The sequence below is a fragment of the Mycobacterium sp. NGS34 genome (assembly GCF_059812845.1).
This window is the reverse complement of record NZ_JCALDM010000012.1, coordinates 1-56,637: the sequence shown is the minus strand read 5'-3', so window position 1 is coordinate 56,637 and position 56,637 is coordinate 1. Positions and strand designations below refer to the sequence as shown.

The 56,637-nt window shown below is 70.5% G+C and carries 52 protein-coding genes (1 of these 52 only partly in view); 26 read left to right on the top strand and 26 right to left on the bottom strand.

Going from position 1 to position 56,637, the window contains the following annotated elements:
• The 4 genes in view from AC5Y7V_RS24275 to AC5Y7V_RS24260 are tightly spaced (at most 18 nt apart) and all read left to right on the top strand, a layout consistent with a single transcriptional unit that may run on beyond the window.
• Positions 1 to 345: the end of an ABC transporter ATP-binding protein gene (locus AC5Y7V_RS24275; RefSeq protein WP_499882583.1), read on the top strand. Its footprint begins 576 nt before the window's first position; only the last 345 of its 921 coding nucleotides appear in the window; the start codon falls outside the window, past its left edge; it ends in the stop codon at positions 343 to 345.
• A complete protein-coding gene (locus tag AC5Y7V_RS24270) occupies positions 342 to 1,985 on the top strand; it encodes an ABC transporter permease (RefSeq protein WP_499882582.1) in 1,644 nt (547 codons plus the stop codon). Before AC5Y7V_RS24275 ends, AC5Y7V_RS24270 begins: the two co-directional genes overlap by 4 nt.
• A 13-nt stretch (positions 1,986 to 1,998) precedes the next feature.
• Positions 1,999 to 2,673, top strand: coding sequence for a methyltransferase family protein (locus AC5Y7V_RS24265; RefSeq protein ID WP_499882581.1), 675 nt, complete (start codon positions 1,999 to 2,001; stop codon positions 2,671 to 2,673).
• 18 nt (positions 2,674 to 2,691) lie between these two features.
• A complete protein-coding gene (locus tag AC5Y7V_RS24260) occupies positions 2,692 to 4,374 on the top strand; it encodes a CocE/NonD family hydrolase (RefSeq protein WP_499882580.1) in 1,683 nt (560 codons plus the stop codon).
• 37 nt (positions 4,375 to 4,411) lie between these two features.
• Here AC5Y7V_RS24260 and glgC read toward each other — a convergent pair whose 3' ends face one another.
• Positions 4,412 to 5,626, bottom strand: a complete 1,215-nt coding sequence (gene glgC / locus AC5Y7V_RS24255) for a glucose-1-phosphate adenylyltransferase (RefSeq protein ID WP_499882579.1) — start codon at positions 5,624 to 5,626, stop codon at positions 4,412 to 4,414.
• Between the two features lie 155 nt (positions 5,627 to 5,781).
• On the opposite strand from glgC, the gene glgA reads away from it, so the two are divergent.
• Positions 5,782 to 6,945, top strand: coding sequence for a glycogen synthase (gene glgA, locus AC5Y7V_RS24250; RefSeq protein ID WP_499882578.1), 1,164 nt, complete (start codon positions 5,782 to 5,784; stop codon positions 6,943 to 6,945).
• A gap of 7 nt (positions 6,946 to 6,952) precedes the next feature.
• On the opposite strand, the gene AC5Y7V_RS24245 is transcribed toward glgA, so the two are convergent.
• From AC5Y7V_RS24245 to folP, 5 genes are all read right to left on the bottom strand, one after another.
• Positions 6,953 to 7,120, bottom strand: coding sequence for a DUF3117 domain-containing protein (locus AC5Y7V_RS24245; protein WP_003406247.1), 168 nt, complete (start codon positions 7,118 to 7,120; stop codon positions 6,953 to 6,955).
• 178 nt (positions 7,121 to 7,298) lie between these two features.
• Entirely contained in the window at positions 7,299 to 7,865 is a 567-nt protein-coding gene (locus AC5Y7V_RS24240) for a DNA-3-methyladenine glycosylase I (RefSeq protein WP_499882577.1), read from the bottom strand.
• 2 nt (positions 7,866 to 7,867) lie between these two features.
• Entirely contained in the window at positions 7,868 to 8,221 is a 354-nt protein-coding gene (locus AC5Y7V_RS24235) for a DivIVA domain-containing protein (RefSeq protein WP_499882576.1), read from the bottom strand.
• Positions 8,222 to 8,253: 32 nt separating this feature from the next.
• Positions 8,254 to 9,222, bottom strand: coding sequence for a glucosyl-3-phosphoglycerate synthase (locus AC5Y7V_RS24230; protein ID WP_499882575.1), 969 nt, complete (start codon positions 9,220 to 9,222; stop codon positions 8,254 to 8,256).
• Positions 9,219 to 10,043, bottom strand: a complete 825-nt coding sequence (gene folP / locus AC5Y7V_RS24225) for a dihydropteroate synthase (RefSeq protein WP_499882641.1) — start codon at positions 10,041 to 10,043, stop codon at positions 9,219 to 9,221. Before folP ends, AC5Y7V_RS24230 begins: the two co-directional genes overlap by 4 nt.
• A gap of 225 nt (positions 10,044 to 10,268) precedes the next feature.
• Between folP and AC5Y7V_RS24220 the strand changes: the two genes are divergently transcribed.
• The gene (locus AC5Y7V_RS24220; RefSeq protein WP_499882574.1) at positions 10,269 to 12,008 is read left to right on the top strand and encodes a PE family protein; all 1,740 of its coding nucleotides are present in this window, start codon (positions 10,269 to 10,271) and stop codon (positions 12,006 to 12,008) included.
• Between the two features lie 33 nt (positions 12,009 to 12,041).
• Here AC5Y7V_RS24220 and fadD6 read toward each other — a convergent pair whose 3' ends face one another.
• Both fadD6 and log read right to left on the bottom strand, forming a co-directional pair.
• Positions 12,042 to 13,826 carry a long-chain-acyl-CoA synthetase FadD6 gene (fadD6, locus tag AC5Y7V_RS24215; RefSeq protein ID WP_499882573.1) on the bottom strand — a complete coding sequence of 595 codons (1,785 nt, stop codon included), beginning with the start codon at positions 13,824 to 13,826 and terminating at the stop codon, positions 12,042 to 12,044.
• 36 nt (positions 13,827 to 13,862) lie between these two features.
• Positions 13,863 to 14,408: a cytokinin riboside 5'-monophosphate phosphoribohydrolase gene (log, locus tag AC5Y7V_RS24210; protein WP_499882572.1), complete on the bottom strand. Its 546-nt coding sequence runs from the start codon at positions 14,406 to 14,408 to the stop codon at positions 13,863 to 13,865.
• A 61-nt stretch (positions 14,409 to 14,469) separates the two neighbouring features.
• Here log and AC5Y7V_RS24205 point away from each other — a divergent pair, with 61 nt between their 5' ends.
• Together AC5Y7V_RS24205 and AC5Y7V_RS24200 are read left to right on the top strand one after the other, a co-directional pair.
• Entirely contained in the window at positions 14,470 to 16,587 is a 2,118-nt protein-coding gene (locus AC5Y7V_RS24205; protein WP_499882571.1) for an AAA family ATPase, read from the top strand.
• A gap of 55 nt (positions 16,588 to 16,642) precedes the next feature.
• On the top strand, positions 16,643 to 18,136 hold the full coding sequence (locus AC5Y7V_RS24200; RefSeq protein WP_499882570.1) for a cellulase family glycosylhydrolase: 1,494 nt from the start codon (positions 16,643 to 16,645) through the stop codon (positions 18,134 to 18,136).
• Between the two features lie 79 nt (positions 18,137 to 18,215).
• Here the strand turns inward: AC5Y7V_RS24200 and dapE are convergent, their stop codons facing one another.
• Positions 18,216 to 19,280, bottom strand: a complete 1,065-nt coding sequence (dapE, locus tag AC5Y7V_RS24195; protein ID WP_499882569.1) for a succinyl-diaminopimelate desuccinylase — start codon at positions 19,278 to 19,280, stop codon at positions 18,216 to 18,218.
• A gap of 104 nt (positions 19,281 to 19,384) precedes the next feature.
• Here dapE and dapD point away from each other — a divergent pair, with 104 nt between their 5' ends.
• Positions 19,385 to 20,338: a 2,3,4,5-tetrahydropyridine-2,6-dicarboxylate N-succinyltransferase gene (dapD, locus tag AC5Y7V_RS24190; protein WP_499882640.1), complete on the top strand. Its 954-nt coding sequence runs from the start codon at positions 19,385 to 19,387 to the stop codon at positions 20,336 to 20,338.
• On the opposite strand, the gene AC5Y7V_RS24185 is transcribed toward dapD, so the two are convergent.
• The 5 genes from AC5Y7V_RS24185 to AC5Y7V_RS24165 all read right to left on the bottom strand — a co-directional run bounded on the left by AC5Y7V_RS24185 (position 20,335) and on the right by AC5Y7V_RS24165 (position 27,824).
• Entirely contained in the window at positions 20,335 to 21,594 is a 1,260-nt protein-coding gene (locus AC5Y7V_RS24185; protein ID WP_499882639.1) for an MFS transporter, read from the bottom strand. The two genes, dapD and AC5Y7V_RS24185, sit on opposite strands and share 4 nt — an antisense overlap.
• Before the next feature lie 187 nt (positions 21,595 to 21,781).
• A complete protein-coding gene (locus AC5Y7V_RS24180; RefSeq protein ID WP_499882568.1) occupies positions 21,782 to 23,203 on the bottom strand; it encodes an acyl-CoA synthetase in 1,422 nt (473 codons plus the stop codon).
• Positions 23,204 to 23,225: 22 nt separating this feature from the next.
• A complete protein-coding gene (locus AC5Y7V_RS24175; RefSeq protein WP_499882567.1) occupies positions 23,226 to 24,134 on the bottom strand; it encodes an alpha/beta fold hydrolase in 909 nt (302 codons plus the stop codon).
• A gap of 46 nt (positions 24,135 to 24,180) precedes the next feature.
• Positions 24,181 to 26,358 (bottom strand): CaiB/BaiF CoA transferase family protein, encoded by a 2,178-nt coding sequence (locus AC5Y7V_RS24170; protein ID WP_499882566.1) that lies wholly within the window; start codon positions 26,356 to 26,358, stop codon positions 24,181 to 24,183.
• The gene (locus AC5Y7V_RS24165; protein ID WP_499882565.1) at positions 26,355 to 27,824 is read right to left on the bottom strand and encodes an aldehyde dehydrogenase family protein; all 1,470 of its coding nucleotides are present in this window, start codon (positions 27,822 to 27,824) and stop codon (positions 26,355 to 26,357) included. Before AC5Y7V_RS24165 ends, AC5Y7V_RS24170 begins: the two co-directional genes overlap by 4 nt.
• Before the next feature lie 170 nt (positions 27,825 to 27,994).
• Between AC5Y7V_RS24165 and AC5Y7V_RS24160 the strand changes: the two genes are divergently transcribed.
• The 8 genes from AC5Y7V_RS24160 (at position 27,995) to AC5Y7V_RS24125 (ending at position 34,805) form a co-directional block, all read left to right on the top strand.
• Entirely contained in the window at positions 27,995 to 29,209 is a 1,215-nt protein-coding gene (locus tag AC5Y7V_RS24160) for a cytochrome P450 (RefSeq protein ID WP_499882564.1), read from the top strand.
• Positions 29,209 to 30,405, top strand: coding sequence for an acyl-CoA dehydrogenase family protein (locus AC5Y7V_RS24155; protein ID WP_499882563.1), 1,197 nt, complete (start codon positions 29,209 to 29,211; stop codon positions 30,403 to 30,405). The genes AC5Y7V_RS24160 and AC5Y7V_RS24155 overlap by 1 nt, the downstream gene beginning before the upstream one ends.
• Positions 30,402 to 30,950, top strand: coding sequence for an FAS1-like dehydratase domain-containing protein (locus tag AC5Y7V_RS24150; protein WP_499882562.1), 549 nt, complete (start codon positions 30,402 to 30,404; stop codon positions 30,948 to 30,950). Before AC5Y7V_RS24155 ends, AC5Y7V_RS24150 begins: the two co-directional genes overlap by 4 nt.
• Positions 30,950 to 31,348, top strand: a complete 399-nt coding sequence (locus AC5Y7V_RS24145) for a Zn-ribbon domain-containing OB-fold protein (RefSeq protein ID WP_499882561.1) — start codon at positions 30,950 to 30,952, stop codon at positions 31,346 to 31,348. Before AC5Y7V_RS24150 ends, AC5Y7V_RS24145 begins: the two co-directional genes overlap by 1 nt.
• 8 nt (positions 31,349 to 31,356) lie before the next feature.
• Entirely contained in the window at positions 31,357 to 32,472 is a 1,116-nt protein-coding gene (locus AC5Y7V_RS24140) for an acyl-CoA dehydrogenase family protein (protein ID WP_499882560.1), read from the top strand.
• A complete protein-coding gene (locus tag AC5Y7V_RS24135; protein ID WP_499882559.1) occupies positions 32,469 to 32,912 on the top strand; it encodes a MaoC family dehydratase in 444 nt (147 codons plus the stop codon). Before AC5Y7V_RS24140 ends, AC5Y7V_RS24135 begins: the two co-directional genes overlap by 4 nt.
• Entirely contained in the window at positions 32,909 to 34,078 is a 1,170-nt protein-coding gene (locus AC5Y7V_RS24130) for a lipid-transfer protein (protein WP_499882558.1), read from the top strand. Before AC5Y7V_RS24135 ends, AC5Y7V_RS24130 begins: the two co-directional genes overlap by 4 nt.
• Positions 34,079 to 34,196: 118 nt before the next feature.
• Positions 34,197 to 34,805, top strand: coding sequence for a TetR/AcrR family transcriptional regulator (locus AC5Y7V_RS24125; protein WP_499882557.1), 609 nt, complete (start codon positions 34,197 to 34,199; stop codon positions 34,803 to 34,805).
• A gap of 3 nt (positions 34,806 to 34,808) precedes the next feature.
• Here the strand turns inward: AC5Y7V_RS24125 and AC5Y7V_RS24120 are convergent, their stop codons facing one another.
• Genes AC5Y7V_RS24120 through pruA form a run of 3 tightly spaced genes read right to left on the bottom strand, consistent with a single transcriptional unit; the run spans position 34,809 to position 38,160 of the window.
• The gene (locus AC5Y7V_RS24120) at positions 34,809 to 35,552 is read right to left on the bottom strand and encodes an MBL fold metallo-hydrolase (protein ID WP_499882556.1); all 744 of its coding nucleotides are present in this window, start codon (positions 35,550 to 35,552) and stop codon (positions 34,809 to 34,811) included.
• Positions 35,553 to 35,569: 17 nt separating this feature from the next.
• The gene (locus tag AC5Y7V_RS24115) at positions 35,570 to 36,529 is read right to left on the bottom strand and encodes a proline dehydrogenase family protein (protein ID WP_499882555.1); all 960 of its coding nucleotides are present in this window, start codon (positions 36,527 to 36,529) and stop codon (positions 35,570 to 35,572) included.
• Positions 36,529 to 38,160, bottom strand: a complete 1,632-nt coding sequence (pruA, locus tag AC5Y7V_RS24110; protein ID WP_499882554.1) for an L-glutamate gamma-semialdehyde dehydrogenase — start codon at positions 38,158 to 38,160, stop codon at positions 36,529 to 36,531. The genes AC5Y7V_RS24115 and pruA overlap by 1 nt, the downstream gene beginning before the upstream one ends.
• Positions 38,161 to 38,244: 84 nt before the next feature.
• Between pruA and AC5Y7V_RS24105 the strand changes: the two genes are divergently transcribed.
• From AC5Y7V_RS24105 to AC5Y7V_RS24095, 3 genes are all read left to right on the top strand, one after another.
• The gene (locus AC5Y7V_RS24105; protein ID WP_499882553.1) at positions 38,245 to 39,837 is read left to right on the top strand and encodes a PucR family transcriptional regulator; all 1,593 of its coding nucleotides are present in this window, start codon (positions 38,245 to 38,247) and stop codon (positions 39,835 to 39,837) included.
• Positions 39,838 to 39,923: 86 nt separating this feature from the next.
• Complete coding sequence (locus AC5Y7V_RS24100; protein WP_499882552.1) at positions 39,924 to 40,262, top strand: DUF222 domain-containing protein; 339 nt, start codon at positions 39,924 to 39,926, stop codon at positions 40,260 to 40,262.
• A complete protein-coding gene (locus AC5Y7V_RS24095) occupies positions 40,247 to 41,437 on the top strand; it encodes an HNH endonuclease signature motif containing protein (protein ID WP_499882551.1) in 1,191 nt (396 codons plus the stop codon). The genes AC5Y7V_RS24100 and AC5Y7V_RS24095 overlap by 16 nt, the downstream gene beginning before the upstream one ends.
• 21 nt (positions 41,438 to 41,458) lie before the next feature.
• On the opposite strand, the gene AC5Y7V_RS24090 is transcribed toward AC5Y7V_RS24095, so the two are convergent.
• Both AC5Y7V_RS24090 and AC5Y7V_RS24085 read right to left on the bottom strand, forming a co-directional pair.
• A complete protein-coding gene (locus tag AC5Y7V_RS24090) occupies positions 41,459 to 41,716 on the bottom strand; it encodes a hypothetical protein (protein ID WP_499882550.1) in 258 nt (85 codons plus the stop codon).
• A gap of 164 nt (positions 41,717 to 41,880) precedes the next feature.
• Complete coding sequence (locus AC5Y7V_RS24085; RefSeq protein WP_499882549.1) at positions 41,881 to 42,357, bottom strand: hypothetical protein; 477 nt, start codon at positions 42,355 to 42,357, stop codon at positions 41,881 to 41,883.
• A gap of 237 nt (positions 42,358 to 42,594) precedes the next feature.
• On the opposite strand from AC5Y7V_RS24085, the gene stf0 reads away from it, so the two are divergent.
• The 3 genes from stf0 (at position 42,595) to AC5Y7V_RS24070 (ending at position 45,353) form a co-directional block, all read left to right on the top strand.
• Positions 42,595 to 43,398 (top strand): trehalose 2-sulfotransferase, encoded by an 804-nt coding sequence (gene stf0 / locus AC5Y7V_RS24080; protein ID WP_499882548.1) that lies wholly within the window; start codon positions 42,595 to 42,597, stop codon positions 43,396 to 43,398.
• Between the two features lie 155 nt (positions 43,399 to 43,553).
• Entirely contained in the window at positions 43,554 to 44,681 is a 1,128-nt protein-coding gene (locus AC5Y7V_RS24075) for a YeiH family protein (RefSeq protein WP_499882547.1), read from the top strand.
• Positions 44,682 to 44,708: 27 nt separating this feature from the next.
• Positions 44,709 to 45,353 carry a GAP family protein gene (locus tag AC5Y7V_RS24070; protein WP_499882546.1) on the top strand — a complete coding sequence of 215 codons (645 nt, stop codon included), beginning with the start codon at positions 44,709 to 44,711 and terminating at the stop codon, positions 45,351 to 45,353.
• 30 nt (positions 45,354 to 45,383) lie between these two features.
• On the opposite strand, the gene AC5Y7V_RS24065 is transcribed toward AC5Y7V_RS24070, so the two are convergent.
• The 3 genes from AC5Y7V_RS24065 to fdxA are packed head-to-tail and all read right to left on the bottom strand — an operon-like array spanning position 45,384 to position 49,187.
• Complete coding sequence (locus AC5Y7V_RS24065) at positions 45,384 to 47,720, bottom strand: APC family permease (RefSeq protein ID WP_499882545.1); 2,337 nt, start codon at positions 47,718 to 47,720, stop codon at positions 45,384 to 45,386.
• A gap of 46 nt (positions 47,721 to 47,766) precedes the next feature.
• Positions 47,767 to 48,852, bottom strand: coding sequence for a succinyldiaminopimelate transaminase (gene dapC / locus AC5Y7V_RS24060; protein ID WP_499882544.1), 1,086 nt, complete (start codon positions 48,850 to 48,852; stop codon positions 47,767 to 47,769).
• Between the two features lie 8 nt (positions 48,853 to 48,860).
• Positions 48,861 to 49,187, bottom strand: coding sequence for a ferredoxin (fdxA, locus tag AC5Y7V_RS24055; protein ID WP_067151133.1), 327 nt, complete (start codon positions 49,185 to 49,187; stop codon positions 48,861 to 48,863).
• A 342-nt stretch (positions 49,188 to 49,529) separates the two neighbouring features.
• On the opposite strand from fdxA, the gene AC5Y7V_RS24050 reads away from it, so the two are divergent.
• Positions 49,530 to 49,862 (top strand): hemophore-related protein, encoded by a 333-nt coding sequence (locus tag AC5Y7V_RS24050; RefSeq protein ID WP_499882638.1) that lies wholly within the window; start codon positions 49,530 to 49,532, stop codon positions 49,860 to 49,862.
• A 4-nt stretch (positions 49,863 to 49,866) separates the two neighbouring features.
• Here AC5Y7V_RS24050 and AC5Y7V_RS24045 read toward each other — a convergent pair whose 3' ends face one another.
• Both AC5Y7V_RS24045 and AC5Y7V_RS24040 read right to left on the bottom strand, forming a co-directional pair.
• Entirely contained in the window at positions 49,867 to 50,631 is a 765-nt protein-coding gene (locus tag AC5Y7V_RS24045; protein ID WP_499882543.1) for a maleylpyruvate isomerase N-terminal domain-containing protein, read from the bottom strand.
• A 39-nt stretch (positions 50,632 to 50,670) separates the two neighbouring features.
• Positions 50,671 to 53,238 (bottom strand): bifunctional FO biosynthesis protein CofGH, encoded by a 2,568-nt coding sequence (locus AC5Y7V_RS24040; protein WP_499882637.1) that lies wholly within the window; start codon positions 53,236 to 53,238, stop codon positions 50,671 to 50,673.
• 229 nt (positions 53,239 to 53,467) lie between these two features.
• On the opposite strand from AC5Y7V_RS24040, the gene AC5Y7V_RS24035 reads away from it, so the two are divergent.
• Positions 53,468 to 54,550: a PE domain-containing protein gene (locus AC5Y7V_RS24035; protein ID WP_499882542.1), complete on the top strand. Its 1,083-nt coding sequence runs from the start codon at positions 53,468 to 53,470 to the stop codon at positions 54,548 to 54,550.
• Positions 54,551 to 54,559: 9 nt separating this feature from the next.
• On the opposite strand, the gene AC5Y7V_RS24030 is transcribed toward AC5Y7V_RS24035, so the two are convergent.
• Positions 54,560 to 55,021 (bottom strand): hypothetical protein, encoded by a 462-nt coding sequence (locus AC5Y7V_RS24030; protein ID WP_499882541.1) that lies wholly within the window; start codon positions 55,019 to 55,021, stop codon positions 54,560 to 54,562.
• Between the two features lie 92 nt (positions 55,022 to 55,113).
• Positions 55,114 to 56,016, bottom strand: a complete 903-nt coding sequence (mshB, locus tag AC5Y7V_RS24025) for an N-acetyl-1-D-myo-inositol-2-amino-2-deoxy-alpha-D-glucopyranoside deacetylase (protein WP_499882540.1) — start codon at positions 56,014 to 56,016, stop codon at positions 55,114 to 55,116.
• A 66-nt stretch (positions 56,017 to 56,082) separates the two neighbouring features.
• Here mshB and AC5Y7V_RS24020 point away from each other — a divergent pair.
• Positions 56,083 to 56,637 (top strand): TetR/AcrR family transcriptional regulator (locus AC5Y7V_RS24020; RefSeq protein WP_499882539.1); only part of this gene is annotated, 555 nt, incomplete at its 3' end.

Here is a 56,637-nt window from a genome sequence, read left to right as displayed (position 1 = left end):
TCCAGCCACATCCTGGCCGAAACGGAAGCGCTCTGCGAGAGGGTTACCATCATCCGCGCCGGCCAGACCGTCGAGAGCGGCACCCTGGAGTCCATGCGGCATCTCAGCCGCACCTCGATCCGCGCCGAAATGATCGGGGACCCAGGCGATCTCAGGCGGATCAAGGGCGTCGAGGACGTCAGCATCGACGGCAACACGGTGCGCGCCCAGGTCGACAGCGAGAGCCTGGGTGAACTCATCCGGGCCCTCGGCGACGCCGGCGTGCGCAGCCTCGTCAGCCAGCCCCCGACCCTCGAGGAACTCTTCCTGCGCCACTACGACACCACGGACAAGGTCTCGGCATGAGCACCGCGACCCTCGATCGGCCACGCCACCCGGCGCACCCGGCGCCCCGGGCCGGTTCGAATTTCTCCGGGACGCTTGGGATGCTGCGGCTCTATCTGCGCCGCGACCGGGTCTCGTTGCCGCTGTGGGTGCTGCTGCTGTCGGTGCCGCTGGCCAGTGTGTACGTCGGCAGCGTCCTGAAGGTCTACCCTTCCGAGACCGCCCGCGCCGGGTTCGCGGCATCCATCATGGCCAGCCCGGCCCAGCGCGCGCTCTACGGCCAGGTCTACAACCACAGCGTTGGCGCCGTTGGCATTTGGAAGGCCGGGATGTTCCACCTGCTGATCGCGGTGGCGGTCATCCTCACGGTGATCCGGCACACCCGCGCCGACGAGGAGACCGGCCGCACCGAACTGGTGGACTCGACCGCGGTCGGCCGGTACGCCAGCCTGAGCGCGGCCCTGCTGCTGTCGTTCGGGGCGTCGATCGCCACCGGGGCGATCGGCGCGGCGGGGTTGCTCACCACCGACATCCCGCGCGGCGGGTCGCTCGCCTTCGGCGCGGCGCTGGCATGCTCCGGGCTGGTCTTCACCGCGGTCGCCGCGGTGGCCGCGCAGCTCTCGCCGAGCGCCCGCGTCGCCCGCGGCACCGCGTTCGCGGTGCTGGGCACGGCGTTCACGCTGCGCGCCATCGGCGACGCCGGCGACGGAACGCTGTCGTGGCTCTCGCCGCTGGGGTGGTCGCTGCAGGTCCGTCCCTACGCGGGCGACCGCTGGTGGGTGCTGCTGCTGCACGTCGCGACGACGGCCGTGCTCACCCTGGTGGCCTACCGGCTGCTCGCCGGCCGCGACGTGGGCGCCGGGCTGATTGCCGAACGTCCCGGCCCCGGCCGGGCCGGGCCGCGGCTGGGCGGCGTGGACGGCCTGACGTGGCGGCTCGACCGCGGCGCGCTGGTGCTGTGGACCGTCGGCCTGTGCCTGTACGGCCTGCTGATGGGCAGCGTGGTGCACGGCATCGGAGACGAGCTCGGCGACAGCACCATGGTGCGCGACATCGTCGCGCGGATGGGCGGCACCAGCGCGCTGGAGGAGGCGTTCGTCGCGGTGGCGTACGCCATGATGGGCATGGTCGCGGCCGCGTTCGCCATCTCGCTCGCCCTGCGCCCGCACCAGGAGGAGACCGGCCAGCGCGCCGAGACCACGCTGGCCGGCGCGGTCTCCCGAACCCACTGGCTGGCAAGCCATTTGGTGGCCGCCCTCGCCGGGTCCGCGGTCGCGCTGCTGGTCAGCGGCGTGGCCGGCGGGCTGGTCTACGGGATCGCGGCCGGCGACGTCGGCGGCAAGCTGGCCGTCGTCGTCGGCACCGCGGCCGTCCAGCTGCCCGCCGTGTGGCTGCTGGCGGCCGTCACCGTCGCGGTGTTCGGCCTGGCCCCGCGGTTCACGCCCGTGGCATGGGGCGTGCTGATCGCGTTCATCACCGTGTACCTGATCGGTTCGCTGGCCCGGTTCCCGCAGTGGGTGCAAGACCTGGAACCGTTCGCGCACACGCCGCGGGTCGGCGCCGACTTCACCGCCGCGCCGCTGTTGTGGCTGCTGGCCATCGACGCCGCGCTGATCACCTTGGGAGTCATGGCTTTTCGACGCCGTGATCTACGTTGCTAGGGAGGGCACGATCATGAAAACCGCTATTCGGCTGACGGCATCGTCGGTCTTCGGAACCGCCGCGACCATCTTGATCCTGTTCGGACCGGCCGGCACGTTCAACTATTGGCAGGCATGGGCTTTCCTCGCCGTGTTCACCGCGGCGTCCCTCGGCCCCACGATCTACCTGGCCAAGGCCAACCCGGCCGCCCTGCAGCGCCGCATGCACGCGGGCCCGCGGGCGGAACCCCGTGCGGCCCAAAAGGTCATCATCACCGGCTCGTTCCTGGTGCTCTTCGCGATGATGGCCTTCAGCGCCCTCGACCATCGGATGGGCTGGTCGACGGTCCCGGCGTGGGTATCCGTGCTCGGCGACGCCCTGGTGGCGTCCGGGCTCGGTCTCGCCATGCTGGTGGTCATCCAAAACAGTTACGCCGCGGCCACCGTCACCGTGGAGACCGGCCAGAAGGTCGCCTCCAGCGGCGTCTACAAGCTCGTGCGGCACCCGATGTATGTCGGGAACGTCATCATGATGGTGGGCATGCCCCTGGCGCTGGGCTCGTACTGGGGGCTGCTCTTCGTCGTCCCGGGAATCGCGGTGCTGGTCTTCCGCATCCTCGACGAGGAGAAGCTGCTGATCCAGGATCTGCCCGGGTACCGCGAATACGCGCAGCACGTGCGGTACCGCCTGGTGCCGAACGTGTGGTAGCGGCCCTAAGGTATTGGGGTGGCGCGAAATCCGGCACCCGCGCTCGACCGGCCATGGCGACGTCCGGGCGCCCTACGTTACGCACTGACCCGGCTCCGCGGCATCGCCAAGCCGCCGATCACCGTCACTGCGGCGCCACCCGGCATCCTCGTCGAGCGGGACGTCGGCGTCCCCACCCGCGACGGGACGGTGTTGCGGATCAACGTCTGCCGCACGCCCGACGACGCCCCTCGGCCGGTGATCCTCAGCGTGCATCCGTATGGCAAGGACAACCTCCCGCGAAGGCGGGCCGGGCGGTGGACGTTCTCGGTGCAATTCCGTGCCCTGCGCCAGACCCAGCCGATCACCTTCTCCGCCCTGACCGGTTGGGAGGCGCCGGATCCGGCGTGGTGGGCCGGGCACGGCTTCGCGGTGGTGAACGCCGACATGCGCGGCTGCGGCCACTCCGACGGCACCGGAAACCTGTTGTCGCGCCAAGAGGCCGAGGACACCTACGACCTCGTGCAGTGGATCGCCGGGCGGCCGTGGTGCGACGGCCGCGTCGTGATGCTGGGGGTGTCCTACCTGGCCATCACCCAATACGCCGTCGCCGCAATGCAGCCGCCGGCGCTGCGGGCGATCTGCCCGTGGGAGGGCTTCACCGACGCGTACCGTGACCTGACCTTTCCCGGTGGCGTTCGCGAGCTCGGCTTCACCCGGTTGTGGTCGCGCAACGTACGTCGCGACACCCGGCAGCGCTACGACCTCGAGCGGATGCAGGACGCCCACCCGCTGCGCGACGACTTCTGGCTTTCGGTGGTGCCCGACCTGTCGGCCATCAACGTGCCCATGCTGGTCTGCGGCAGCTTCTCGGACAACAACCTGCACAGCCGCGGTTCGATCCGGGCGTTCACGCGCGCCGGTTCCCCCCACGCCCGCCTCTACACCCATCGAAGCGGCAAATGGGCGACGTTCTACTCCGAGGCCGCGCGTGCCGAACAGCTCAACTTCTTCCGCCGCGCGCTGGACGGCGCCGCCGGATCCCGCAGCGTGCGCGTCGAGGTGCGCGAGGACCGTGACACCGTCACCGCGGTGCGCGAGGAAGCCGACTGGCCGCTCCCGCGGACCCGTTGGCGGCCTTTGTATCTCGCAGGCGCCGGCGCGCTGGAGCCCGATCCGCCGACGCGGGTCGGCGGCATCGCGTTCGAAACCGCCTCCAACGCAGCGGCCTTCAGCTGGACGGTCCCCGACGACCTCGAGCTGATTGGCCCGATGGCTGCCCGGCTCTGGGTCGAACTGGGCGGCTGCGAGGACGCCAACCTCTTCGTCGGAGTGGAGAAGTGGCGTGGGGGCCGGTTCGTCGGATTCGAGGGGTCGTACGGCTATGGCCGCGACAGGGTTACCACCGGGTGGCAGCGGGTCTCCCTGCGGGCTCTGGACCCCGAGCTCTCGCGCCCGTGGGAACCCGTCGCGCGATGCGCCGAGCCGCAGCCCGTCTCCGCCGGCGAGGTGGTCGCCGTCGACGTCGCACTGGGCCCGTCGGCCACGCTGTTCCGCGCGGGCGAGCAGCTGCGGCTGGTGGTCGCCGGGCGCTGGTTGTGCCCGACCAACCCGCTGACCGGTCAGATGCCCGCGGCATATCAGAGCTCACCGCGCGGTCGCGTAACGCTGCACTGGGACCCGGACCACGACGCGCACCTGCTGATCCCGGAGATCCCCTGAGCGGCGCCCCGCGCCGTCGGGCTACCGACAAGCCGCGCTAGATCCAGACGCCCTTGCCGACCGCGACCACGCCGCCGGCGCTGATCGCGAAGCGCTCGCGATCCTTCTCGAGATCCACCCCGACCATCTCGCCGGGGCCCACGACGACGTTCTTGTCCAGGATCGCGTGCCGCACCACCGCGCCCCGGCCGACCCGGGCGCCCGGCATGATCACGCTGCCCTCCACGATCGCGCCGTCGTCGACGACGACATTCGACGACAGCACCGAATTGCGCACGGACGCGGCCGAGATGATGCTGCCGGCGCCCACCACCGACTCCTGGGCCGAGCCGCCGTTGACGAACTTGGCCGGCGCCAGGTTCTCCGACTCGCCACGGATCGGCCAGCGCTTGTTGTACAGGTTGAACACCGGGTGCACCGAGACCAGGTCCATGTGCGCGTCGTAGAACGCGTCCAACGTGCCGACGTCGCGCCAGTAGCCGCGGTCGCGGTCGGTGGCGCCGGGCACCTCGTTGTCGGAGAAGTCGTAGACCGCGGCGATCCCGTCGTCCACCAACCGCGGGATGATGTCGCCGCCCATATCGTGATCCGAGTGGTCGTCGTCGGCGTCGGCGCGGATCGCGTCGATGAGGACCTTGGTGGTGAAGATGTAGTTGCCCATCGAGGCGAACGTCATCTCCGGGTCGTCGGGGGTGCCCGGCGGCTCCAGCGGCTTCTCCACGAAGTTGCGGATGCGACCGGACTCGTCGGCGTCGATGCAGCCGAACGCGCTGGCATCGCTGCGCGGCACCCGGATGCCGGCCACCGTCGCGCCGGCCCCGCTGTCGATGTGGAACTGGACCATCTGCTCGGGATCCATCCGGTACACGTGGTCGGCGCCGAAAACGACTATGTAGTCGGGGTCTTCGTCGTAGATCAGGTTGAGGGACTGATAGATCGCGTCGGCGGAGCCGGTGTACCAGCGCGGGCCGAGGCGCTGCTGGGCGGGCACCGGGGTGATGTACTCGCCGGCCAGGCCGGACAGTCGCCAGTTCTGCGAAATGTGACGGTCGAGTGAATGCGACTTGTATTGCGTGAGAACACAAATTCTCAAGTAGCGGGCATTGACCAGGTTGGAGAGCACGAAATCGATCAGCCGGTAGGCGCCCCCGAAGGGAACGGCGGGTTTCGCCCGGTCGGCGGTCAGAGGGTACAGCCGCTTGCCCTCACCGCCGGCCAGGACGATCCCCAGCACGTGTGGCGCTTCCCTCATGGCTACAAACTATCGGCCCCCGCCAACCGCTGCCAGGGGGAGCGGCCTATTGGCCACCGCCTGACGGGCTGTCCGTCAATGGTTTTGGCTCCGCACCGCAGCTCGATCGTCGGCCCGAGATGCGGGCGGCCCCGTCGCCGAACTACGGTTCGGGTATGCGGGTTGCGATGATGACTCGGGAGTACCCACCAGACGTCTACGGCGGAGCCGGGGTACACGTCACCGAACTCGTCGCCCAGCTGCGCCGGCTGTGCCCGGTCGACGTGCACTGCATGGGCGCACCCCGTCCGGATGCCTTCGCGCAGGAGCCCGACCCGCGCATCCACGGCGCCAACCCGGCGCTGTCCACGTTGTCCGCCGACCTGCTGATGGCCAACGCCGCGTCGGCGGCGACCGTCGTGCACTCGCACACCTGGTACACCGGACTGGCCGGGCATCTGACCGCGCTGCTGTACGACATCCCCCACGTCCTGACGGCGCATTCGCTCGAACCGCTGCGCCCGTGGAAGGCCGAACAGCTCGGCGGCGGCTACCGGGTGTCGACGTGGGTGGAGCGGACCGCGGTGCTGGGCGCCGACGCCGTCATCGCGGTCAGCTCGGCGATGCGCGAAGACGTTCTGCGCGTGTACTCCACGCTGGATCCGAGCCAGGTGCACGTCGTGCGCAACGGGGTCGACACCAACGTCTGGTATCCGGCCGGCCCGGCGGAAAGCGGGTCCGTGCTGGCCGAACTCGGGGTCGACCCGGCCCGGCCGATGGTGGCGTTCGTGGGGCGGATCACCCGGCAGAAGGGCGTCGCGCACCTGGTGGCGGCCGCGCACCGGTTCAGCCCGGAGGTGCAGGTGGTGCTGTGCGCCGGCGCCCCCGATACGCCCGAGCTGGCCGAGGAGATCCGGGCCGCCGTGGCCGAGCTGGCCCGGGCGCGCGACGGGGTGTTCTGGATCCAGGAAATGCTACCCATCGGGGAGTTGCGCGAAATACTTTCGGCGGCAACGGTTTTCGTGTGCCCGTCGGTGTACGAGCCGTTGGGCATTGTGAACCTCGAGGCGATGGCCTGCGCGACGGCGGTGGTGGCGTCCAGAGTGGGCGGGATACCCGAGGTGGTTTCGGACGGCGTCACTGGGTCACTGGTGCGCTTTGACGCGGAGAACCCGGCGGCTTTCCGGGCCGGCCTGGCCGAAGCGGTCAATGAGCTCGTCGCCGACCCCGACAGGGCGAAGCGCTATGGCGAGGCGGGACGTCAGCGGTGCGTCGAGGACTTCTCGTGGGCGCACGTCGCCGAGCAGACGCTGGAGATCTACCGGAAGGTGTGCGCGTAAAACCGCCTTAGCTGGTTACGCCCTTGAGCTCGTCACCCAGGGCGGCGGCTTCGTCGGGCGTCAGCTCCACGACCAGCCGTCCGCCTCCCTCGAGCGGTACCCGCATAACGATGCCGCGCCCCTCCTTGGTCGCTTCCAAAGGACCGTCTCCGGTACGGGGCTTCATCGCCGCCATCGAGTGCTCCCTCCAGATTCGAGCTGGTCCGGCTTCGCGGACCTGGTCGGCGCCGAGCATGCCCCGCCAGTGGATTTCCAGCCATACCCGACTTTGAAATGCCAAATCACGCCCTCCATTGTTCCCTATTCGGGTCGGCAGTTACACAAAGACCCGCATCTGATGCGGCATCGAGCCCTCAAACTGGCGTGGCAGGCACCCAGCAACCGCGAATATGGTCATCGACCATGCCGGTCGCCTGCATCAGCGCATAGGCGGTGGTCGGCCCGACGAAGCGGAATCCGCGCCGTTTCAGCTCCTTGGCCATCGCCTTCGATTCGTCGGTGGCCGACGGGATTTCGGAGCCGTCGGCCGGGCGGGGGCGCGGCGACGGCGCGAACGACCACAGCAGTTTGGACAGGTCCTCGGCGGAGCCCAGCTCGGCGGCGGCGCGCGCGTTGGCGATGGTCGCGTCGATCTTGGCGCGGTTGCGCACGATCCCCGTGTCGGCCATCAAACGCTGCACGTCGGCGTCGGTGTAGCCGGCGACCGTCTCGATGTCGAAGCGAGCGAAGGCGCGCCGGAAATTCTCCCGTTTGCGCAGGATGATCAGCCACGACAGGCCGCTCTGGAACGCCTCGAGGCTCATCCGCTCGAACAGGGCCACCCCGTCGTGCAGGGCGCGGCCCCACTCCTGGTCGTGGTAGTCGCGGTAAATGTCGGTGCCGTCCGCCCACGGACAGCGGATTCGGCCGTCGTCACTCACATCTAGTCCTGACGATTCCCGCTGTCCGCCGGTTCCACGACGGCGGGCGGGTCTTCATTCGCGGCGGCCGACGGGGCGTGCACGGCCGCCAGCTGGCCGCGCAGCGCCTCGAGCTCGCGGGCAAGCCGGTCCAGCACCCAGTCCACCTCGCTGGTCTTGTATCCCCGCAACACCTGGGTGAACTTGACGGCGTCGACGTCGGCGCCGGTCACGCCGTAGGCCGGCAGCACCGTCGCCGTCGTCCCGCGCGGCAGCGGCGGCAACTGCTCGCCGCGGCCGAACAAGAGGCTGGCCGCGCCGAACAACACGGTCGCCACCAGCACCAACACCACGAGGTACAGCAACACCAAGGCCACGTCGTCGATATTGCCCTATCCGGCCGACAAACCTAGCGCGGCCTGAGCCCGTTCATCGGCGGCCGGTCGTCCAGCGAGACCGGCGAGGTGTGCGCGGTGTAGCCGTAACCGTCGGGGCCGTCGGCGAAGAACTGGGTCAGCCCGGCCCCGGAGTCGGGGATCCCGCAGCGCGACAGCAGGGTGGCGATGACCTGGCGGCTCATCGCGCCGAGCTCGGCGAGCGGCCGGTTGCGGTGCGCCCGCACGCCGAGGTTGACCTGGGCGATCGCGTCCAGGCCCAGCCGGTCGAAGGTGTCCACCAAGAGGCCGATCTCCACGCCGTAGCCCGGCGCGAACGGCAGCGAGGTCAGCAGTTCGCGGCTGGCCGCGTACTCGCCGCCCAGCGGCTGCAGGATGCAGCTCAGCTCCGGGCGCAGCGCCGCCAGCAGCGGCCGCGCCACCAGCTCGGTCACCCGCCCGCCGCCGGTGGCCGCGCCCGCCTCGCCCACCTTGAGCGGGCGTCGATAGAAGCTCTTGACCAGGTGAATCCCGTCTCCCGTGAGCAGCGGGGCCACCAGCCAGGGCACGAACATCGGGTGCGGGTTGATCAGGTCGGAGTCGACGAACACCACGATGTCGCCGCTGGTCGCCGCGAGGGAGCGCCACAGCGCCTCGCCCTTGCCGGGCCGCACTGGCACCTCGGGCAGGGCCTGTTCGCGGCTGACGACGCGGGCGCCGGCGGCGATGGCGCGGATCTCGGTGTCGTCGGTCGAGCCGGAATCCAGCACGATCAGCTCATCGACCAGGCCGTCGACCAGCGGTGAGATGCTGTCGATCACCGACTCGACGGTGGCTTCCTCGTTGAGGGCCGGGAGCACCACCGAGACCGTCCGGCCGGCCTTCGCCTCTTCCAGCTCGCGGACCGTCCGGCCGCGACGGCCGCCGCGTCGGTCGGCCAGCCAGACGTCCCCGGGCCGCGCGGCGAGCATGCCCACGCCGGCGAGGTCCGCGAGCTCCGTCATGCCAGGCCCCTTACCGTGCGCGCCGGCCGGCGTATCCCCTGGATCGAGGACACCATCTCCAGCACCCGCCGGGTGGCCTCCACCTGGTGCACCCGGAACATTCGGACGCCGGCCGCCGCCGCCAGCGCAGTGGCCGCCAGCGTCCCCTCCAGCCGTTCGGTCAGTTCCACACCCAAAGTCTCCCCGACGAAGTCCTTGTTACTCAAAGCCATCAGGACGGGCCATCCGGTGTTAACAAGTTCGCCCGCGTGTCGCAACAAAAGCAGGCCGTGGAAGGTGTTCTTGCCGAAGTCGTGGGCCGGGTCGATCAGCACCCGGTCCCGTGCGACCCCGGCGGCGACCGCACGTTCGGCGGCGCCGGTCACCTGGCGAATCACGTCGTCGACCACCCCGCGCGTGGCGGTTCCGTAGCTCACCCGGAACGGGCGGGTGCGCGGCAGCGCGCCGCCGGTGTGCGAGCACACCAGGCCCGCGCCGAACTCGGCGGCAACCTCGGGCAGGGCCGGATCGACGCCGCCCCAGGTGTCGTTGATCAGGTCGGCGCCGGCCGCGCAGGCCACCCTGGCCACGCCGGAGCGCCAGGTGTCGGCGCTGATCAGCTGGTCGGGATAGGCGTCGCGCAGCCACTCGATGATGGGCACCAGCCGGGCGACCTCGGTGTCCGCGTCGACCGGCTGGCCCGGCCCGGCCTTGACCCCGCCGACGTCGATGACGTCGGCGCCCTCGGCGATGGCGCGGTGGACGGCGTCGCGGGCCGCCGCGTCGCTGAAGGTCGCACCCCGGTCGTAGAACGAGTCCGGGGTGCGGTTGACGATCGCCATGATCAGCGGGCGATCCCCCGCGACCGGCCGGCCGCAGAACGTCGAATGCACCCGTCCATGGTGCCTGGCCCGGTCCGCGAGTGTGCGGCCAGCCGCACGTTGGACGCCGAACGTGCGGCCAGCCGCACACTCGGCGCAGACGCCGGGCGCACAAATAAATGGGGAAAATTCCCCATCAACCGCGGCCTCCTCCACGCGCACACTTCACAGCGACGGGAGGCCGAGATGTCTTTTGTGATTGCGGCGCCGGAATTCATCGCGGCGGCGACGACGGATCTGTCCACCATCGGTTCGGCGGTCAGCGCCGCGAACGCGGCGGCCGCCACCCGAACGACCGCGCTGCTGGCCGCCGGCGCCGACGAGGTGTCCGCGGCGGTGGCGTCGCTGTTTTCCGGGCACGCAATGGAGTTTCAGGCACTCGGCGCGCAGGCGGCGATGTTTCATGCCCAGTTCGTGGCGGCGTTAGGAGGCGCGGGCGCTGCCTATGCGGCCACCGAGGCGGCGAACGCCTCGCCGCTGGACGCCCTCTGGCAACCCGTTCGCGCGGTGATCAACACCCCCACTGAGCTGTTGTTGGGCACCCCGCTGATCGGCAAGGGAATCAACGGCGCGCCGGGCACCGGGCAGAACGGCGGCCCCGGCGGACTGCTATTCGGGCCCGGCGGCGACGGCGGATCCGGCGCGCCCGGGCAGCCCGGCGGCCGCGGCGGGAACGCCTGGTTCTTCGGCACCGGTGGCCACGGCGGGACCGGCGGGACGGGCACCACCGGCACCGCGGGCACCTCCAGCGCCGCCGGCGGCCACGGTGGTAACGGCGCGGTCGGCGGGGCCGGCGGAAACGGCGGGCTGATCTTCGGCGACGGCGGGACCGGGGGTACCGGCGGGGCCGGCGGTCCCGGCGGCGCCGGCGGAACCGGCAGCTCCGGCCTGATCGTCGGCAACGGCACCGACGGCGGCCACGGCGGCAACGGCGGGACGGGCGGACCCGGCGGCCAACGACCGGGCTTGTTCGGCCACGACGGCTTCGGCGGCGACGGCGGTACCGGTGGCTCCGGTGGTAAGGGCGGCCAGGGCGGCACCTCATTCTTCGCCGGCAACGGCGGCAACGGGGGCCATGGCGGGACGGCAGGCATAGGTGGCAGCGACGGCGGCGTCGGCGGCACCGCGGGCGCCGCCGGTGACGGCGGCAACGGCGGCGACGGCGGTGGCGGCGCCGGTCTCAACGTCAGCGGCAACGTTGTCGAAAGCGCCGGCAAAGGTGGCAACGGTGGCGGCGGCGGCAACGGCCTCAACGGCGGCGATGGCGGCAACGGCGGCGCCGGCGGTTCGGCCTTCGTCACCAACACCACCGACGGCGCCATGGGCGGCGGCGGCGGTGGCGGCGGCGGCGACGGCGGCAGCAGCTTCAGCAACGGCACCGGCGGCAAGGGCGGCAACGGCGGAGGCGGGGGCACGGCCGAGGCCAACGGCGGCGTCGCGATCGGCGGAGGCGGTGCAGGCGGCGGCGGTGGCCTCGGCGGAGGCGGCGTCGGTGGCACCGGGGGTGCCGGCGGCGGAGGCGGTGCCGTCAGCATCGGTGCCACCGGGACGGGGATCACCGGTGGCCAGGGTGGCTTCGGCGCTGGCTCACAAGGCGGTTTGGGCGGCTTCGCCGCAGGCGGAGCCGACGCCGGCGCCATCGACTCGGCCGGCGGGGGCGGCGGCGGCGGAGGCGGTATCAACGGCGCCCCCGGCGGCACCGGCGGCGTCGGGGGCGGTGCCTCCGCGACCGGCGGCGGCTTCAGCGGCTTCAACGGCGGCGGTAGCGGCGGTTCGGCCGGTAATGCCGGCGGCAGCGGCGTCAACGGTGCCGCCGGCGGCGCCGTGGGCATCAGTGGGGGTGGCGGCGGCGGTGGCGGCGCCACCATCACGGCGGGCGACTTCGGCGGCACCGTCACCGGCGGTGACGGCGGCCACGGCTCCTAACGACCCCCGGCGCCCTCACTCGGCGCAAGCCAGTCAGCCCTTCGGCCGCTTACCGGCCGCGACCTCTTCGGGGTACTCGTCATAGAACGGCACGTAGCCCTCGTCGCGGCCGGCCAGCACGTACAGCGGATCCTCGACGTCGGACCCGTAGGCCTGCTCGCGCAGCTCCACCTTGCGGCTCTTGAACGTCGAGGTGTGCTCCAGCGTCTTGACCAACCGCACGAACAACGGCAGCGCATACGGCGGCAGCTGCCCGTACACCGCACGCGCCAGCGACTGGCCGTCGAACTCGGCGCCCTCGCGCAGCTGGACCGCGGCCATCCCGGCGCGCCCGCCGGTGTTCGGGATCTCGACGCCGAACACCGTGCACTCCTCGACGGACTCGTCGGAGGCCAGCGCCGCCTCCACCTGGGTGGTGGCGACGTTCTCGCCCTTCCACCGGAACGTGTCGCCGAGCCGGTCGACGAACGCCGCGTGCCCCATGCCCTGCGGGCTCATCACGTCGCCCGAGTTGAACCAGCAGTCGCCCTCACGAAAAGCGTTGCGCACCAACTTCTTTTCGGTCGACTCCTGGTCCGTGTAGCCGTCGAACGGCTGCAGCTTGTTGACCGGGCTGAGCAGCAGGCCGGGCTGGCCGGCGGGCACCCGGCGCACCCGCCCGTTCTCGTCGCGCAGCGGCTCGCCGGTGTCGGGGTCGTATTCCACGTAGGCCAGCGGCATCGGAAACAAGCCGGTGGACCGCGGCACGTTGAAGACGTTGATGAACGCGGCGTTGCCCTCGCTGGACGCGTAGAACTCGCACACGCGCGCGATGCCGAACCGGTCGGTGAACTCGTCCCAGATCTCCGGGCGCAGCCCGTTGCCCGCGATCACCCGGACCTTGTGCGCGCGGTCGGTCGGCTTGGCCGGCTGGTTGAGCAGGTAGCGGCAGACCTCGCCGATGTAGATGAACGCGGTGGCCTCGGTGGCGATCACCTCGTCCCAGAACTTCGATGCCGAGAACGACTTGCCCAGCGCCAGCGTCGCCCCGGAGTTGATCACCGACGACAACGCCACCGTCAGCGCGTTGTTGTGATACAGCGGCAGGCAGCTGTACAGCGTGTCGGTGCTCTTCAGCCGCAACCCGATGCCGCCGAACGCGGCCAGCGCCTTGAGCCAGCGCAGGTGCGTCATCACGCTGGCCTTCGGGAAACCCGTTGTGCCCGAGGTGAAGATGTAGAACGCGGTGTCGCGGGCCTGCACCGCCGTCGCCGACGCCGGGTTGGTCGCGGGCGCGCTGACGGCGAAACGGTCCAGGTCCTCGACCGTCAGCGTCTCGGTGGCGCCGGTGCCGCCGCTCTCGGCCACCGCGCTGACCAGGTCGGTCTCCGCGATCAGGACCTTGGCGTCCAGCAGGCCCAGGCTGTGCGCCAGCACCTCGCCGCGCTGGTGGTAGTTGATCATCCCGGCGACCGCGCCGCACTTGACCGCGGCCAGCATTGCCAGCACCGCGTGGGGCGAGTTGCGCAGCATGATCGCGACGACGTCGCCGCTGCCGACGCCGTGCGCGGCCAGCACCGCGGCGTAGCGGTTGGCGGTCGCGTTGGCGTCGCGATAGGTGACCCGCTGATCGCCGAACCGCAGGAAGACCCGGTCGCCGTAGCGGGCGGCCCGGTCGGCGAACACCGTGCCGATCGATTTCTTCGAGCCCGGCTGGGCCAGCAGTCCGGTCCGTGCCCCGCGCACGATCGCCGGCAGATCGGCCAGCAGCCCCGGCACCCGGGACGCGATGTCGGTCAGCCTGACGGCCGCGCGCGCTCCCCCGTCGTGATCGGACACGTCATCCTCGATTCCCCTAGGTGCAGATCCGCAAACTCAGGCGGGTGCGCACGCCTCCACTGCGGCCCCCACCTTATCCACCAGCACCAACCGGTCCATCGCCGCTTGCGTGATGTACCCCCTGTCGAGCAGACCGCACAGCCACAGCCACAGCCCCTCGTAGTGCCCGAAGGGGTCCAGCAGCACGATGGGCTTCTCGTGCACCCCGAGATAACCCGTGGTCCACGCGTCGAACAGCTCGTCCAGGGTGCCCACCCCGCCGGGCAGCACGATGAACGCGTCGGCGCGGGCCTCCATGATCTGCTTGCGCTCGTGCATGGTGTCGCTGACGATCAGCTCGTCGGCGCGGCGGTCGGCGACCTCGAGGCGCATCAGGTTCTGCGGAATGACGCCGACGGTCCGCCCGCCGCGGGCGCGCGCCGCGCTCGCCACCGCGCCCATCGCCGAAACCCGGCCCCCGCCCCACACCAAGGTCCAGCCGCGCTCAGCGATCGCCTCGCCGAGTTCCGAAGCCAGCTCAAGCAATTCGGGATGCTCGGGACCGGAGGCGCAGTAAACGCACACCGCCCAGTCGGAGCTCATACAACGAAAGGTAGACCACGCCCGGTGCGCCGCGCACACCGCGCGCAATAAACTCCGGCGGGTGCCGATTCGTTGGAACGTCCCCCAACACGAGGCGGCGTTGGAGCGGCTGAACAACGCGCTCGGGAACGAGCGCGGGGCCGTCGTGCTCGGGCCCGACGGCTGCGGCAAATCCACCCTGGCCCGGCTCGCCGCCGAGGGCTACGGCCGCGCGCACCCCGGCACGCTCGCCCGCTGGGTCACCGGCACCCCGACCGAGCGCGCCGTCCCGTTCGGGGCGTTCAGCCACCTGGTGGCGATATCCGACCTCGGCAAGCCGGCCGCGCTCTTGCGGGCGGCCCGGGCCTCCCTGGGCGGGGACGACCTGCTGCTCGTCGTCGACGACGCCCATGAGCTCGACGTGCTGTCGGCCACGCTGGTGTACCAGTTGGCCCTGGCCGGCACGGCCCGGATGGTCGTCACCGCCCGCGCCGAGGCGGCGCCCGAGGCGATCGCGGCGCTGTGGACCGACGGCCTGTTGGAGCGGATCGATGTCGAGGCGCCCGGCGGCGCGACCACGCCCGCCCAGGTCGACGCGTTCATCGCCGAGCTGCCCGCCGCGGCGCGCGCGGTGCTGGACTATCTCGCCGTCGCCGAGCCGCTGACGCTCGCCGACCTGACCGCTCTCGCGGGTGAAGGCGCGGTCGGTGCGGCCGAGGACGTCGGCGCGGCGGAGACCCGGGCGCGCGGCGACGGCGTCCAGCCGGTGGTCTACACCGCGCACCCGTTGTTCGCCGAGCGGGCGCTCGCCGCGCTCGATCCCGACGACGCGCGCCGACGGCGTGGCGAGGTCGTCGCGCTGCTGTCCCGGCGCGCCTCGGACCACCTCAGCGACCGGCTGCGGCTGGCGTCCCTGGCGCTGGACAGCGACACCCCCCAGCGCGTCGCCGACGTCGCCGCCGCCGCGCAGCAGGCGCTGCGCCTGGGCGACCTCGCGCTCGGCGAGCGGCTGGCCCGCTCGGCGCTGGAACGGTCCGGCGGCCTGACGGCGCGGCTGTCGCTGGCCCACGCCCTGGCGTGGCAGGGCCGCGGCCGCGAGGCCGACGCGCTGCTGGCCGAGGTCGACTCCGCCGCCCTGGCCGAGCCGGCGCTGATGGACTGGGCGCTGCTGCGGGCCGCCAACCAGTTCTGGATGCTCAGCGAGCCCGAGCGGGCCACCGCGTTCCTGCGGACCATCCGCAACCGCATCGCCGATCCGGGCCCGCGCACCACGCTCGACGCGTTGAGCGCCACATTCGCGATGAACGCCGGCAACGTCGGATACGCCGTCAAGGTCGCCGGCGAGGTGCTGGACGCGCCGTCGGCCGACGACCAGGCCGTGGCCTGGGCCGCCAGCGCCGCCGCGCTGTGCGCGGCGCGGCAGGGCCGGTTCGGCGACGTCGAACCGCTGGCGCAGCGCGCCCTGTCCGCCGAACACCCCGGGCTGCTGCGGTTCACCATCGGGCTGGGCCAGACCACCGCGTTGTTGATGGCCGGCGAGCACGCCCGGGCGCGCGAATTGGCCCAGCAATTCACCGATTTCGCGGAGCTGCAGCAGCCCGGCCGCGCGATCGGCGAGGTGCTGCTGGCGCACGTGCTGATCGCCGACGGCGAGTTCGCCCAAGCCGCGGCGCTGCTCGCCCCGGCCGCCACCACCCTGGAACGCACCGGCTACTCGTGGGGGCCGCTGTCGCTGACGCTGCTGGCCACCGCGCTGGCGCAGCGGGGCGACGTCGCCGCCACGGCAAAGGCATTGAGCCGGGCCGAGTCTCGGCATGGAACCAAGTCGGCGCTGTTCGGCCCGGAGCTCGGCATTGCGCGGGCCTGGCGGCTGGCGGCCACCCGCGACGCGCCCGGCGCCGTCGCGGCCGCCCGCGAGGCCGCCCGGATGGCCGAGCGCGGCGGGCAGTCGACGGTGGCGGTGCGCGCCTGGCACGAGGCCGTCCGCCTCGGCGACACCCGCGCGGTCGACCCGCTGGCCCGGCTGTGCGGCGAGGTCGACTGCGCGGCGGGGCGCCTGGCGCTCGCCCACGCGCGCGCCCTGGCGGCCGGCGACGAGGCCGCGCTGCGGGCCGTGGCGGACGACCTGGCGGCGGTCGGGCTGCGCGCCGCGGCCGCGGATGCCGGCGCGCAGGCGCGCCGCATTGTGCGCGAACCGTGACTCCCCCGTGCTACACGAGTGACTATCGCGCCTCACCGTTTTGAGGACCATGCATATGCGCCCTCGGCGGTTGGCCGCCCTGCTCGCGGCCGGCCTGCTCATCGCCGCGCTGACGACTGACGCGTCGTCGGTCGTCGCCCCGCCGCGCGCCCTGGCGGCGCCCACCGGGCCGACGCTGCCGCTGGGCCACGCCGGCCGGTGGATGACCGACGCCGACGGGCGCGTCGTCATCCTGCACGGGCTCAACCAGGTGCACAAGGTGCCGCCCTATACGCCGTCGGCCGACGGGTTCGGCGACGACGACGCGGCCTTCCTGCAGGCCAACGGCTTCAACGCGATGCGGGTCGGCGTCATCTGGGCCGCAGTGGAGCCCCAGCCGCTCGCCTACGACGACAACTACCTCAACTCGATCGCGCAGACCGTGGCGACGCTGGCGTCGCACGGCATCGTCAGCCTGCTCGACTTCCACCAGGACCTCTACAACGAGGCGTTCCAGGGCGAGGGCGCCCCGGCGTGGGCGGTGGCGCAAGCGGGCCTGCCCAACCCACAGCTCGGCTTTCCGGGCAACTACTTCCTCAACCCCGCGGAGGAGTTCGCCTGGAACGCCTTCTGGCGCGACGCCCCGGCGCCCGACGGGATCGGGCTGCAGGACCACTACGCGCGGGCGTGGGCGCACGTCGCGGGCTTCTTCCACGGCAACCCGGGCGTGTTCGGCTACGAAATCCTGAACGAGCCGTGGCCCGGCTTCATCTGGGAGGGCTGTTTCAACTTCCTGCTGGGCTGCCCGATCCAGGACCACAAGCTGACCGTGTTCTATCGGAAGGTGGTGCCGGTCATCCGCACGGCCGACCCCACCACGCTGGTGTTCTTCGAGCCGAACACGCTATCCGACGAGGGCGTCCACACCGACATCGGCGGGGTGGCCGACCCGAACACCGGGTTCTCGTTCCACGACTACTGCGCGATCGAATCGGTGCTGCACAAGAACATCACCTGCCGCTTCGAGGACGGCCTCACGATCACCAACGCCAACCTCTACTCGGGCTTCCACCACGTCCCGCCGCTGCTGACGGAGTTCGGCGCTACCAACGACCTCAACAACCTCGCCGAGGTGATGCGCCACACCGACCACCAGCGGATGGGCTGGCTGGAGTGGGCGTACACCGGCAACGACAAGACGAGCTCGTCGCCGACGGACCAGGCGCTGGTCTTCGACCCGAGCCAGCCGCCGACGGGCGCCAACGTGAACGCGGCCAAGCTCGCGGTGCTGGCCGCGCCGTACCCGCAGGTGGTGGCGGGCACGCCGCGGGAGTGGTCGTTCCGGTCGGGCGTGTTCCGGCTCTGCTACACGATCGAGCGGGCCGACCACGCGGGCAACTTCGCGCCGGGCGCCCAGACGTTCATCTCGGTGCCGCCCGTCGAGTACCCGAACGGCTATCAGGTGAGTGTCACTGGCGGACAAGTGGTTTCGGCGCCGAACGCGCCCGTGCTGGCCGTCGTGGCAAGCCCGGGCGCGGCCAGGGTCGATGTGGCGGTGGCGCCGGCGTGACGCGCTGATGTTCCGCCGAGCGTCGCGCTAGCGCGGCCGTCGGCGCCGAGCGCCGCGCTGGCGCGACGCTCGAGACGCGTCAGCCGCCCAGATAGCGCCGCAGCATCTCCACCGCGGCGGTGATGTTGGCGACCGGCACCCGTTCGTCGCGGGTGTGCGCCAGGTTGGGATCGCCCGGCCCGAAGTTGACCGCCGGGATGCCCAGCGCGGCGAACCGCGCCACGTCGGTCCAGCCGTACTTCGCGCGCACGCGTCCGCCGGCGGCCTCGACCAGCGCCTTGGCCGCGGGCTGGGACAGGCCGGGCAGCGCGCCGGCCGCGGAGTCGGTCATCTCGATCCGGACGTCCAGGCCGTCGAACACCTCGTGCACGTGCCGCAGCGCCGCCTGCACCGAACGGTCCGGGGCGAACCGGAAGTTGACCGTCACCGCGGCCGCGTCCGGGATCACGTTGCCGGCCACGCCGCCGTCGATGCGCACCGCCGACAGGCCCTCGCGGTACTGACAGCCGTCGATGTCGACGCTGCGCGCCCGGTAGGAGGCCAGCCGGTCCAGCACCGCGCCCAGCTTGTGAATTGCGTTGTCGCCCAACCAGGATCGCGCCGAATGCGCGCGCGTCCCGGTTGCGCTGACGACGACGCGCAGGGTGCCCTGGCAGCCGGCCTCGATGTAGCCGCCGGTGGGCTCGCCCAGGATCGCGACGTCGGCGGACAACCACTCCGGCAGTTCGCGCTCGATGCGGCCCAAACCGTTTGCCGCCGCGTCGATTTCCTCGCAGTCGTAGAACACCAGCGTCAGGTCGTGCACCGACTCGGCGACGGTGGCGGCCAGGTGCAGGAAGACGGCGTCACCGGATTTCATGTCCGCGGTGCCGCAACCCCACAGGTCGCCGCCCTCCAAGCGACTCGGCAGGTTGTCCGCCACGGGCACGGTGTCGAGGTGCCCGGCCAGCAGCACCCGCGACGGCCGACCCCGCGAGGTGCGCGCCAGCACGGCGTCGCCGTTGCGGACGATCTCGAAGCCCGACGTCTGGGCACGCAGCGCGGCCTCCACCTCGTCGGCCAGGCGCGCCTCGTCGCGCGACTCGCTGGGGATGTCGACCAGCGCCGCGGTCAGGTCGACGGGGTCCCCGCGAAGGTCCAGCACGCCCCCAAGGGTAATGGGTCGCCTTCATTCGGCGAGCAGTCGCAGAATCGCACTATCGGCCGCCTTGGGATGCGATTCTGCGTCTGCTCGGCGGCACAAGTAACCTGGCCGCCGTGACTGGAGCTGCAGGTATTGGCCTGGCGACGCTGGCCAACGACGGGTCGGTGCTCGACACGTGGTTTCCCGCACCGGAACTGACGGAACCGGGCGCGGGCGGCACGTCGCGGCTGGCGTTGTCCGACGTTCCGCCAGAACTGGTCGCCCTGGTGGGCCGCGACGACGAGCGCGGCACCGAGACCATCGCCGTGCGCACGGTCATCGGTTCGCTGGACGACGTGGCCGCCGACGCCTACGACGCCTACCTGCGGTTGCACCTGCTGTCGCACCGGTTGGTGGCGCCGCACGGGCTGAACGCCGGCGGCCTGTTCGGGGTATTGACCAACGTCGTGTGGACTAACCGCGGCCCGTGCGCGATCGAGGGTTTCGAGGCCGTGCGCGCGCGGCTGCGCCGCCACGGGCCGGTGACGGTCTACGGCATCGACAAGTTCCCGCGGATGGTCGACTACGTCCTGCCCACCGGTGTGCGCATCGCCGACGCCGACCGGGTGCGCCTGGGCGCGCACCTGGCGCCCGGCACGACGGTGATGCACGAGGGCTTCGTCAACTACAACGCCGGCACCCTGGGCGCGTCGATGGTCGAGGGGCGCATCTCCGCCGGGGTCGTGGTGGGCGACGGGTCGGACGTCGGCGGCGGGGCGTCGATCATGGGCACGCTGTCCGGCGGTGGCACCGAAGTGATTTCGATCGGCAAGCGCTGTCTGCTCGGCGCCAACGCGGGCCTGGGCATCTCGCTGGGCGACGACTGCGTCGTCGAGGCCGGCCTGTACGTCACCGCGGGCACCAAGGTCACCATGCCCGACGGCAAAGCGGTCAAGGCCCGCGAGTTCTCCGGCGCCAACAACCTGTTGTTCCGGCGCAATTCGGTCACCGGGGCGGTCGAGGTGGTGGCCCGCGACGGTCAGGGCATCGCGCTCAACGAGGACCTGCACGCCAACTAACCGAGCGACGTGCCGTTGGTTTCCGGCAGCAGGTAGGTGCAGACCAGGCCGACCGACGTCAGCGCGGCCAGCATGGCGCCGATCGCCCAGCTGCCGTACGTCGCGAGCAGCGTCCCGGCCAGCAGCGGCGGCAGGGCACCGCCGATGACGCCGGCGAGGTTGAGGGCCAGCGCCGACCCGCTGTAGCGGTACCGCGTGGCGAACAGCTCCGGGATGAAGGCCGCGGTAGGCCCGGCGCCGATCGCCCCGCCGACGGCCATGCCGACGACGGCGACCACGTACAGCGCCGGGTTGCGGGTGTTCAGCAGCGGCATCACCACGAACGCCCACGGCAGCAGCAGCGACCAGCCCAGCAGCATCAGGCGGCGGCGCCCGACCAGGTCGGACAGGGTGGCCGACGCCGCGACCGTGGCGATGCTGACGAGCCCGGTCAGCGCGCCCACCGACCAGATGAAGCCGCGCGTATACCCGAGGTGCGAATTGGCGTAGATGAGCAGATAGGTGTGACCCAGGTAGCCGAAACCGAATCCGCCCAGCAGGCTGCCGCCGGCCAGCAGGATCTCGCGGCGCTGCAGGCGCCATACCTCCCCGAGCGGCGCCTTGGGCACCAGGTCGCGCGCCTTCTCCTCGGCGAACACCGGGGTCTCGTCGATGTTGAGGCGCACGTAGAGCGCGATCCCGATCAGCGCGGCGCTGAACAGGAACGGCAGCCGCCATCCCCACTGCATGAACGCGGCGCTGCGTTCCCCGATGCTGAAGTTGACGCCCAAGAAGGTCAGGCTGGCGAGCACGGCGGCGGTGCCGGCGCCGAGCAGGGTGAACATGCCGTAGCGGCCCCGCTTCCCGGCGGGCGCGTACTCGGCGCTCAGCAGCGCCGACCCCGCCCATTCGCCGCCGACGGCGAACCCCTGCATGAGTCGCAACACGATCAGGATCAAGGGGGCGGCCACACCGATGGCGGCCGTGCTGGGCACTAGCCCGACGCTGACGGTCGAGACGGCCATGATCAGCAGCGTGGCGATCAGCGTCTTCTTGCGGCCGAGCCGGTCGCCGAAGTACCCGAACACCGCGGCGCCCAGCGGCCTCGACAGGAAGGCCGTCGCGAACGTCGCCAGCGAGGCGACGACGCCCAGCGTCGAACCGAGCCGCGGGAAGAACACCGTCGGGAACACCAGCGCCGCCGCGGTGCCGTAGATCAGGAAGTCGTAGTACTCGATCGCCGAGCCGACGAGGCAGGCGGCCGCCACCCGTCGCATGGGGGTGCGGGCGGGTGCGGGCGCGACCGTCGGCAGTTCCGTCACGCCTACGACGGTAGGTGAAGGTTCACCGTCCCGCTCGATGGAAAACCTGGCAAAACGCTGCGTGTCGCCTCGGCGCTCAGCGCTCCCCACCTCACGACGTGTACATCTGCGCACGCTCGCGACCCGTGAATCGGCCGCCAGCTCAGCCCTCGGCAAGCAGCTGTTTCTTGAGGACCTTGCCCATGGCGTTGCGGGGCAGCGCCTCCACCAGGCGCACCTCCCGCGGCCGCTTGTGTATCGACAGCTCCTTGGCGACGTGCTCGATCAGCTCGTCGGCCCGCAGCTCGGCCGAGCCGACGACGTAGGCGACGATGCGCTGGCCCAGGTCCTCGTCGGGCAGCCCGACGACGGCGGCCTCGGCCACGCCGGGGTGCCCCAGCAACGACGTCTCGATCTCGCCCGCGCCGACGCGGTATCCGCCGGACTTGATCAGGTCGACCGACTCGCGCCCGACGATGCGGTGCATGCCGTCGCCGTCGATCACCGCGACGTCGCCGGTGCGGTAGAAGCCGTCCGGCGTGAACGCCTCCGCGGTGGCCTCGGGCCGGTTCAGGTAGCCGTCGAACATCATCGGCCCGCGAACCTGTAGGCGCCCAACGGTTTCCCCGTCCTGCGGCACCGGGTTGTCGTCGTCGTCGAGCAGCCGGGTTTGCACGCCGGCGACGGGCAGGCCCACCCAGCCCGCGCGGCGCTCGCCGTCGGCGCGCGTCGAGATGGTGATCAGCGATTCCGAGGCACCGTAGCGTTCGATGGGCTGATGCCCGGTGAGCCCGGAGAGCCGGTCGAACACCGGCACCGGCAGCGGCGCGCTGCCGGACACCAGCAGCCGCGCCGGGCGCAGCGCCTCGGCCGCCGAGCCGTCGGCCACCACCCGCGACCACACGGTGGGGACCGCGAAAAACAGCGATCCGCCCCATTCCGCGGCCGCCTGCGCGTAGCCGGCCGGTGTCGGTCTTCCGGTGTGCACGAAGCGATTTCCGATCCGCAGCGACCCGAGCAGGCCCAGCACCAGCCCGTGCACGTGGAACAGCGGCAGGCCGTGCACCAGCACGTCGTCGGCCGTCCACTGCCAGGCCTCGGCCAGCGCGTCGAGGTCGGCGGCGACCGCGCGGCGGCTCAGCTGCACGCCCTTGGGCAGCCCGGTGGTGCCCGACGTATAGATGATCATCGCGGTCGCGTCCGGCGGGGGCTCGGGGTAGCGGTGCCAGGAGCGGGCGTGCAGGCGCACCGGGATGTGCGGCAGGCCGTCGCGGTCGTCCGGCTCGGGGCCCAGCCACGCTTCCGCCCCCGAGTCGGTGAGCATGTGGCGGCGCTCGGCCACGCCCACGTCCGACGGCACGGGAACGAAGGGCACGCCGGCGATCAGGCAGCCGGTGACCGCCAGCACGGTGGCCGCGCTCGGCGTGGCCAGCACCGCGACCCGGTTTGCGCCGGCGACCCGCTCGGCCACCGACGTTGCGGCACCGACCAAGTCGCTGCGGCTGAGCGTGGCGCCGTCGATCCGCACCGCGTCGGCGATGTCGGTGGTGGTAACGGCCGAGGGGTCCAGCGACGCGAGCAGCACGTCTGCAGGTTACCCGGCAGCGTCAGGCCTGCTCGTCCCAGATCTTCGTCAGGGTGGCCAAGATCTCCTCGCCGCGGCCCAGGCCACCGAGATGGCTTTCACCCGGCAGCACGATCAGCTCGGCGTCCGGCAGCAGGGACACCACGTGCTCGCCGTGCGCGAACGGAACGATGTGGTCGCTGTCGCCGTGCCACCAACGGACCGGGACCTTCACCTCGTCCAGGCGGAAGCCCCAGTCCCGGGTGAACAGGATGACGTCGTTGAAGGGGGCCGCCAGTTGCTTGCGGCTGCCGTTGAGCAGGTCGTCGAGGAACATGGCGGCGAACTCGGGGCGGGTGAGCAGGCGCCGGTCGCCTTCGGGCGACACCGCGGCGTACAGGTACAGCGCGGGATTCGCGACGGGACGGATCATCCGGATCACCACGCTCGCGCCGATTCGCAGCGGGTCGCCCCCCAGCTTCAGCAGCGGCGCCGCCCGCTTGCCCAGGTTCATCAGGCCACTGGTGATCCCCTCGTCGCCGAGGAACGGCGCGACGCCGCCGAGCACGCCGGCCGCCACCACGCGGTCGGGCAGCACCGCGGCCGACGCGAGCGCGTACGGGCCGCCGCCGGACAGGCCGATGACCGCCATCTTGTCGATGCCCAGGGTGTCGGCGATGGTCCGCAGGTCGTCGCCGAACGCCCGGATGTTGGTGTACCGATGCGGCGTCGACGACCCGATGCCCGGCCGGTCGATGCCGATCAGGCGGATGTTGTTCTGCTCGGCGTAGACGCGGGCCTCGATCGGGATCTGGCGGCGGGCGCCGGGGGTTCCGTGGAACCAGAAGAACGCGCGACCCCAGGGGGCGCCGAACTCGGCGAAGCCGATTTGGCGATCCTCCCCGACCGCGATGTTGCCTTCGAGCTTGGGGCGGGCGATCTGGATGACCATGCCAGCAGCTTTTCATGTGACGGGCCGTTTACCAAAAGCTCACGGCCTACCCGTTGAGCGGCCGCTCCCCGATGACCCGTTCGGCCCGCAGGGCGGCCAGCTCGTCGGCGGAAAGGCCGAGCCCGCGCAGGATCTCGTCGTTGTGCTGGCCCAGGGTCGGCGTGGCGGCGCGGTGGTGGCGCGCCGGCCCGGGGGTGATGCGAAACGGCCAGCCGGGATAGCGGTGCGATCCGGTGACGGGATGCACCAGCTCCTCGTAGTATTCCCGCGCGTCGAGTTGAGGTATGTCGTACATCTTCTCGCCGGTGATCACTTGCTCGGCCGGGATGCCCTGGGCCCGAAGGGTTTCGACGATCGCCTCCGGCGGCTGGGTGCGGGTCCACGCCGCGACCAGTTCGTCGAACGCGTCGTGGTCGATTTCCGGGTCCCCGGGTAGCGACAGCGCCACCCACGCGTCGTCGGCCTTCGTCGGGTAGACGCCCTGCAGGTAGCCGCGCCGGCGGTTGCCTTCCCGCGCCTGCACGACGCCGTTCAGCGAGTATTCGATCACGGGTTCGGCGGTCACGGCGGCGGCGACCTCGATCTGGGCGATCTCGATCAGCTGGCCCTCCCCCGTGCGGCGCCGGTGCTCGAGCGCCGCCAGCAGCGCGACCCCGGCGTGCACGCCGACGACGGGATCGGCGGGGCCCTGCGGGTTGCACGGCGGCCCGTCCGGATATCCGGTGACGGCCGACATCCCCGCGGTCTGCTCGAAGTTCAACGCCCACCCGACGTAGTCGCGCCAGGGGCCCTGCAAGCCGAAACCCGGCATCCGGACCATGATCACGTCGGGCTTCAGCTCCACCAGCGACTCGTAGCCCAAGCCGAATTGCTCCACCACCCGCGGCGAGAAGTTCTCCACGACGACGTCGGCCTGCGCGGCCAGCCGCCGGACGATTTCCCGCCCGCGCCGCGAGGTCAGGTCCAGCGTGAGGTCCTTCTTGTTGAGGTTGGTGGCCTGCCACAGGCCGCTGCGCTCGTACCAGTCGTCACCCTCGAAGGGAAACGCGCCCGAGTAGCGAAAGCCGTCGGGCCGCTGGATCGACTCGACCTTGGTGATGTCGGCGCCGAACGCGCCCAGGTAGCAGGTCAGGTAGGCGCCCGCCCAGAAGGTGCTCAGGTCGAGCACCTTCAGCCCGGCGAAAGGCCCTTCGGTTCGCGAATCGAACGGCACTGCGATTTCGGGGCCCCGATTTCGCAGCCCGGTTCGGTTCGCGGAACTGCTGAGCCGGAACGGCTTCCCCGGGCGTCGGAAGCCGCCCTGCTCGACGAAGAACTCGCGCTTGGCGTATTGCGGACAGTCCAGGACGGTGGCGCCGTCGTTGACCGGCGTGGCCGGAATCCGCATGGCCTGGCTGAGGTCGACGATCTCGGCGACGGTCTGCTCGGCGAGCAATGGCTCAGCGCGAGCATAGAATTCGGCGCGTTCGGGGCCGCCCAGCATGATCGCGATCTGCTGCTCGCCGAACTCGGGCAGGCCCAGCATCGCGCACACGTCCAGCCAATGCTGGCCCGTCAGGCAGTTGATGCCCACCCAGCCGTCGGCGGCGCGGACCACCCCCAGCATGGGAGCGCTGCGGGCGTTGGCGGGCAGGCCCAGGCCGAGCATCTTCTGCGCCATCAGCATCGGATACGGCAGCGTCGAAAGCAGCGACTCGAACTCCGAAACATCCACCCGCACAACCTCATCGGACGCGCACCGCAGCGCGGTCAACGCGCCCAGCGCGCCGTAGGCGCCCGCGACGTACTCGTCGATCCGCGCGCCGACCTGCACCGGCGGGCGGTCGGGATCGCGGGCGCTGACCCAGCCCGACGCCGCCTGCAGCGTCAGCGACGTGGCCGGCCGGTCGCGCCACGGACCGGACTGCCCGAAGGGCGATAGGCGCAGCAACACCACGCTGTCGAGATCGACGCCCAACGCTTCCAGCTCTCCCGGGCCCAGGTTCTCCACCAGCACGTCCGCCCGCGCGATCAGGTCCGGGGCGTCCTGTAGCGCCACAATTCGCTTGCCGGCGTTGAGGTACTCGAACAACCCGCCACTGCCCCAGTGGCGCAGCGGGTCCCCGCCAGGCGGCTCGATCTTGGTGACATCGGCACCGAGGTCGGCCAAAAGCTTTGCCGCATAAGGGCCGGAGATTTCCTTGGTGATTTCGACGACGGACAGCCCCGCGAGGGGTCCGCTCACGCGGGAACCCCGATCGCCATCGCCTCCATGTACTGGTGCAGGCCGCCGAGGCCGCCGCCCTCGCGCCCCAACCCGCTCAGCTTGAACCCGCCGAACGGCGCGCCGCCGGGACCGACCCCGTTGACCGCGACCTGCCCGGTGCGGATGCGCCGCGCGACGCCGACGGCGCGGTCCACGTCGCCGCCCCACACCGCCCCGGAAAGTCCGTACTGGGAGTTGTTCGCGATGGCGACCGCGTCGTCGTCGTCGCGGTAGCGCAGCACCGCCAGCACCGGCCCGAACACCTCCTCCTGGGCGATGGTCGAATCCGGATCGACGCCGGTGAGAATCGTTGGCTCGAAATAGAATCCGACGTCCAGGCCGGCCGGGCGGCCACCGCCCGTCGCCAGCCGGGCTCCGTCGTGGACCGCACCGTCGACGAGCGCCTGGACCCGGTCCCGCTGCGCCGCGCTGATCAGCGGCCCCATCTGCACGTCGGGGTCGGCGGGATCGCCGACCTTGACCTCGCGGGCCAGCGCCACCAGCCGGTCGACCACGTCGTCGTGCAGCGAATCGGGCAGCAGCATCCGGCTGTGCAGGATGCAGGCCTGCCCGGCGTGCAGCGAGCACGACTCGAACAGCATCTGCCGCAACATCTCGTCGGTGACCGTGGTGTCGTCCAGGACGATGCTGGCCGACTTGCCGCCCAGTTCCAGCAGGATCCGCTTCATGGTGTCGCCCGCGGCGGACATGACCTGGCGCCCGACGACCGAACTGCCGGTGAAGCTCACCATGTCGATGCGCGGGTCGGTGGTGAGCAGCCGGGCGGCCTCGACGCCGGACGGCGTGACGACGTTGACCACGCCGGGCGGGATGTCGGTCTCCTCGTCGATGATCCGCGCGAGCGCCAGCCCCGCGAGCGGGGTCAGCGGCGAGGGCTTGAGCACGACGGTGTTGCCCGCGGCCAGCGCGTGGTTGAGCTTCATGACGTTGAGGCAATGCGGGAAGTTCCACGGCGTCAGGACCGATACGACGCCCAGCGGCTGGTGACGCAGCAGCGTGGTGCCGGCGCTCATTCCGGTCACCGCTTCCTCGCCCAGCTGCGCGGCGAGCTGGGCCGCGACCATCGACATGTAGCCGGCCCCGTCGATCTGCATCATCCGCTCGTTCGACACGCAGCCCCACTCCGCCTGCGACAGCGCGAAGAATTCGTCGGCGTGCTTCAGCAGCGCCGCGCCGAGCTGGTTGAGGCAGGCGGCCCGCTCGTCGGGACCCGTGCGGCCCCACGGCCCGCTGTCGAAGGCCCGGCGCGCGGCGTCGATCGCCGCGCCGACCTGGGCGATGCTGGCGTCGGGCGCGGTGCCGATCGATTGTTCGGTGGCCGGATTGATGTCGTCGTAGCGACCGTCCTCGGCGTCGACCCAGCCGCCGTCGATGTAGAGCTGGTAGGTGTCGACAAGAGATCCCGGAGTCTGTAGCTCGGTCATGCGCGCTTCCTCACCAGAACGTCGGTCATCTAGTCAGCCAGTGTTCACCCACGGCCCCCCGGCGTCAATCACCAATTGGACGAATTCCGCGCTATTGCATGGCGTTGGCGGCGCATTGACAGACACGGCCGGACCGGAGTAGACACAACGTCGCAAGACACATTGATGTGATGTGTCGGATCGCTTGCCGAGGGAGGCCCGCCGTGCGGACTACCTTTCCGTTGCACTCCCCGGACTTCTACGCGGGCGACCCCTACCCGGCCTACCGGGAGCTGCGCGCGTCGTCGCCGGTGTGCTGGAACGACGTGACGAACTTCTGGGCGTTGCTGAAGTACGAGGACATCCGCTTCGTGTCGAGCAACCCGGCGCTGTTCAGCTCCACCGAGGGCATCACCATCCCCGACCCCGCCCAGCCGAGCCCGGTCCAGCCGGGCAGCCTGATCTTCACCGACCCGCCGCGGCACCGGCAGATGCGCAAGCTGATCAACTCCGGGTTCACCCGGCGCCGGGTGGCCGTCCTCGAGCCGAAGATCCGCGAGATCGTGCGGGGCATCCTCGACGACGTGCGACCCGATTCCGTCCACGAGTTCGCCGAGGAGATCGCCGCGCCGCTGCCCACCCGGATGATCGCCGAGCTCATCGGCGCCCCACCCGACGACTGGGAGCAGTTCCGGGCGTGGTCGGACGCCGCCACCGGCACCGCCGACCCGGAGATCGAACTCGATCCCTTCGTGGCCATCGGGCAGCTCTTCGAGTACTTCCAGAAGCTGATCGCCCAGCGGCGCGTCGAGGCGCGCGACGACCTGCTGTCGGTACTGGCCGGCGCGGAGATCGACGGGGTCCGCCTCACCGACGAAGACCTGCTCAACTTCGCGTTCCTGTTGTTGGTCGCCGGCAACGAAACCACCCGCAACCTAATCGCTTTGGGAACCTTGGCGCTGATCGCCCACCCCGACCAGTGCCGGCTGCTGGTCGAGGACCGATCGCTGATCCCGGGCGCCGTGGAGGAGATGCTGCGCTGGAACAGCCCGGTGGTGCACATGGCGCGCACCGCGACGGCCGACGTCGAGATCCGCGGGCAGCGAATCGCCGAGGGCGACACGGTGGTGATGCTGTACGGTTCGGCCAACCGCGACGAGGACATCTTCGGCGCCGACTCCGAGGAGTTCAAGGTGACCCGCCACCCGAACCCGCACATCGCGTTCGGCTGCGGTGAACACTCTTGCGTCGGTGCTCAATTGGCGCGCCTGGAGGCCTCGGTGATGTTCGACGAGCTGCTGCGGCGCTTCCCCCGCCTGGAGCTGGCCGGCGACGTGGACCGGATGCGGGCCACGATGGTGCCCGGCGTGAAGCGGATGCCGGTGCGGCTCGGGACGGCCGACTGATGGAGCTCGACTACACGCCCGAGCAGCAGCAGCTGCGCGCCGAGATCCGCGCCGCACTCGAAGAGGTGATGACGCCCGAACGCACCATGGCCCTCAGCGATCGCATGGAGGGCGGTCCCGAGGTGCGCGAATGCGTGCGCGCCCTGGCGGCGGCCAAGCTGCTGGGCGTCGGCTGGCCCAAAGAGTATGGCGGACGCGGCTTCTCGGAGATCGAGCAATTCATCTTCGCCCAGGAGGCGCAGCGGGTCAGCGCACCGATCCCGCTGGTGACGCTCAACACCGTCGGCCCCACCCTGATGCAATGCGGCACCGAGGAGCAGAAGCGGAAATTCCTGCCGGCCATCCTCGACGGCAGCGTGGAGTTCGCGATCGGCTACTCCGAGCCGGGGGCGGGCAGCGACCTAGCATCGCTGCGCACCACCGCGGTGCGCGACGGCGCCGATTACGTGATCAACGGCCAGAAGATGTTCACCAGCGGCGCCGCGTACGCCGACTACGTCTGGCTGGCCGCGCGCACGGACCCGAACGTCAAGAAGCACAAGGGCATTTCGATCTTCATCGTGCCCACCTCGTCGCCCGGGTTCTCCTGGCAGCCGCTGCACACCATGCCGGGCATCTCCACCTTCTACACGTTCTACGACGACGTCCGGGTCCCGGCCAGCGCCATCGTGGCCGGCGAAAACCAGGGCTGGCAGCTGATCACCACCCAGTTGAACTTCGAACGCGCCGCCCTGGGCAACCTCGGCGCCCTCGAGCCGCTGTTCGAGAAGACCCTGGACTGGGCCACCACCGCCGAGCTCGACGGCGGCCGCGTCATCGACCAGCCGTGGGTGCGGCTCGCGCTGGCCAGGGTGGAGGCGCAGGTCGCCGCGTACAAACTCGTCAACACGCGGATCAACGCGGCGATGACGAAGGGCGTACTCAGTATGGGAGAAGCGTCGGCCGCCAAGGTTTTCGGCACCGAGCTCACGCAGCAGGTCGCCCGCCAGTTACTGGAGGTGCTCGACGGCAACGGGGTGCGCCGCGGCGACGACGCGCCGTTGCGCGGCGCCCTGGAGACCGCGTATCGCTGGGCGGTCATCAACACCTTCGGTGGTGGCGCCAACGAGATTCAGCGTGACATCATCGCCATGGCCGGGTTGGGGATGCCGAGGGCGCCCCGCGACCTTCGCCCCCAGCAAACAGGAGGATCATGACGGACCAAGATTCCGAGGTGCTTGCGAAGCTGCGGGCGCTCGTCGGCCAGCCCACCGGCGGCACCGGACTGCCCACCGTGGCACCGGATCCGGTCAACCAGCCGATGATCCGGCACTGGGCCCACGCGCTCGACGACATGAACCCCGTCTACCTCGACCCGGAGTTCGCGGCGTCGTCGCGGTTCGGTGGCATCGTGTCGCCGCCGGTGATGCTGCAAACCTGGACCATGCCATCCCCGAAGCTCGAGGGAATCCGGGAGCGGGGCGGTGCCCCCGTCGAGATCCTCAGCAACCCAACGGCATTCCTGGACGAGGCCGGGTACACCAGCACCGTGGCGACCAACTCGGAATTCGAGATCGAACGCTATCCGCAGCTGGGTGACGTCATCAGCGCGACGTCGGTGTTCGAGGAGGTCTCCGACGAGAAGAAGACGGCGCTGGGCACCGGCTTCTTTTTGACGTGGTTGATCACCTACACCGATGAGACCGGTGAAGTGCTGGGGCGACAGCGATTCCGCGTGCTGCGATTCAGGCCGGCGGCCTGATGGCCCCCCGGCTGGCGCCGGCGATCAGCCCGGACACCGAGTTCTTCTGGAACGGCTTGCGCGAGCACAAGCTGCTGATCCAGCGCTGCGGCGGATGCGGGGCGCTGCGCCACCCGCCCCGCCCCATGTGTCCGAACTGCCGGTCCCTGGATTGGGAGGCGATCGAATCCGCGGGCCGCGGCACCGTTTACAGCTACGTGATGCCGCACGAACCCCGGTTCCCGTTCTTCGAATATCCCTACATCGTGGCGCTGGTGCAGCTCGACGAGGGGGTGCGGGTGGTGTCGAACCTGTGCGGCATCGACCCGGCCGACGTGACGGTCGGGATGCCGGTCGAGGTCTTCTACCAGGCCTTCGATGACGACCTGGTGCTGCACCAGTTCCGGCCCGTCCGGTAGGCGGCGCGATGGATTTCACGTTCACCGAAGAGCAGGAGACGGTCGCCAAACTCGCCCGCGAGATCTTCGAGCGCCGGGCCACCCCCGAACGGCTGACCGAACTGGAGGCCGGCGAAACCCGTTATGACGCCGCGCTGTGGGCGGAACTCGCGGCCGCCGACCTGTTGGGTGCCGGGCTGCCCGAGTCGGCCGGCGGAACCGGCGGCGGCTTCCTGGAGCTGGGCGTGCTGCTGGCCGAGGTGGGCTTCAGCGTCGCGCCGGTGCCCGCCTACGCGACGCTGGTGCTCGGCGCCGACCCGATCGCCCGGCACGGATCCCCCGAACAACAGCGACGGTTCCTGCCCGGCGTCGTCGCCGGAACCCGCATCCTGAGCGCGGGCCTGCAGGAGCCGGGCCGATCCGATCCGGCGAGCCCGGCCACCAAAGCGTCTCGCGACGGGGCGAATTGGCGGCTGGACGGCGCCAAGGAGCTGGTCCCGGCCGCCCAGCTGGCCGACACCGTCCTGATCCCGGCCGCTGTGGACGACGGCGAGGTCGGCCTGTTCCTGCTGCCCACCGACGCCCACGGTGTCGACATCCGGTCGGTCGCGACCACCAACCGCGAACCCCATGCCGACGTATTCCTCGATGGCGCAACGGTTTCCGCACAGGACCGGCTCGACGGCCCGATCGAATCGCTGCACACCAGGGCGCTGGTGGGCCTGTGCGCGATCCAGCTCGGCGTCTCGGACCGGGCCTTGCGCATCGCGGCCGACTACACCAGCGGCCGTGAGCAATTCGGGCGGCCCATCGGCAGCTTCCAGGCGGTGCAGCAGCGGCTGGCCGACGCCTTCATCGACGTCGAAGCGATCCGATGGACCACCTGGCATGCGGCCTGGCTGGTCGCGCGGGAACGCCCCGCGGAAGAGGCCGAAAGGGCGGCCCGCATCGCGAAGTTCTGGGCCGCCGACGCCGGCGCCCGGGTCGCCGCCAGCGCCCAGCAGGTCCACGGCGGCATCGGGATCGACGTCACCTATCCCCTGCACCGCTACTTCCTGTGGGCCAAGCACAACGAGCTCACCCTCGGCCCCGCCACTGCGCAGCTGGCCAGTATCGGCAGCACCTATCCGGAAGGAAACCGATGACCAGCCGCACCACCCTCAAGTGGGCCGACATCAGCGTCGGCGACGAGGCGACCCCGCTCGAAATCCCCATCACGACAACGATGATCGTCGCCGGCGCCATCGCGTCGCGGGATTTCATGCCGGTGCACCACGACCGCGACTTCGCTAACAAGCAGGGCTCGCCGAACCTGTTCATGAACATCCTGACCACCAACGGGTACTGCGTGCGCTTCCTCACCGACTGGGCCGGCCCCGAGGCGATGGTGAAAAACCTGTCGATCCGCCTCGGCGTGCCGTGCTTCCCCGACGACCCGCTGCGCTTCACCGGCGCCGTGACGTCCAAAACCGAAGGCTCCGACGGCGAGAACTTCGTCGAAGTGACGTTCAAGGGCTCCAACAGCCTGGGCGATCACGTCTCCGGCACCGCGGTGCTCAGCCTGCTCGACGGGTCCCGCGCATGAGCTCCTCGCTGCCCGGCAGCTGCGCCATCGTCGGTATCGGCCAGACCGAGTTCTCCAAGGAGTCCGGGCGCAGCGAGCTCCAATTGGCCTGCGAGGCGGTCAGTGCCGCGCTCGACGACGCCGGCCTGACGCCCGCGGACGTCGACGGCATGGTCACCTTCACCATGGATTCCAGCGACGAGATCGACATCGCCCGCAACGTGGGCATCGGCGACCTGAGCTTCTTCTCCCGCGTCCATCACGGCGGCGGCGCGGCGGCCGGCACGGTCGTGCACGCGGCGATGGCCGTCGCGACGGGCGTCGCCGACGTGGTGGTCTGCTGGCGCGCGTTCAACGAACGGTCCGGCTTCCGGTTCGGCGGCAGCGGCCGCGACATGACCGCGACGCCGCTGTTCATGGCGCACTACGCCCCGTTCGGATTGCTCACCCCCGCGGCGTGGGTCGCGATGCACGCCCAGCGCTACATGTCGACGTACGGGGTGACCAACGAGGACTTCGGCCGCATCGCCGTCGTCGACCGCGCGCACGCGGCGACCAACCCCGACGCCTGGTTCTACCAGCGCCCCATCACGCTCGAGGATCACCAGAACTCCCGCTGGATCGTCGAACCCGTGCTGCGACTGCTGGATTGCTGCCAGGAAAGCGACGGCGGGGTCGCGCTCGTCGTCACCAGCGCCGAACGCGCCCGCGACCTCAGGCAGCCGCCGGCCGTCATCACCGCGGCCGCCCAGGGCGCGGCCGCCAACGGCGAGATGATGACCAGCTACTACCGCGACGACATCACCGGTCTCCCGGAGATGGGCGTGGTCGCCAACCGGCTGTGGCGCGACTCGGGCCTCAAGCCCCAGGACATCCAAACCGCCTTCATCTACGACCATTTCACGCCGTTCGTGTTCACGCAGCTCGAAGAGCTCGGCTTCTGCGGGCGCGGCGAGGCCAAAGACTTCGCCACCGTCGAACGGCTGTCGCTGGGCGGGGAATTTCCGATCAACACCAACGGCGGCCTGCTCGGCGAGGCCTACATCCACGGCATGAACGGCATCACCGAGGGCGTGCGACAGGTCCGCGGCACCTCGCACAACCAGGTCGAGGGCGTCGAGCACGTGCTCGTCACGTCCGGAACCGGCGTGCCGACCAGCGGGCTGATCCTCGCGCCCGCCGACTAAGGGGGAAGCTCATGCCCAAGCTCGCGGTCTTGACCGCACCGGGGGGGCCGATCGAGCTGGCCGAATTCCCGCTCGCCGCGGCCGACGCCGGGCTGGTGCCGAGGGGGGCGTTGGTGCCGTGACGACCCAGGCGGCGCAGACCACCGACACGCGCGAGCTCATCGTCGAGTCCGCGTTCATTTGTTTCGGCAGACAGGGATTGGACAAGGCGACCATCGTCGACATCGCCAAACAGGCCGGCGTTTCGCGCAGCACCATCTACGAGTACTTCAGCGACAAGGGCGCGATCGTCGAGGCGTGTGCCGAACACGCGTCCGAACGCTTCTACCGCGAGATGTCCAGGGCGATGGCGGCGGGCAGCTCGCTCGAGGACAAGCTGACCCGCGCGGCGGTGTTCGTCACCCAGGCGCGGCGGGTCCTGGCCTCCGAGAAGTACTTTGACGAGGACGCGACCAGCCTGCTGCTCACCAAGGACGCCGCGGTGTTGCTGCGCGAGTGCGTCGAGTTCTTCGCGCCCTACCTGTCCGCCGCCAGGCTCACCGGCGACGTCCGCAAGGACCTCGACATCGAGGCCGCCGGGGAATGGTTTGCCCGCATGCTCTTTTCGCTCTTCAGCACGCCGTCGTCGACGCTCGACATGGACGACCCCGAGGTGGTGGCGGAATTCGTGCGCGCGCACGTGGTGCGGGGATTCGCCGGCGATCGCCCGCGGCCCCGCCGCGGCTAGCGCTCAGCGCCGCTGTTGAGGCCAAACCGTTTCGGCGGCGTGGACCGGTCGGCCATGGCCCGGCAGCAGGTGCGCGACCGGCAGCTCCTCGAGGCGCGCACGGGTGGCGGCGGCGCTCGCCGCGTCGACGATTTCCGGTGTGTGCCAGGCCTTGCCGCGCACGGACAGCACGGCATCGCCGGACAGCAGCGTCCGGGTGGTCGGATTCCACAGCGCGATGCTGTCGTCGGTGTGACCGTAAGCGTTGATCACGGTCCACTGCGACGCGCCGGGCAGCGGGCGGCCGTCGCCGAGCCCGCCGGCGGGCGACGGGCCCCTCCAGCGCATGCCGAGCGGCGTGCCATAGCCGGCCACCCGGGCGCCGCCGAGCAGACCCGCCACCCCGATCCGGTCGAGCGGCTGGTCGATCATGGTGGGCCAGATGGTTGCGGCCTTGGCCGGCGTCGGCGTGCGCGGTTTAACCCCGTCGAGGTAGGTGAGCGTCGCCTCGGGCAACCAGATCGGCGCCCGATGTCGCGCCGCCAGTTCCACCGCGCCGGCGACGTGGTCGCTGTGGCCATGCGTCGCCACCACGGCCTGCAGGGTCCCGCCGCGGCCCAGCACGGCCGCGAGGTCGCCGGCGGCCCGCGGCAGTCCGGCGTCGACCACCACCACGCCGTCGTCGCCCCGCAGCACGTAACAGTTGAAGATCCAGCGCGACACCCGCGTGATGCCGAGCTCGGGCATCTCGTCGACAACCAGGCTCATAGCGCAGAGGCTACGCCCTAGTGGGCCAGCGCCCGCAGGAAGAACGCCAGGTTGGCCGGCCGCTCGGCGAGCCGTCGCAGGAAGTATCCGTACCACTGCGTGCCGAACGGAACGTACACCCGCACGCGGTTGCCCGCCTCGGCCAACCGCCGCTGTTCGCCGTCGCGGATGCCGTACAGCATCTGGTATTCGAAATCGCCGGCGCCACGGCCCAATTCCCCGGCGATTCCGGGAACCGCCTCGATGATCGCCGGGTCGTGGGACGCCACCATCGGATAGCCCGACCCGACCATCAGCACCCGAAGGCAGGCCAGATAGGACTCGGTGACCTCGGCGGCGTCCCGGTAGGCCACCGACGCGGGCTCGTCGTAGGCGCCCTTGCACAACCGGATCCGGGCCCCGGCAGCGGCGAATTCCTCGCAGTCGCCGAGCGTGCGCCGCAGATAGGCCTGCAAAACCGCACCCAGCCACGGGAATTCGGCCCGCAGGTCGCGCACGATCGACAGCGTCGAGTCGGTGGTGGTGTGGTCCTCGGCGTCCACCGTCACCCAGATACCGGCCCGCCGCGCGGCCGAGCAGATCGACCAGGCGTTCTCCCGCGCGATCTTCTCGCCATCGCGCTCCAGCGACTGCCCCAGCGCCGACAGCTTCAGCGACACCTCCAGCGGCCGGACGCCGTCTTCGCCGAGATCGCCGGACCGGCCCAGATCCTCGATCAGGTCCAGGTAGGTTTGCGTAGCCGCTTCGGCGTCGTCGACGTCGGTGACGTCCTCGCCGAGGTAATCGACGCTGACGCAGCGGCCCGAATCGCGCAGCGCGGCAACGCTAGTCAGTGCCGCATCGACGGTCTCCCCCGGCACGAACCGGCGCACCACCCGCCGGGTGACCGGCAACCGCTCGGCGGCCCGGCGCAACCCCTCGCGCCGCCGGGCCGCCATGATCGCCGGACGAACGGTGCGGGCGAACAGCCCGCCCATCAGTCGGCCGCCATGTGCGGGTAGGTGTGGTCGGTGGCCGGGACGAACGTCTCCTTGATGGTGCGCGCCGACGTCCAGCGCAACAGGTTCAGCACCGATCCGGCCTTGTCGTTGGTGCCGGATCCCCGCGAGCCCCCGAACGGCTGGCGCCCGACCACCGCCCCCGTCGGCTTGTCGTTGACGTAGAAGTTCCCGGCGGCGAACCGCAGCCGCTCCTGCGCGGTCACCACGGCCGCACGGTCGTCGGCGATGACCGCGCCGGTCAGCGCGTAGCGGGAGCCGGTCTCGACGACGTCGAGGATTCGTTCGTACTGATCGTCGGGGTAGACGTGCACCGAAAGCAGCGGACCGAAGTACTCGGTCGCGAAGGCCTCGTCGGTCGGGTCGTCGGACAGCAGCACGGTGGGCCGCACGAAATAGCCGACGCTGTCGTCGTATTCGCCGCCGACGGCGATGGTCATCCCGGGCGCGCCCTTCGCCCGCTCGATGGCGTCGACGTTCTTGATGAACGCCCGCCGGTCGATCAGCGCGCCGCCGTAGTTGGTCAGGTCGGTGATGTCGCCGTAGCGCAGCGCGGCCGTCTCACCCAGGAAGTCGTCGCCCATGCGCTGCCACACCGAGTGCGCGACGAACGCCCGCGACGCGGCCGAGCACTTCTGCCCCTGGTAGTCGAACGCGCCGCGAATCAGCGCAGTGGTCAACACGTCCGGGCGCGCCGAGGCGTGCGCGACGACGAAGTCCTTGCCGCCGGTCTCGCCGACCAGCCGCGGATAGCTGTGGTAGCGGCCGATGTTGACGCCCACCCGCTGCCAAAGTTGTTGGAAGGTGGCCGTCGACCCGGTGAAGTGGATGCCGGCCAGCCGCGGATCGTCCAGCGCCACATCGGAAACGGCGAACCCGTCGCCGGCGACCAGGTTGATCACGCCGGGCGGCAGGCCGGCCGCCTCGAGCAGTTGCATGGTCAGGTAAGCCGACAGGGTTTGGGTGATGGACGGCTTCCACACCACGGTGTTGCCCATCAAAGCGGGCGCGGTCGGCAGATTACCGGCGATCGAGGTGAAGTTGAACGGCGTGATGGCGTAGACGAAGCCGTCCAGCGGCCGGTAGTCGCTGCGATTCCACTCGCCGGGCCCGCTGATCGGCTGCTGCGCCAGGATCTGGCGCGCGAACGCCACGTTGAACCGCCAGAAGTCGACCTGCTCGCAGGGCGAGTCGATCTCGGCCTGATAGACCGACTTGGATTGCCCGAGCATCGTTGCGGCGGCGATCTTTTCGCGCCACGGACCGGCCAGCAGGTCGGCGGCGCGCAGGAACACCGCGGCGCGCTCGTCGAAAGGCATTGCCGCCCAGTACTTCTTGGCGGCCATCGCGGCGTCGATGGCCGCTGCCGCGTCGATGCGCGCGGCGTTGGTGAGGGTGCCCAGCGTCGCGGCGTGCCGGTGTGGCTGCACGACGTCGATCCGCTCGCCGTCGCCCATCCGGTGGTTTCCACCGATGACGTGCGGCAGGTCGATCGGATTTTCGACCAGGGCGCCGAGCTCGGCGAGCAGGCGGGTTCGTTCCGGGGATTTCGGGGCGTACTCGTGGACCGGCTCGTTGGCCGGGGCGGGTGGCTGGGTGATCGCGTCCATGCCGTTAAGGGTCCCCCGGGCGGGCCGCCATCCTGTTAGCCGATCGGACAGGATCTAAAGCCTTAGGTAGTAAGATCGGACAACATGCAATCGGCGGGGGTCGGCCTGGGCCAGCTGCTGCTCGCGCTGGACGCGACGCTGGTCAGGCTGGTCCCGGATGGTCGGGCCCCACGGGGCCTCGACCTGCCGGTGGGATCCGCGGCGCTGATCGATTCCGACGACGTGCGGCTGGGCCTGGCGGCGGCGGCCGGCTCGGCCGACGTCTTCTTCCTGCTCGGGGTCAGCGATGACGAGGCCGTGCGTTGGCTCGCCGGTCAGGTGCGCGCGCCGGTGGCGGTCTTCGTCAAGGAACCGTCGGACGCGTTGGTGGCCAAGGCGGTCGCGGCGGGGTCGGCGGTGGTGGCCGTCGAGCCGCGGGCGCGTTGGGAGCGGCTCTACCAGTTGGTCAATCACGTCCTGGAACACCATGGGGGCCGCGGCGAGCCGGTCGACGATTCGGGCACCGACCTGTTCGGCCTGGCGCAGTCGCTGGCCGACCGCATCCACGGCATGGTCAGCATCGAAGACGCGCAGTCGCACGTGCTCGCCTATTCGGCCTCCAACGACGAGGCCGACGAGTTGCGCCGCCTTTCCATCCTGGGGCGCGCCGGCCCGCCCGAACATTTGCAGTGGATCGGCCAGTGGGGCATCTTCGACGCGCTGCGAGCCAGCGGCGAGGTGGTGCGCGTGGCAGAGCGCCCGGAGCTGGGGCTGCGGCCGCGGCTGGCGATCGGGGTCCACCAGCAGCCGGCCGGTGCCCGCCGCCCGCCGGTGTTCGCCGGCGCCATCTGGGTGCAGCAAGGGTCGCAGCCCCTGGCCGACGACGCCGACGAGATGTTGCGCGGCGCAGCGGTATTGGCCGCCCGGATCATGGCCCGCCTGGCCGCCCGGCCGTCCACGCAGGCGCGGCGGGTGCAGCAACTTCTGGGTCTGACGGACGAGCCGGCCGACGTCGGCGCCATCGCCCGCGAACTCGGCCTCGCCGCCGACGGCGCCGCCGCGCTGATCGGCTGGAATACCATCGGGGACCCCCATCCGCGGCTGCCCGAGGTTCTGGCCCTGAGCGCCAGCGCTTTTCGTCGTGACGCGCAGATCGCGTCGCACGATTCGCGAATCTACGTGCTGTTGCCCCAGACCCAGATGCGGTCCGTCGCTTCCTGGGTCCGCGGCACGATCGCCGCCCTGCGCGCCGAGATCGGCGTCGAGCTGCGCGCCGCCATCGCCGCGCCGGTCGCCGGCTTGGCGGGGGTCGCCGCGGCGCGCGCCGAGCTGGACCGCGTGCTCGATAGCGCCGAGCGACACCCGGTTTCGATAGGACGGGTGACATCGGTGGCCGAGGCCCGCACTACCGTCCTGCTCGACGAGATCGTCACCCTGGTCGGTGCCAACGAGCGGCTGGTCGACACGCGCGTACGCGACCTGCGCGCGCGCGACCCCGTGCTGGCGCAGACGCTGCGGGCCTACCTGGACAGCTTCGGCGACGTCGCCGCCGCCGCCGAGTGGCTGCAGGTGCACCCCAACACCGTCCGCTACCGGGTGCGGCGGATCGAAAAGCTGCTCGGCACCTCGCTGTCGGATCCCGAAGTGCGGTTGGTGTTTTCGCTGGGACTGCGGGTGGTCGAGCGCTCCGAGCGATAAGCCTAGTTATCCACAGTTGGCAGTTTGTCCACAATTCGGGCTTTCGCTCATGCCTTAACTCAGCGGGCATCACTAGATTCGAAAATATGTTCGATGTCCAGGCGTCCGACGCCGAGGTGGTAACCGCGATCACCGACGGCGCCCGCGCCGAGGCGGCCGCCGCGGCGCGCCGGCTGGCGGCGATCGCCGAGTTGGTGACCCGGCGTGCCGACGGCCCGACGGATCGCGCGCATTGGTCATGCGACAACTGGGATGCGATAGCCGCCGAAGTGGCCGCGGCGCAGGGCATTGGCCAGGCCATGGCATCGGGGCAGATGTATCTGGCGGTGGCGCTGCGCAACCGGCTGCCTAAGGTCGCGGCCCTGTTCGCCGAGGGCACCATCAGCGCGCGGCTGGCCTCGGCGATGGTGTGGCACAGCGACTGATCAAAGACCCCGACACGCTGCGGTTGGTCGATGAGGCGCTGGCCGCCGACGCCAAGCACTTCGGGCCGATGTCGGTGAGCAAGACCGCCCAGGCCATCGACGCCATCGTGGATCGCCACGACCCCGGGGCCCTGCGCCGCGCCCGCGCCGGCGCGCGCGGGCGCCATGTCACGATCAGCCCCGCGGACGAACATTCCGGAACCGCAGCCCTGTGGGGTTCGCTGCTGGCCAGCGACGCGGCCGTGTTGGAGCGCCAACTGACCCACATGGCCGGTCAGGTCTGCCGGGACGACCCCCGCACCCTCGACCAGCGCCGCGCCGACGCGCTGGGCGCCCTGGCCGCGGGGGGTCAATACCTCGCCTGCGGCTGCGGTGACACCGAGTGCCCTGCCGGTGGGGAGCTCGACGCGCGCGCCGCCGCGGTCGTCGTGCACGTTGTCGCCCACGAGGACACGTTGGAGGCCCGGCCCGACCCGCACACCTCAGGGGAGCGCGCGTCGCGGCCCATCACTCCCGAGATGACCCTGGCCGAGGCCCTGGCGCCCGATCCCGAACCCGACCTGCCGACCGCACCGCGACCCCCGGCCGCGCATCTGCTCGGCGGCGGCACGCTGCCCGCGTCGATGGTCGCCGAGCTGATCCGCGGCGGGGCCAAGGTCACGCCGGTGCGCATTCCCGCCGACGCCCCACCCGAACCGGGCTATCGGCCATCGGCCCAGCTGCAGCGATTCATCCGCTGCCGCGACATGACCTGTCGCTTCCCGGGCTGCGATCGGCCCGCCGAGTTCGCCGACATCGACCACACCATCCCCTATCCGCTGGGGCCCACCCATCCGTCCAACCTCAAATGCCTGTGCCGAAAACACCACCTGCTCAAGACGTTCTGGCCCGACTGGCGCGACCGGCAGTGGCCGGATGGCACCATCGTGTGGACCTCACCCGCCGGGCGGACGTACGTTACCCGGCCTGGCAGCCGGCTGCTGTTTCCCGCCCTATGCGTGCCCACCGGCGAATTGCCCAACGCCCCAACCACATACCCGCCCCGCGGCGAGCGCGGCATCATGATGCCCACCCGCCGCCGCACCCGCGAACAAGACCGCAGCCGTCGCATCGACGCCGAACGCGCGCTCAACGACGATCACGTCGCCGAACGCAACAAGCCCCCGCCGTTCTAGGCGGCGGCCAATGGGGTTGCGCTACTGCCAATCGACCGGCAGATCGCCGGCATGGTTGGGGCACACGTCAATCGTGGCGGCCTTGAGCACGTGTGCCGCGTCCAACGGCGGCATTTCGTGGGACAGCACCACGAAGGCGTACTGCCCCGCGTACGACGAGTACCCGTTGATCATCGCGCTGGCGTGATCGTCCATCAGCGCGCACGCCTCGCGTTCGCGGTTGGTGTCGGCGTGTGCAATGCCGGAGCCAAACCAGGCGGCCAGGCAGACGGTCGCCATGGCGGTGAGCAATTTATACTGGCGTGTGTGCAATTTCTCGAGAGGCATGTGGAGTTTTACCCAAGCATGCCTGGCATTAAACGGAATAAACGCGCCGAATATCTTTAAATAATTGTCGTGCGCGCCAATTCTGACGCATTTAAAACACGCGTCGAATAACCGCCTCAGCCCAATTCATACGACTCGCGCGACACCCGGAAGAAATGCCCCGTTCCGGCGTCGGTGCACGTCATCCCGGTGGGCTCACTGCTGCAGGTGATCGTGCCGAGCGATCTCGTCTGGCCGAAGCCGAGCGCCGGCCACGGCCCGGCCCCCGAACCGAGCGCCGAATAGGTGCACGTGACATAGGCCGCCTGGCCCTGATCGAGGCGAAAATCGCGACCCAGATCCGATCCGGGCGGACACGGCCCCCCATTCTTGTCCCGGCCCAAGCCCGGCGGGACCGGGTACGTGTGATCCCCGATCTGGCACATGGCTATCGGCTGCGGAGCGTCTTGGCCGTTGAGAATGCACCGAATGTTTCCCGACGCGGAAGCGAACTGCTGGTAATTGTCGTCGGCGCGCGCATCCGCCGCACCGAAAAGCAGGACCGCGGGAGCGGCGACCCCGATCGCCGCACCCAATGCCGAGATGGTGTTCATTCGACGCTCCTTTCTTTTTTCAACCGCGATCTCGCCGGGCAGCCGGCGACCCCGGCGCCCCGCTCGGCCACCAGATCATCCGGCGGGCAGCCTCTTTGGCGGAGTTTTGCACGCCGGCAATCATCGCATCACCGTGCCGCAACCGCGAAAGAGCGGCCCGCCGCCCGCAATGGTTATGTTCAGCGTGAAGCCAATTCGAAGAGTTGCAGCGGATTTTCAGCCGGATAGGCTTCTCCGGTGACACAAAAGCCGTCGTCCTATTTGGTGCTGGCTTCCCAGCGCAGCGGCAGCACGCTGCTCGTGGAATCACTGCGCGCGACCGGGGTGGCGGGCGAGCCGCAGGAGTTCTTCCAATACCTGCCGAGCACCAGCCAGGCCCCGCAGCCGCAGCAGTGGTTCGCCGACGTCGACGACGAGTCGATCCTGCGACTGCTCGATCCGTTGGACGTGGGGACGCCCGACCTCGCCACGGCCGAGATCTGGCGCGACTACATCCGCACGGTCGGGCGAACGCCCAACGGCGTGTGGGGCGGCAAGCTGATGTGGAACCAGACACCGCTGCTGTTGAACCGCGCGAAGGACCTGCCGCATCGGTCGGGCGACGGCCTGCGCGCCGCGATCCGCGACGTCGTCGGCGAGGAGCCGCTGCTGATCCATGTCCACCGCCCCGACGTGGTCTCGCAGGCGGTGTCGTTCTGGCGAGCGGTGCAGACGCGGGTGTGGCGGGGCCGGCCCGATCCCGTCCGCGACGCGCGCGCCACCTATCACGCCGGCGCGATCGCCCACGTCGTCCGCATGCTGCGCGCCCAGGAGGAGGGCTGGCGCACCTGGTTCGCCGAGGAAGACATCGAGCGGATGGAGGTGCCCTATCCGGTGTTGTGGCGCAACCTGACTCAGGTGGTCGCCAGCATCCTCGAGGCGCTGGGGCTCGACCCGCTGCTGGCGCCCCAGCCGGCCCTGGAACGCCAGGCCGACCAACGCTCCGACGAATGGGTGGAACGCTACCGCGCGGACGCCGAGCGAGAAGGGCTGCCCACCTAGATTCAGCGCGAGCCAATCACTTGGCCGGCGGCCACCGCCACGCCACCATTGCGCCGTGGGCCGGTTATCCGAAGATTGGTGGGCGACGCTGCTGGCGGGCGTGATCGTGGCGCTGGCGGTCGCCGGTGCGCTCCCGAAGATTCCGTGGTGATGGCGTGAGCACGGTAAGCCTTCGACCCGACGAAGCCGAGGACGAATCGACCGAGGCCGCCTTCACCAGCCGGCGCCTGCTCGACTACGTGCCCGGCATCCTGCTGCTGATCGGCGTGGGCCTGCTGGGCAAATACGCCCAGATCTGGTGGAACACGCTGGCCAAGCACCACCACTGGACCGTGCCCGACATCGAATATGTGTTGTGGGCCATCGTGATTGGCCTACTCATCACCAATACCGTTGGCCTGCACCGGATATTCCGCGCCGGCGTGTTGACCTACCAGTTCTGGCTCAAGGTCGGGATCGTGGCCCTGGGTTCGCGATTCGTGCTGGGCGACATCGCCAAGCTCGGCGCCACCAGTTTGGTACAGATCCTGGTCGACATGGCGATCGCCGGAACCATCATTCTCGTCGCCGCCCGCGCATTCGGGCTGTCGGGCAAGCTGGGCTCGCTGCTGGCGATCGGCACTTCCATCTGCGGCGTGTCCGCGATCGTGGCGGCCAAGGGCGCCATCCGCGCGCGCAACGCCGACGTCAGCTACGCGATCGCGGCGATCCTGGCGCTGGGCGCCGTCGGGCTGTTCGCGTTGCCGCCGCTGGGACACCTGATCGGCCTCACCAATTACGAGTTCGGCCTGTGGGCGGGGCTCGCCGTCGACAACACCGCCGAAACCACCGCCACGGGCTACCTGTTCTCCGAGCACGCCGGCAAGATCGCGGTGCTGGTCAAGTCCACCCGCAACGCGCTGATCGGCTTCGTCGTCCTGGGGTTCGCGCTGTATTGGTCCGCCCGCGGGCAGGCCGACGAGATCGCCCCCGGCGCCAAGGCCAAGGCCGCCTTCGTCTGGGAGAAGTTCCCGAAATTCGTGCTCGGCTTCCTGGCGGTGTCGGCGATCGCGACGGCGCACTGGCTGAGCAAGGGCCAGACCGCCAACCTGGCCAACGTGTCGAAGTGGGCGTTCCTGCTCACCTTCGCCGGGGTCGGGCTGACCACCGACATCCGCCAGATCGCGCGCACCGGGTGGCGCCCGCTCGTCGTCGCCGTCATCGGGCTGACCGTCGTCGCGTCTGTCTCCCTGGGGCTCGTCCTGCTCACCTCGCGCGTGTTGCATTGGGGCGTAACCACGTAGCGGAGGCAGACGGTAACCTGGCCCGCAATGTGGATCACCATCCTGGTGATGGCCTTCGCCGTCAGCCTCGAGCCCTTCCGGGTCGGCATGACGGTGCTGATGTTGAACCGGCCACGGCCGATGCTGCAGCTGCTGGCATTCCTGTGCGGCGGCTTCGCGATGGGCATGAGCGTGGGCCTGGTCGTCCTGTTCGTCCTGCGGCGCAGGCTGATGTGGTCGACGTACTTCACGCTGCCGAGGGTGCAGATCTGCATCGGTGTGCTGGCGCTGTTGGCGGCCGCCGCGCTGGCCGTGACGCGCAACCGCGTGGCCGTGCCGGCCAGGTTCACGACGCGCGCGCAGCGAGTGATGACCGGGCCTTCCCTATGGGTCGCGGGCGCGGCCGGCCTCGGAATCGCGCTGCCGTCGGTCGACTATCTGGCCGCGCTGGCCGTCATCCTGGCCTCCGGGGCCGCGGCCACCACCCAGATCGGCGCGCTGCTGATGTTCAACGCCGTGGCCTTCGCCCTGGTCGAGATTCCCCTACTCGTCTATCTACTGGCGCCCCGGGCGACCCGCGACTCGATGGCGGCGCTGCACGACTGGATCCGGTCGCGGCGCCGGATCGAGGTCACCGCCCTGCTGGCAGCGGTCGGGTGCGTCCTGCTCGCGGTCGGCCTGGCCGGAGCCTGAACACCGAAACCAGCACGGCCGCCGCCCGTTTCACGACCCGGCGGCCTTCGCGGGGTCCTCGACGACGTGATACGCGGGGTCGACCAACACCATCGGTTGGGTGCCGCTCTGCCGGGGCTTGCCGGTGATCCGCAGCAGCTGGCCGGGCTGGATGTCGGCGCCGCCGCGCCCATGCCGGAACGTCACGCAGATCTCGCCGCTGTTGTCGCCGACGACGACCCGCCGGACCGTGCGCCTGCGTTCGTTGATGTCCTGGACCTCGTTGACCCGCCCCTCGAAGGTGGCGCGCTGCCCGGGGATCAGGCCGCCGACCGTGATCACCGACGCCGACCGGTCGGGATGTTCGTAGGCCTCGACCTCTTGCTCCTCGTCCCTCGAAACCCACGCCTCGATCTTGTCGAGCTCGCGGGAGATTCGTTGCTCGAACCCCTCGGGGTACGCCTCCTTGATGCGGGACTCCACGTCGTACGGAACGATCGTCGCCGCGGCGTCCGGGATCAGGCTCACCGCGCGGGCCACCTTGTCCGCGGTGCGGTCGTGCAGCAGGCGCCCCAGGAACGGGGCGTAGGTCCGGCGCGGCAGCAGCACCGTCACGTTGGTGTTCTTGTGTTCGTCGCGCGCCTTGGCGACCAGCACCTGCGCGGCCCGGGTGACCCTGCGGTCCGGGCAGTCGACCACCCGCAGCGGGGTGTCGAGATCGAAGTCGTCCCAACGCTTTCGCAACGCCTTCGCATGGGCTTCGTCGACCATGAAATGCACCGCGACCAACTCGTCGGCCCGCAACCCCCGGCCGTAACGCAGCGCTTCGATGACCGCGAGGTCGAGCGAGTTCACGAAGACGAACACCTTGTGCCGGGCGTACTTCACCAACTCGGGCCGGTCGGTGCGGAACATCTCGAGAATGGCCGCCTCGGCGCGGTATTCGCGGTTCAGCCGCGTCAGCGCGAACACCAGCACCGGGAAGACCACGACCACCAGCCAGGCGCCCTCGGTGAACTTCGCCACCGCGAAGATTCCCACCACGATGGTCGACAGGATCCCCGCGGACAGGTTGATCGCGAGGCGCCGTCGCCACCCCGGCTCCCGATGGGTGAGGTGGTGTTTGGTCATCCCGTAGCCGGCCATCGAGAACCCGGTGAACACGCCGATCGCGTAGAACGGGACGAGCGCGGTGACCGAGCCGCCCGTCGCGAGCAGCAGCACCACCGAAAGCCCCGTCAGCGTGATGATGCCGTTCGAAAACACCAGGCGGTGACCGCGCGTCATCAGCTGACGCGGCAGGAAGCGGTCTTCGGCGACGAAGCTCGCCAGCGTGGGGAATCCGTTGAAGCTGGTGTTTCCGCCGGTAAACAGGATGGCCGCGGTTGACGCCTGCACGACAATGAACAGGACGTTGCCAATCGTGCCGTTGCCGAAGACCGCGCGGGCAACCTGCGACAGCACCGACGGATATCCGGCCTCGAACGGCGTTGCGTGGGTGACGAACGTCAAGTAGGCGACGCCGGCCAGCAAGAACCCGAGTATGCACGCCATGATGGTGAGCACCCGGCGGGCGTTGCGTCCCTGCGGTTTACGGAAGACGGTGACCGTGTTGGAGATCGCCTCGACCCCGGTCAGCGACGAACCGCCGTTGGCGAACGCGCGCAGCAACACCAGCACGGTCGCGCCCATCACCAGGCCGTCCCCCTGGTGAACCGGCACCGCCCCGGCGATGTGCTGCGCGTCGTAAGTCGGTAGCCCCCAGAAAATTTCGCGAACGACGCCGGTCACGATCGTCAGGCCGATCATGGCGACGAAGACATACGTCGCAACGGCAAAGGGCCGGCCCGCTTCCTTCAGCCCACGGAGATTCGCGTAGCACATGACGATCACCACGGCCACCGTGATCGCCAGGCTGTAGGGACCCAGCACCGGGATCGCCGAAACCACCGCCACCGTGCCCGCGGCCGTCTGCACCGCCACGGTGACCACGTAGTCGATCAACAGCGCGGCGGCGGCGACCTGCGCCACCCGGGGTCCGAAGTTCTCCCGTGCCACGATGTACGAGCCGCCCGCGCGGGTGTAGGCCATCACAACCTGGCGGTAGGACGCGGCCACCAAAGCCAGAATCACCAAAATCACGCCGTTGATGGGCAGCAACAAGGTAAACGCCGCGAGCCCCGCCGCCGGCAGCAGCTCGATCAGGATCTGTTCGCTGCCGTAGGCGGTGGACGAGATCGCGTCGGGTGCAAGCGCACCGAGCGCAACCCCGTTGGAAAGCTTCTCGTGTGTCAGCTTCTCGGTGATCAGCGGCTTCCCGAGAAAGACGCGCTTGGCGATGTCCCCGACCGACGTCGGGATCGGGACCTTGCCCGTCGAAGTTGTCACGACCTGCATTCTGCCGCCCGGCCCGTCCGCGCCGCGGGCGGACCGGCTAACTCAGCCGCTCGACCGCCGCGGCGATGCGCTCGTCGGTGGCGGTCAGCGCGACCCGCACATGCCGGGCGCCGCCCGGGCCGTAGAAGTCGCCGGGCGCCACCAGGATGCCGAGGGAGGCGAGCCAGGAGACGCTGTCCTGGCACGGCTCGCCGCGCGTGGCCCAGAGATAGAGGCCGGCCTCGGAATGGTCGACGGCGAAACCGGCCGAGCGCAGCGCGGGCAGGAGGGCGGCCCGCCGCCGTTCGTACCGCTCGCGCTGCTCACGCTCGTGGGCGTCGTCGTCGAGCGCGGCCACCATGGCGGCCTGCACCGGTGTCGGCACGATCATCCCGGCGTGTTTGCGCACCGCGAGCAGCTCGCCGACCAGCGCCGGGTCCCCGGCGACCAGGCCGGCCCGATAACCGGCCAGCGACGAGCTCTTCGATAGCGAGTGGATCGCGAGCAGCCCGGTATGGTCGCCGTCGCAGACCGAGGGATGCAGCACCGACAGGGGTTCGGCCTCCCAGCCCAGGCCCAGGTAGCACTCGTCGGAGGCGACCACCACCCCCCGCTCGCGCGCCCATCCGACGACCTTGCGCAGGTGGTCCACCCCCAGCACCCGCCCGGTTGGGTTGCTCGGCGAGTTCAGATAGAACAACGCGGGGGATTGCGGGCCGACCTGGGTCAGCGAATCCGCGCGCAGCACCGGCGCGCCGGCCAGCCGCGCGCCCACGTCATACGTCGGATAGGCCAGCTCCGGCACCACGATCAGGTCCGCGGGGCCCAGGCCGAGCAGCGTCGGCAGCCACGCGATCAGCTCCTTGCTGCCGATCACCGGCAGCACGGCCGCCTCGGTCAGCCCGGTGATGCCGAAACGGCGGGCCAGCGCGGCCACCGCCGATTCGCGCAGCCGCGCGGTGCCGGCGGTCGCGGGGTATCCCGGGGCGGAACTGGCCGCGGCCAGCGCCTCTCGGATCAGCGGCGCGACCGGGTCGACCGGGGTGCCGACGGACAGGTCGACGATCCCGTCCGGATGGGCCGCGGCCCGCGCTTTGGCGTCGGCCAGCGTGTCCCAGGGAAACTCCGGCAGCGACGCCGACACTCGCTCGCTCAGTCGCCTTCGCCCTGGGGCGGCAGGTCCTTGACGACTTGCGGGTCGTTCTCGGTCATGCCGACCTTCGCGGCACCGCCCGGCGACCCCAGCTCGGCAAAGAAGTCGGCGTTGATCTGCGTGTACTGGCTCCACTGTTCGGGCACGTCGTCTTCGTAATAGATCGCTTCGACGGGGCAGACCGGCTCACAGGCCCCGCAGTCGACGCACTCGTCGGGGTGGATGTACAGCATCCGGGCACCCTCGTAGATGCAGTCGACCGGGCACTCCTCGATGCATGCCTTGTCCTTGATGTCGACGCAGGGCTCGGCGATCGTGTACGTCACAGACATCTCCTCCATGTACTGCGTGTGGGCTGCAGTTCGGCTCGCCACGGCGCTCCGGCCGCGACAGCGCAAGCATTCGGTTACTGATACTAGACGTTGCACATACACGTCAACCACCCGGCACGGGTGCGCCGGGGCGGGTGGCATTTCACCGTGGGCGAACAGCCAAACAAAACGCCCTGACCTGCGCATAGTTACGATTAGAAGATCCTGTGCGATAACGGTTGCGATAGATGAATGCTCACGGAGCCTGGTAGCCTCGTCCGCAGACGGCAACCGTTGGGCAGATGTCGTCGCCGTCAATCGACGGTGCATTGAAATTGGGGAAGGTGTCCACAGATGGTGAAGCTGTCGTTGACCAAATTGGCTGCTGCCGCAGGGGGCGTTGCTTTTGCGTTGACCGCCGGCGCCGGGATCGCGTCCGCCGATCCGCTGGATCCGGTCGTGAACACGACCTGCAACTACGGACAGGTGATGGCCGCGCTGAACGCGACCGACCCGGCGGCTGCCGCGCAGCTGACCGCATCGCCGGTCGCCACGTCCTACCTGCGCCAGTTCCTGGCCTCGCCGCCGCCGAAGCGGTTGGCGATGGCCCAGCAGATCCAGGCCATGCCGCAGGCCGCGCCGTACTTCAACGACGTGTTGTCGGTGGCCGGGAGCTGCAACAACTACTGAGCGTTCAGTAGCCGCTGAGCAGTCGGCGCACCTGGCCCAGCAGTTCGGGCCCGGCGTCGCTGCAAATCCGCGAGGGGTTTGCGGGTCGGCGACCCCAAAGCAGTAAAACCCTTGCGGCGGAATCGGTTTCGAGAGTGGCCGGGCCTTCGGGCCCGGCCATTCCGATTGAGGTCCGTTCCGCGTCCGCGCTGATCAGCACGTCGTCGCTGCCGAAGACCCGCAACCGCGCCTCGATGCGCTCGCCGGGCCCCAGCGACTTGGCGCCCTTGGCGAGCAGTGGCCGTCCCACCGCGACGACGCTGTGCGTCGTCATCCAGGGTTCGGCGAGCCGGGCCTGGGCCGCCGCGTCATCACCGGTGACGTCCCAGCCGTGCAGGACGAGTTCCTCGCGCATGTGCTCGGCGAACCAGGGCACCTTCATGGTGCGCCCGGTCCAGGCCACGTCGGTGTCGGCCGGGACGCTTTCGGCCGCGGCCGCGACCTCGTTCAGGGTGGCCATCCGGTCGTGCAGCGCGTCCCAGAGGTCCGCGTCGGCCATGGCGCGCAGCGGAGCCTCTCGTTCCTCGAAGCCGCGCGTGCCGACCGGTTCGCCCTCCAGATGCGCCGCCAGCACCCGGGCGAGCTCCTCGGCGTTTCCGGCTTGATGGATGACGATGTCGCGCACCGTCCATGCCTCGCACCAGGTGCCGGCCTCGGGTGGGCGCTGCTGCACGGCGTCCACAAAGGGACGCCATTCGGGGAATCGGTCGTCGTCTATGTGTCGCTTCACGGCGCGTGGGGTACCCTCGGCCGCCGAAAATTAAGCCGATTACGCGGCCAGCGGGGCGTACGTCGTGGTGCGCTGGCGCGCCGGGCGGCCGATGCCCTCGGCGATCGCGGCCAGCTCCGCGGCGGTCTTCGACGACCCGTGTTCGGACCCGGCCATCCGCGAGATGGTCTCCTCCATCAGCGTGCCGCCCAGGTCGTTGGCGCCGCCGTTGAGCATCACCCGGGTGCGCTCGACGCCGAGCTTGACCCAGCTGGTCTGAATGTGGGAAATGCGGCCGTGCAACATGATCCGCGCCAGCGCATGCACGGCCCGGTTGTCCCGATGGGTGGGCCCCGGGCGCGCCGCGCCGGCCAGGTACAGCGGCGAGTTCTGGTGCACGAAGGGCAGCGGCACGAACTCGGTGAAGCCGCCGGTGCGGTCCTGGATGTCGCGCAGCACGTTGAGGTGGCCCACCCAGTGCCGCGGGGTGTCGACGTGGCCGTACATCATCGTCGAGCTCGACCGCAGGCCCACCTCGTGCGCGGTGCTGACGATCTCGATCCACATCGAGGTCGGCAGCTTGCCCTTGGTGAGCACCCAGCGCACCTCGTCGTCCAGAATCTCCGCGGCGGTGCCGGGGATGGTGTCCAGGCCGGACTCGCGCAGGCTGATCAACCACTCGCGAATGCTCAACCCGCTCTTGGTCACCCCGTTGGCGATCTCCATCGGGGAAAACGCGTGCACGTGCATCGACGGCACCCGGGCCTTGACGGCGCGCACCAGCTCGGCGTACCCGGTCACCGGCAACTCGGGGTCGATCCCGCCCTGCATGCACACCTCGGTGGCGCCCTCGACGTGCGCCTCCCACGCGCGGTCGGCCACCTCCTCGGTGGACAGCGAGTACGCGTCGGCGTCGCCCTTGCGCTGCGCGAACGCGCAGAAGCGGCACCCGGTGTAGCAGATGTTGGTGAAGTTGATGTTGCGGTTCACCACGAAGGTCACGTCGTCGCCGACGGCGTCGCGTCGCAGCGAATCCGCCAGCGCGGCAACCGCTTCCAGCGCCGGTCCCTCGGCGGTCGCCAATGCCAGGTACTCGTCGTCGGTGCAACCGGCGGGGTCGCGTTCGGCCGAACGCAAGGCGGCGAGCACGTCGGTGTCCAGGCGTTCCGGGGCGCGCGCCGCCAGCTCACCCACGTGCGCGCGGATTGACTCCCAATCACCGAACGCGCTGTCGAGGTCGCTGCGGGCCGCGGTGTTGCGGCCTTCGGTGTCGATCGCCGCGTTCAGGTCGACCCGGCCGGCCGACTCCACGTCGTCGGGCTCCTGCCAGGGCATGCCCACCGGGTTGACGTCGCGGGCCAGGCCGGTCGCCGGATCGGCCAGCGCCAGCACGTGTCCCCGCACCCGCGGGTCGATCCACGCCGCGCCGGCCTGGACGTACTTGGGTTGCGCGGTCAGCCGCTGCACCAGGTCGTATCCGCCCTCGGCGGTGACGGCGGCCAGCTCGTCCAGCGCGGGCCACGGCCGTTCCGGGTTGACGTGGTCGGGCGTCAACGGCGAGACGCCGCCCCAGTCGTCCACCCCGGCGCGGATCAGGGCCAGGCACTCGTCGCGCGACACCAGGTTGGGCGGCGCCTGGATGCGCATGCCCGGGCCGAGCACCAGACGCGCGACCGCCACCGTCGCCAGGTAGTCCTCGATCCCGGCGTCGGGGTACGCCGCCATCGCGGTGTGTTCCTTGGCCCGGAAGTTCTGCACGATCACTTCCTGGACATGCCCGAACTCCTTGTGCGACTTGCGAATCGCATGCAGGGTGTCGGCGCGTTCGGCCAGCGTCTCGCCGATGCCGACCAGCAGCCCGGTGGTGAACGGAATCGACAACCGGCCCGCGTCGGTGAGGGTGCGCAGCCGGACCGCCGGGTCCTTGTCCGGGCTGCCATAGTGCGCAAGCCCTTTCGTTTCGAAGAGCCGCCGCGACGTCGTCTCGAGCATCATGCCCATCGACGGGGCCACCGGCTTGAGCCGCGACATCTCCGACCAGCTCATCACGCCGGGGTTCAGGTGCGGCAACAGCCCGGTCTCCTCCAGCACCCGGATCGCCATCGCCCGCACGTAGGACAGCGTCGAGTCGTAACCGCGTTCGGCGAGCCAGTCCTGCGCCTCCGGCCACCGGTCCTCCGGCCGGTCGCCGAGGGTGAATAGCGCCTCCTTGCAACCGAGTTCGGCCCCGCGGCGGGCAAGGTCGAGTATCTCGTCCGGCTCCAGGTACATGCCGGCGCCTTGCGCGCGCAGCTTGCCGGGGACGGTGACGAACGTGCAGTAATGGCAGCTGTCGCGGCACAGGTGGGTGACGGGCACGAACACCTTGCGCGAATAGCTGATCGGCAGCCGCCCGCCCGCGCCGCGCCGGCCCGCCGACTCGAGGCCCGCGTCGCGCACCCGCGCCGCGCTCGCGCACAGATCGGCGAGATCCTCGCCGCGCGCCGTCATGGCGACGGCCGCCTCTTCGACGTTGAGAGCGACGCCGTCCCGGGCCCGCCGCAGGACGCGCCGCAACGCCGACGCGCTGGCCTTGGGCGGAACGACAGGGCTAGGCAGAGCGCTGGGCGCCGGATGCTCCGGTGTCAGTGGCACGTTGGTGTAACTTCCCCACGATCGAATTTCATCCGCCCGGCCCAGCCTGTGCAGCTCTGGGCGGCGGTGCCATACGCGCAACAGTAGCGCCAGGCTCCCGCCGGTCTGCGGTCACATCCCGGCCTCGCGGCCACGCCCGGGGCCGCAACTTAAGTGTTTGGCAAACTTGCCCGCCAGCCAGCGGCGATCGAGATAGCATCCGTCCTATCCAGGGAGGTACCGAATGTCGTTCCTATTCGCGGCCCCGGAGGCGCTGGCGGCAGCGGCTTCGGATTTGGCTGGCATTGGTTCGACGATCAACAGCGCCAGCGCGGCGGCGGCGGCCCCGACCGCCGCGGTGGCGGCCTCGGCGGCCGACGCCGTGTCGGCCCAGGTAGCGGCCTTCCTGTCCGAGCACGGGCTGGGCTATCAGCAGTTCAGCGCGCAAATCGCGCAGTTCCATGAGCAGTTTGTCCAGAGTTTGAGCTCCGGCGCGAACGCGTTCGCGGCGGCCGAGTCCAGTGCGGCGCAGAACCTCGCCAGCGCCGCGGCGCCGGCCGCGGCGCTGCCCGGCGCCGCGCAGAACCTCGCCAGCGCGGTGAACGCGCCCGCCGCGACGCTGCTCGGCGGCGGGGGCGGCGGCGTCGCGGGCGCGATCGGCGGCGCCGTGTCCAACGCGGTGAGCCGCGTCGAGAGCGCCGTGGCCGGCTCCACTCTCCTGGGCGGCGCACCGCTGGCGGGCGGCGGCGGTGTCGCGGGCATGGTCCGCGGCCTGTCCGGCGCGGTCAGCCAGGTCGAGAGCGCCGTGGCCGGCTCCAATCTCCTGGGCGGCGCCGGGCTGCTGGGGGCCGGCTTCCCGGGTGGTCTTTCGGCGCTCGCCAGCGAGGCGGGCGCGCTGGTGCCGACCGGCGGGATCCGCGCCCTGACCGCGGCCAGCGCGCTCGTCACCCCGGCCGCCATGACCAACGCCTCGGTCGTACCGGCGGCAACCGGGTCGATCGGCGACGCCATCAAGGCCGGGTACCTGCTCGTCGAGCCGTACGTGCAGTACGGCTTCGACCTCGCCGCCTACGCGGTCGGCTACCTGCCCTATGTCGGCTGGCTGGCCCCGCAGATCTACTTCTTCTACGACCTTTTCGAGCCCATGGTGCAGGCCGGGCTGTTCAACACCATCGACTGGCTGCAGGGCAGCATCAGCTTCGCGCAAGGGCTTGCCAACTTCTGGGACGCCACCACGGCGTCGATCAACCAGTTCATCAACAGCGAGGTCTACTGGGCGCTCAGCTTCCTCCCGCCGCTGCCGCCGCTGCCGCCCTTCTTCCCGTAACCGGCTCCGTCAGCCGCGCTGGCCGCGCCGCCACAACACCCAGACCGGGGGCGCGACACCCAGCGCGATCAGGACCAGGGCCCCGTACGCCATCAGCCCCCGGCCGCCCAGGATCACGTCGTCGCCGGGACCGCCCATGCTCATCACGGCGACCGTCAGCAGCCACGTCCACAACGGCAGCGCGGCCACCCGCGCGGAGCGGGTCCACAGGCCGGCCGCCCACACCAACGCCCCGTTGACGAGCCCACTGACCAGTGCGCTGACGGGGAACGGAATCGCACCTATATAGGAAGGAAGCAGCAGCGCGCCGGCCAGGGCCGAGAGAATCCCGTCTACGGCCAGCAGCGCCAAAACGACGAAACGAATCGCGGGATCCGTCGCGCCGCCATCCTGGACGGACGCGGCGCGCGGCTTGGTTTCGGTCAGGTCGGGACGCTGTCGACGTTGGAGAGTATCGAGCCGATGACCCACTGCAGGCTGTCGAGCCGGTCCTGCCAGTGCTGCATATTAGGGTCCAGGTCGGGGTCCATTCGAATTCCTTCCGTGGCTGCCTGTTTGGCAGCCTACCGCGTCGCGGCGGCGGTCAAACCGAGTCCCGCGAGCAGATCCGTCTCCCAGCCGCGCGCGTCGCGCTCCCCCGCCGAACCGGCCACCAGGACGTAATGCTCGTCGGCGAGGATGGGCAGCGCCAGGTTGTTCGACAGCGCGAGGGCCCGCCCCGTCGGGCCGACGACGAGCTGGGTTTCGTGCGCGGCGAGGGCGGCGATCTTCGCCGCGAGCGCCTCCGGGGCGGCCCGCACGACGGCGTCGATGTCGGAGTCCGCGTAGCCGAAGTCGAACTCGTCCTGCGGCGGGACCACCCAGTCGGGCAGCAGGTCGTCGCGATCCAGCTCCCCCCAACCCGCCTGGAACGCGCTGGTGGCCAGGACCGTCCAGTAGAACTTCGGCACCGCCCAGGGCCGCCCCGGGTAATCGTCGGTGGGGGCGGCGGCGACCGCGGCCGTGGTGATCGCGTGGGCGTGGATGTGGTCGGGGTGCCCGTAACCGCCGTTGGGGTCGTAGGTCACGACGACGTGGGGGCGCTGCTCGCGGATGATGTCGACCAGCGCGCCGACGGCCTCGCGCCCGTCGGCGTCGATGAACCGCTGGCGGCCCCGGCTCGGGGTGCCCTCCATGCCGGAGTCACGCCAGCGGCCCGCTCCCCCGAGGTAGCGGGGCGCGTCGACGCCCAGCGCCCGCAAGGCGGCCGTGAGCTCGCCGATGCGGTAGCCGCCGAGCTGGTCCGCGCGGTCGACGGCGAGTTCGGCCCACCGGTCGCCGATCACCTCGCCCTCCTCGCCGAGCGTGCAGGTGACGACGCGCACCTCCGCCCCGCGGGCGGTGTAGTGGGCGATGGTGGCGCCGTTGGCGAGGCTCTCGTCGTCGGGATGCGCGTGGACGAACAGCAGCCGTGGAGTCTCGGGCATGGAGGCACCCTACCTCCGCGTGGCCGACCCGCAGCGAATAGGAACGCGGGCGGCTACTATCGAGAAATGCCGCAGCTAACCGAGGACCGGAGCAGCACCCGGCGCCGCCGACGTGGCGAGGTGCTCGAACGTGCGCTCTACGAGGCGACGCTGGCGGAGTTGGCCGAAGTCGGCTATGGCGGGCTGACGATGGAAGGCATCGCGGCGCGCGCGCACACCGGCAAGGCGGCGCTGTACCGGCGCTGGTGCAGCAAGCACGATTTGGTGCACGCCACGCTGGTCTACGCGCTACCGCCGGTGCCCGAGCTGCGCCCAGGCCGGTCGCCCAGGGAGAACCTGCTGACGATGTTCACCGCGCACCGCGACATGCTGGCCGGCAAGACCACGTTCCCCGGCCTCTACGTGGTCCAGCAGCTGCTGCACGAACCGGAGATGCGCGCCATCTTCGCCGACGCCGTGGTCGCACCTCGCCTCAAGATCGTCGAATCGATCCTGCAGGCCGCCGTCGAGTGCGGTGACCTGGATCCGGCCACGATCACGCCGCTGACCGCGCGGGTCGGACCGGCGTTGCTCAACCACCACTTCCTGCTCACCGGCGAGCCGCCGAACCGGCGGGAACTG

What these genes read in the sequence shown, in the direction of transcription:
- AC5Y7V_RS24090 (WP_499882550.1), bottom strand. Translation starts at nt 41,716, where the DNA reads ATGGCGACCGTCTGCCTGGCCGCCTGGTTTGGCTCCGGCATTGCACAC.
- AC5Y7V_RS24140 (WP_499882560.1), top strand. Translation starts at nt 31,357, where the DNA reads ATGGATTTCACGTTCACCGAAGAGCAGGAGACGGTCGCCAAACTCGCC.
- AC5Y7V_RS24155 (WP_499882563.1), top strand. Translation starts at nt 29,209, where the DNA reads ATGGAGCTCGACTACACGCCCGAGCAGCAGCAGCTGCGCGCCGAGATC.
- AC5Y7V_RS24230 (WP_499882575.1), bottom strand. Translation starts at nt 9,222, where the DNA reads ATGACGGAGCTCGCGGACCTCGCCGGCGTGGGCATGCTCGCCGCGCGG.
- AC5Y7V_RS24220 (WP_499882574.1), top strand. Translation starts at nt 10,269, where the DNA reads ATGTCTTTTGTGATTGCGGCGCCGGAATTCATCGCGGCGGCGACGACG.
- log (WP_499882572.1), bottom strand. Translation starts at nt 14,408, where the DNA reads ATGAGCTCCGACTGGGCGGTGTGCGTTTACTGCGCCTCCGGTCCCGAG.
- glgA (WP_499882578.1), top strand. Translation starts at nt 5,782, where the DNA reads ATGCGGGTTGCGATGATGACTCGGGAGTACCCACCAGACGTCTACGGC.
- AC5Y7V_RS24200 (WP_499882570.1), top strand. Translation starts at nt 16,643, where the DNA reads ATGCGCCCTCGGCGGTTGGCCGCCCTGCTCGCGGCCGGCCTGCTCATC.
- pruA (WP_499882554.1), bottom strand. Translation starts at nt 38,160, where the DNA reads ATGGACGCGATCACCCAGCCACCCGCCCCGGCCAACGAGCCGGTCCAC.
- AC5Y7V_RS24150 (WP_499882562.1), top strand. Translation starts at nt 30,402, where the DNA reads ATGACGGACCAAGATTCCGAGGTGCTTGCGAAGCTGCGGGCGCTCGTC.
- glgC (WP_499882579.1), bottom strand. Translation starts at nt 5,626, where the DNA reads ATGAGGGAAGCGCCACACGTGCTGGGGATCGTCCTGGCCGGCGGTGAG.
- AC5Y7V_RS24120 (WP_499882556.1), bottom strand. Translation starts at nt 35,552, where the DNA reads ATGAGCCTGGTTGTCGACGAGATGCCCGAGCTCGGCATCACGCGGGTG.
- AC5Y7V_RS24185 (WP_499882639.1), bottom strand. Translation starts at nt 21,594, where the DNA reads ATGCGACGGGTGGCGGCCGCCTGCCTCGTCGGCTCGGCGATCGAGTAC.
- AC5Y7V_RS24175 (WP_499882567.1), bottom strand. Translation starts at nt 24,134, where the DNA reads ATGGTCATCCAGATCGCCCGCCCCAAGCTCGAAGGCAACATCGCGGTC.
- AC5Y7V_RS24035 (WP_499882542.1), top strand. Translation starts at nt 53,468, where the DNA reads ATGTCGTTCCTATTCGCGGCCCCGGAGGCGCTGGCGGCAGCGGCTTCG.
- AC5Y7V_RS24265 (WP_499882581.1), top strand. Translation starts at nt 1,999, where the DNA reads ATGAAAACCGCTATTCGGCTGACGGCATCGTCGGTCTTCGGAACCGCC.
- AC5Y7V_RS24165 (WP_499882565.1), bottom strand. Translation starts at nt 27,824, where the DNA reads ATGACCGAGCTACAGACTCCGGGATCTCTTGTCGACACCTACCAGCTC.
- AC5Y7V_RS24100 (WP_499882552.1), top strand. Translation starts at nt 39,924, where the DNA reads ATGTTCGATGTCCAGGCGTCCGACGCCGAGGTGGTAACCGCGATCACC.
- mshB (WP_499882540.1), bottom strand. Translation starts at nt 56,016, where the DNA reads ATGCCCGAGACTCCACGGCTGCTGTTCGTCCACGCGCATCCCGACGAC.
- AC5Y7V_RS24160 (WP_499882564.1), top strand. Translation starts at nt 27,995, where the DNA reads ATGTGTCGGATCGCTTGCCGAGGGAGGCCCGCCGTGCGGACTACCTTT.
- AC5Y7V_RS24085 (WP_499882549.1), bottom strand. Translation starts at nt 42,357, where the DNA reads ATGAACACCATCTCGGCATTGGGTGCGGCGATCGGGGTCGCCGCTCCC.
- AC5Y7V_RS24145 (WP_499882561.1), top strand. Translation starts at nt 30,950, where the DNA reads ATGGCCCCCCGGCTGGCGCCGGCGATCAGCCCGGACACCGAGTTCTTC.
- AC5Y7V_RS24135 (WP_499882559.1), top strand. Translation starts at nt 32,469, where the DNA reads ATGACCAGCCGCACCACCCTCAAGTGGGCCGACATCAGCGTCGGCGAC.
- folP (WP_499882641.1), bottom strand. Translation starts at nt 10,043, where the DNA reads ATGGCGATCGTCAACCGCACCCCGGACTCGTTCTACGACCGGGGTGCG.
- AC5Y7V_RS24070 (WP_499882546.1), top strand. Translation starts at nt 44,709, where the DNA reads ATGTGGATCACCATCCTGGTGATGGCCTTCGCCGTCAGCCTCGAGCCC.
- AC5Y7V_RS24115 (WP_499882555.1), bottom strand. Translation starts at nt 36,529, where the DNA reads ATGGGCGGGCTGTTCGCCCGCACCGTTCGTCCGGCGATCATGGCGGCC.
- AC5Y7V_RS24105 (WP_499882553.1), top strand. Translation starts at nt 38,245, where the DNA reads ATGCAATCGGCGGGGGTCGGCCTGGGCCAGCTGCTGCTCGCGCTGGAC.
- AC5Y7V_RS24245 (WP_003406247.1), bottom strand. Translation starts at nt 7,120, where the DNA reads ATGGCGGCGATGAAGCCCCGTACCGGAGACGGTCCTTTGGAAGCGACC.
- AC5Y7V_RS24130 (WP_499882558.1), top strand. Translation starts at nt 32,909, where the DNA reads ATGAGCTCCTCGCTGCCCGGCAGCTGCGCCATCGTCGGTATCGGCCAG.
- AC5Y7V_RS24270 (WP_499882582.1), top strand. Translation starts at nt 342, where the DNA reads ATGAGCACCGCGACCCTCGATCGGCCACGCCACCCGGCGCACCCGGCG.